The organism is Streptomyces hilarionis (assembly GCF_024539675.1).
Taxonomy (GTDB): domain Bacteria; phylum Actinomycetota; class Actinomycetes; order Streptomycetales; family Streptomycetaceae; genus Streptomyces; species Streptomyces hilarionis.
In genome coordinates this window covers 57,269-114,780 of record NZ_JAHHIT010000040.1, presented here as the reverse complement: position 1 = coordinate 114,780, position 57,512 = coordinate 57,269, and the positions used below count along the sequence as shown (strand labels likewise).

The 57,512-nt window shown below is 72.2% G+C and carries 49 protein-coding genes and 1 riboswitch (1 of these 50 cut by a window edge); of the genes, 14 read left to right on the top strand and 35 right to left on the bottom strand.

Annotated features, from left to right (window positions below):
• The 4 genes from KMS84_RS08695 to KMS84_RS08680 form a co-directional block, all read right to left on the bottom strand.
• Positions 1-672 carry the 5' portion of an alginate lyase family protein gene (locus KMS84_RS08695; protein WP_438818914.1) on the bottom strand. It extends 510 nt beyond the left edge of the window, so only the first 672 of its 1,182 coding nucleotides appear in the window; the start codon lies at positions 670-672; its stop codon lies off the left edge, out of view.
• 221 nt (positions 673-893) lie between these two features.
• Positions 894-1,658, bottom strand: coding sequence for a DUF3710 domain-containing protein (locus tag KMS84_RS08690; RefSeq protein ID WP_256915510.1), 765 nt, complete (start codon positions 1,656-1,658; stop codon positions 894-896).
• A 1-nt stretch (position 1,659) separates the two neighbouring features.
• Positions 1,660-2,211 carry a dUTP diphosphatase gene (dut, locus tag KMS84_RS08685; protein ID WP_256915509.1) on the bottom strand — a complete coding sequence of 184 codons (552 nt, stop codon included), beginning with the start codon at positions 2,209-2,211 and terminating at the stop codon, positions 1,660-1,662.
• Complete coding sequence (locus KMS84_RS08680) at positions 2,208-2,792, bottom strand: PaaI family thioesterase (protein ID WP_256915508.1); 585 nt, start codon at positions 2,790-2,792, stop codon at positions 2,208-2,210. The genes dut and KMS84_RS08680 overlap by 4 nt, the downstream gene beginning before the upstream one ends.
• Positions 2,793-2,850: 58 nt before the next feature.
• Between KMS84_RS08680 and KMS84_RS08675 the strand changes: the two genes are divergently transcribed.
• Positions 2,851-3,315, top strand: a complete 465-nt coding sequence (locus KMS84_RS08675) for a DUF3093 domain-containing protein (RefSeq protein WP_256915507.1) — start codon at positions 2,851-2,853, stop codon at positions 3,313-3,315.
• A 54-nt stretch (positions 3,316-3,369) separates the two neighbouring features.
• On the opposite strand, the gene KMS84_RS08670 is transcribed toward KMS84_RS08675, so the two are convergent.
• The 4 genes from KMS84_RS08670 to KMS84_RS08655 form a co-directional block, all read right to left on the bottom strand.
• Complete coding sequence (locus tag KMS84_RS08670) at positions 3,370-4,317, bottom strand: hypothetical protein (RefSeq protein ID WP_256915506.1); 948 nt, start codon at positions 4,315-4,317, stop codon at positions 3,370-3,372.
• Positions 4,318-4,330: 13 nt separating this feature from the next.
• Positions 4,331-4,627 (bottom strand): DUF4193 domain-containing protein, encoded by a 297-nt coding sequence (locus tag KMS84_RS08665; protein WP_003993510.1) that lies wholly within the window; start codon positions 4,625-4,627, stop codon positions 4,331-4,333.
• Between the two features lie 394 nt (positions 4,628-5,021).
• Positions 5,022-6,263, bottom strand: a complete 1,242-nt coding sequence (locus KMS84_RS08660; RefSeq protein WP_256915505.1) for a sensor histidine kinase — start codon at positions 6,261-6,263, stop codon at positions 5,022-5,024.
• A 5-nt stretch (positions 6,264-6,268) separates the two neighbouring features.
• Complete coding sequence (locus KMS84_RS08655) at positions 6,269-6,922, bottom strand: response regulator transcription factor (protein ID WP_003993508.1); 654 nt, start codon at positions 6,920-6,922, stop codon at positions 6,269-6,271.
• Between the two features lie 414 nt (positions 6,923-7,336).
• On the opposite strand from KMS84_RS08655, the gene KMS84_RS08650 reads away from it, so the two are divergent.
• Positions 7,337-7,516, top strand: a complete 180-nt coding sequence (locus tag KMS84_RS08650; protein ID WP_256915504.1) for a hypothetical protein — start codon at positions 7,337-7,339, stop codon at positions 7,514-7,516.
• Positions 7,517-7,594: 78 nt separating this feature from the next.
• Here KMS84_RS08650 and KMS84_RS08645 read toward each other — a convergent pair whose 3' ends face one another.
• Positions 7,595-8,410, bottom strand: coding sequence for an inositol monophosphatase family protein (locus tag KMS84_RS08645; RefSeq protein ID WP_256915503.1), 816 nt, complete (start codon positions 8,408-8,410; stop codon positions 7,595-7,597).
• A gap of 8 nt (positions 8,411-8,418) precedes the next feature.
• Positions 8,419-9,546 carry a ferrochelatase gene (locus tag KMS84_RS08640; protein ID WP_256915502.1) on the bottom strand — a complete coding sequence of 376 codons (1,128 nt, stop codon included), beginning with the start codon at positions 9,544-9,546 and terminating at the stop codon, positions 8,419-8,421.
• 246 nt (positions 9,547-9,792) lie between these two features.
• Between KMS84_RS08640 and KMS84_RS08635 the strand changes: the two genes are divergently transcribed.
• The 3 genes from KMS84_RS08635 to sepH all read left to right on the top strand — a co-directional run bounded on the left by KMS84_RS08635 (position 9,793) and on the right by sepH (position 13,798).
• The gene (locus KMS84_RS08635; protein WP_256915501.1) at positions 9,793-11,031 is read left to right on the top strand and encodes an MFS transporter; all 1,239 of its coding nucleotides are present in this window, start codon (positions 9,793-9,795) and stop codon (positions 11,029-11,031) included.
• The gene (locus KMS84_RS08630) at positions 10,991-12,310 is read left to right on the top strand and encodes a D-arabinono-1,4-lactone oxidase (RefSeq protein ID WP_256915500.1); all 1,320 of its coding nucleotides are present in this window, start codon (positions 10,991-10,993) and stop codon (positions 12,308-12,310) included. Before KMS84_RS08635 ends, KMS84_RS08630 begins: the two co-directional genes overlap by 41 nt.
• Positions 12,311-12,748: 438 nt before the next feature.
• Positions 12,749-13,798 carry a septation protein SepH gene (sepH, locus tag KMS84_RS08625; RefSeq protein WP_256915499.1) on the top strand — a complete coding sequence of 350 codons (1,050 nt, stop codon included), beginning with the start codon at positions 12,749-12,751 and terminating at the stop codon, positions 13,796-13,798.
• 209 nt (positions 13,799-14,007) lie between these two features.
• On the opposite strand, the gene KMS84_RS08620 is transcribed toward sepH, so the two are convergent.
• Entirely contained in the window at positions 14,008-14,859 is an 852-nt protein-coding gene (locus KMS84_RS08620; RefSeq protein ID WP_256915498.1) for a sulfurtransferase, read from the bottom strand.
• 220 nt (positions 14,860-15,079) lie between these two features.
• On the opposite strand from KMS84_RS08620, the gene KMS84_RS08615 reads away from it, so the two are divergent.
• On the top strand, positions 15,080-15,883 hold the full coding sequence (locus KMS84_RS08615) for a VOC family protein (RefSeq protein WP_256915497.1): 804 nt from the start codon (positions 15,080-15,082) through the stop codon (positions 15,881-15,883).
• A gap of 64 nt (positions 15,884-15,947) precedes the next feature.
• Here the strand turns inward: KMS84_RS08615 and KMS84_RS08610 are convergent, their stop codons facing one another.
• From KMS84_RS08610 to KMS84_RS08595, 4 genes are all read right to left on the bottom strand, one after another.
• Positions 15,948-16,595: a thymidine kinase gene (locus KMS84_RS08610; protein ID WP_256915496.1), complete on the bottom strand. Its 648-nt coding sequence runs from the start codon at positions 16,593-16,595 to the stop codon at positions 15,948-15,950.
• Between the two features lie 59 nt (positions 16,596-16,654).
• Complete coding sequence (locus KMS84_RS08605) at positions 16,655-17,845, bottom strand: alkaline phosphatase family protein (RefSeq protein ID WP_256915495.1); 1,191 nt, start codon at positions 17,843-17,845, stop codon at positions 16,655-16,657.
• A complete protein-coding gene (locus KMS84_RS08600) occupies positions 17,845-18,441 on the bottom strand; it encodes a DUF5998 family protein (protein WP_256915494.1) in 597 nt (198 codons plus the stop codon). The genes KMS84_RS08605 and KMS84_RS08600 overlap by 1 nt, the downstream gene beginning before the upstream one ends.
• Positions 18,442-18,581: 140 nt before the next feature.
• On the bottom strand, positions 18,582-21,395 hold the full coding sequence (locus KMS84_RS08595; protein WP_256915493.1) for a bifunctional acetate--CoA ligase family protein/GNAT family N-acetyltransferase: 2,814 nt from the start codon (positions 21,393-21,395) through the stop codon (positions 18,582-18,584).
• 177 nt (positions 21,396-21,572) lie between these two features.
• Between KMS84_RS08595 and KMS84_RS08590 the strand changes: the two genes are divergently transcribed.
• Positions 21,573-21,854 carry an HPr family phosphocarrier protein gene (locus tag KMS84_RS08590; RefSeq protein ID WP_069767459.1) on the top strand — a complete coding sequence of 94 codons (282 nt, stop codon included), beginning with the start codon at positions 21,573-21,575 and terminating at the stop codon, positions 21,852-21,854.
• A 141-nt stretch (positions 21,855-21,995) separates the two neighbouring features.
• Here the strand turns inward: KMS84_RS08590 and KMS84_RS08585 are convergent, their stop codons facing one another.
• The 4 genes from KMS84_RS08585 to KMS84_RS08570 form a co-directional block, all read right to left on the bottom strand.
• Entirely contained in the window at positions 21,996-22,691 is a 696-nt protein-coding gene (locus tag KMS84_RS08585) for a GntR family transcriptional regulator (RefSeq protein ID WP_256915492.1), read from the bottom strand.
• Positions 22,692-22,879: 188 nt separating this feature from the next.
• A complete protein-coding gene (locus KMS84_RS08580) occupies positions 22,880-23,623 on the bottom strand; it encodes a M23 family metallopeptidase (protein WP_256915491.1) in 744 nt (247 codons plus the stop codon).
• 14 nt (positions 23,624-23,637) lie between these two features.
• Positions 23,638-23,804: riboswitch (cyclic di-AMP (ydaO/yuaA leader) on the bottom strand.
• A 221-nt stretch (positions 23,805-24,025) separates the two neighbouring features.
• The gene (locus tag KMS84_RS08575) at positions 24,026-25,414 is read right to left on the bottom strand and encodes a M16 family metallopeptidase (RefSeq protein ID WP_256915490.1); all 1,389 of its coding nucleotides are present in this window, start codon (positions 25,412-25,414) and stop codon (positions 24,026-24,028) included.
• Positions 25,411-26,760 carry a M16 family metallopeptidase gene (locus KMS84_RS08570; RefSeq protein WP_256915489.1) on the bottom strand — a complete coding sequence of 450 codons (1,350 nt, stop codon included), beginning with the start codon at positions 26,758-26,760 and terminating at the stop codon, positions 25,411-25,413. Before KMS84_RS08570 ends, KMS84_RS08575 begins: the two co-directional genes overlap by 4 nt.
• A 271-nt stretch (positions 26,761-27,031) precedes the next feature.
• On the opposite strand from KMS84_RS08570, the gene KMS84_RS08565 reads away from it, so the two are divergent.
• A complete protein-coding gene (locus KMS84_RS08565) occupies positions 27,032-29,497 on the top strand; it encodes a DNA gyrase/topoisomerase IV subunit A (protein ID WP_256915488.1) in 2,466 nt (821 codons plus the stop codon).
• Between the two features lie 79 nt (positions 29,498-29,576).
• On the opposite strand, the gene KMS84_RS08560 is transcribed toward KMS84_RS08565, so the two are convergent.
• Positions 29,577-30,713 carry a CobW family GTP-binding protein gene (locus tag KMS84_RS08560; RefSeq protein WP_256915487.1) on the bottom strand — a complete coding sequence of 379 codons (1,137 nt, stop codon included), beginning with the start codon at positions 30,711-30,713 and terminating at the stop codon, positions 29,577-29,579.
• Between the two features lie 234 nt (positions 30,714-30,947).
• On the opposite strand from KMS84_RS08560, the gene KMS84_RS08555 reads away from it, so the two are divergent.
• From KMS84_RS08555 to KMS84_RS08540, 4 genes are all read left to right on the top strand, one after another.
• Positions 30,948-32,195, top strand: a complete 1,248-nt coding sequence (locus KMS84_RS08555) for a citrate synthase (RefSeq protein WP_256915486.1) — start codon at positions 30,948-30,950, stop codon at positions 32,193-32,195.
• A 212-nt stretch (positions 32,196-32,407) separates the two neighbouring features.
• Positions 32,408-33,349, top strand: a complete 942-nt coding sequence (locus KMS84_RS08550) for a ferredoxin family protein (protein ID WP_256915485.1) — start codon at positions 32,408-32,410, stop codon at positions 33,347-33,349.
• A gap of 295 nt (positions 33,350-33,644) precedes the next feature.
• Entirely contained in the window at positions 33,645-35,348 is a 1,704-nt protein-coding gene (locus KMS84_RS08545; RefSeq protein WP_256915484.1) for an ATP-binding protein, read from the top strand.
• Positions 35,345-36,025 carry a response regulator gene (locus tag KMS84_RS08540; RefSeq protein ID WP_256915483.1) on the top strand — a complete coding sequence of 227 codons (681 nt, stop codon included), beginning with the start codon at positions 35,345-35,347 and terminating at the stop codon, positions 36,023-36,025. The genes KMS84_RS08545 and KMS84_RS08540 overlap by 4 nt, the downstream gene beginning before the upstream one ends.
• 13 nt (positions 36,026-36,038) lie before the next feature.
• Here the strand turns inward: KMS84_RS08540 and KMS84_RS08535 are convergent, their stop codons facing one another.
• From KMS84_RS08535 to KMS84_RS08525, 3 genes are all read right to left on the bottom strand, one after another.
• On the bottom strand, positions 36,039-37,097 hold the full coding sequence (locus tag KMS84_RS08535) for an ABC transporter substrate-binding protein (protein ID WP_256915482.1): 1,059 nt from the start codon (positions 37,095-37,097) through the stop codon (positions 36,039-36,041).
• Positions 37,098-37,284: 187 nt separating this feature from the next.
• Complete coding sequence (locus KMS84_RS08530) at positions 37,285-38,148, bottom strand: ABC transporter permease (RefSeq protein ID WP_256915481.1); 864 nt, start codon at positions 38,146-38,148, stop codon at positions 37,285-37,287.
• On the bottom strand, positions 38,138-38,953 hold the full coding sequence (locus tag KMS84_RS08525; protein WP_256915480.1) for an ABC transporter ATP-binding protein: 816 nt from the start codon (positions 38,951-38,953) through the stop codon (positions 38,138-38,140). The genes KMS84_RS08530 and KMS84_RS08525 overlap by 11 nt, the downstream gene beginning before the upstream one ends.
• Before the next feature lie 159 nt (positions 38,954-39,112).
• On the opposite strand from KMS84_RS08525, the gene KMS84_RS08520 reads away from it, so the two are divergent.
• Positions 39,113-39,805, top strand: a complete 693-nt coding sequence (locus KMS84_RS08520; RefSeq protein ID WP_256915479.1) for a response regulator — start codon at positions 39,113-39,115, stop codon at positions 39,803-39,805.
• A 54-nt stretch (positions 39,806-39,859) separates the two neighbouring features.
• Here the strand turns inward: KMS84_RS08520 and KMS84_RS08515 are convergent, their stop codons facing one another.
• The 6 genes from KMS84_RS08515 to KMS84_RS08490 form a co-directional block, all read right to left on the bottom strand.
• Complete coding sequence (locus KMS84_RS08515) at positions 39,860-41,452, bottom strand: monocarboxylic acid transporter (RefSeq protein ID WP_256915478.1); 1,593 nt, start codon at positions 41,450-41,452, stop codon at positions 39,860-39,862.
• Positions 41,449-42,027 carry a DUF485 domain-containing protein gene (locus KMS84_RS08510; RefSeq protein WP_256915477.1) on the bottom strand — a complete coding sequence of 193 codons (579 nt, stop codon included), beginning with the start codon at positions 42,025-42,027 and terminating at the stop codon, positions 41,449-41,451. The genes KMS84_RS08515 and KMS84_RS08510 overlap by 4 nt, the downstream gene beginning before the upstream one ends.
• Before the next feature lie 80 nt (positions 42,028-42,107).
• Positions 42,108-42,791: a response regulator transcription factor gene (locus tag KMS84_RS08505; protein ID WP_256915476.1), complete on the bottom strand. Its 684-nt coding sequence runs from the start codon at positions 42,789-42,791 to the stop codon at positions 42,108-42,110.
• Positions 42,788-43,939 (bottom strand): sensor histidine kinase, encoded by a 1,152-nt coding sequence (locus KMS84_RS08500; RefSeq protein WP_256915475.1) that lies wholly within the window; start codon positions 43,937-43,939, stop codon positions 42,788-42,790. The genes KMS84_RS08505 and KMS84_RS08500 overlap by 4 nt, the downstream gene beginning before the upstream one ends.
• Positions 43,936-44,460, bottom strand: coding sequence for a DUF1453 domain-containing protein (locus KMS84_RS08495; protein ID WP_256915474.1), 525 nt, complete (start codon positions 44,458-44,460; stop codon positions 43,936-43,938). The genes KMS84_RS08500 and KMS84_RS08495 overlap by 4 nt, the downstream gene beginning before the upstream one ends.
• A 268-nt stretch (positions 44,461-44,728) precedes the next feature.
• Positions 44,729-46,849, bottom strand: a complete 2,121-nt coding sequence (locus KMS84_RS08490; RefSeq protein ID WP_256915473.1) for a DNA gyrase/topoisomerase IV subunit B — start codon at positions 46,847-46,849, stop codon at positions 44,729-44,731.
• Positions 46,850-47,295: 446 nt separating this feature from the next.
• Here KMS84_RS08490 and KMS84_RS08485 point away from each other — a divergent pair, with 446 nt between their 5' ends.
• Positions 47,296-47,526, top strand: coding sequence for a DUF7455 domain-containing protein (locus KMS84_RS08485; protein WP_256915472.1), 231 nt, complete (start codon positions 47,296-47,298; stop codon positions 47,524-47,526).
• A 133-nt stretch (positions 47,527-47,659) separates the two neighbouring features.
• Here KMS84_RS08485 and KMS84_RS08480 read toward each other — a convergent pair whose 3' ends face one another.
• From KMS84_RS08480 to KMS84_RS08455, 6 genes are all read right to left on the bottom strand, one after another.
• Entirely contained in the window at positions 47,660-48,526 is an 867-nt protein-coding gene (locus tag KMS84_RS08480; RefSeq protein WP_256915471.1) for a serine protease, read from the bottom strand.
• Positions 48,527-48,663: 137 nt separating this feature from the next.
• Positions 48,664-50,208, bottom strand: a complete 1,545-nt coding sequence (locus KMS84_RS08475) for an RNA polymerase sigma factor (protein ID WP_256915470.1) — start codon at positions 50,206-50,208, stop codon at positions 48,664-48,666.
• A 479-nt stretch (positions 50,209-50,687) separates the two neighbouring features.
• On the bottom strand, positions 50,688-51,578 hold the full coding sequence (locus KMS84_RS08470) for a FadR/GntR family transcriptional regulator (protein WP_256915469.1): 891 nt from the start codon (positions 51,576-51,578) through the stop codon (positions 50,688-50,690).
• A gap of 163 nt (positions 51,579-51,741) precedes the next feature.
• Positions 51,742-54,105 carry an ATP-binding cassette domain-containing protein gene (locus tag KMS84_RS08465; RefSeq protein WP_256915468.1) on the bottom strand — a complete coding sequence of 788 codons (2,364 nt, stop codon included), beginning with the start codon at positions 54,103-54,105 and terminating at the stop codon, positions 51,742-51,744.
• Positions 54,106-54,290: 185 nt separating this feature from the next.
• Positions 54,291-55,052, bottom strand: coding sequence for an NUDIX hydrolase (locus tag KMS84_RS08460; RefSeq protein WP_256915467.1), 762 nt, complete (start codon positions 55,050-55,052; stop codon positions 54,291-54,293).
• A 140-nt stretch (positions 55,053-55,192) separates the two neighbouring features.
• The gene (locus tag KMS84_RS08455; protein WP_256915466.1) at positions 55,193-57,112 is read right to left on the bottom strand and encodes a glycogen debranching N-terminal domain-containing protein; all 1,920 of its coding nucleotides are present in this window, start codon (positions 57,110-57,112) and stop codon (positions 55,193-55,195) included.
• Positions 57,113-57,512 lie beyond the last annotated feature (400 nt).

The window sequence follows — 57,512 nt, the reverse complement described above, 5'->3', positions numbered from 1 at the left end:
CATGGCCTTGTCGTACGACGCCCTGTCCTCCAGGAAGACGGAGATGCCGATCGCGGCCTCCGTCATCGACAGTTCCCAGTTGCCGTTGGAGTTCGACCCGTTGATCACCTCGGGCAGGTACACGTCCCGCAGCATGGTCGCGAAGCGTCCGGAGTTCGCCCAGCCGCCCGGGTAGGTGTACTTGACGATCTCGGCGGCTCTCGGCCAGGTGGAGCCGGCCCAGCCGGTCTGCAGCGGGGCGTTGCTGTTCGTGTGGTCCTCGATGACGCCGGACCAGGCGTCCATCAGGGCGATGGCCTTCCTGGCGTACCGCTCGTCCCGGGTGACGTACCAGGCGAGGGCGTCGGTGTACGCGGCGAGGGCGTCCTCGCGTTCGTCCGTGCAGCCGTGGTCCGGGTTGGAGTAGGAGCCGCACTCGACCACGGCGCGGGGCCTGGCGGTGCGGTTCAGGTCGGCGTACTTGCTCGCCAGCAGCTGGCCGAAGGCCCCCTTCCACGGCTGCGCCGCGGCGCCGACCCTGTCCCGGACGAAGTCCAGCTGCGCCCGGGAGACGGTGACCCCGGGGTGGACGAAGACGGTCGGGGCGGCCTGGGCCGGTGGGGGGTTCGGGGACGCCAGGGCGCCCACGACGGCCAGCGAGGTGACGGTCACGAGGAATGCGGCTCGACGCACGGAGGCTCCGTTTCCTGTTCTTCTATGTGAACACAGAGCGCCCTTATGAACTCAGGCGTTGAGCGGAGACCGTAGGTCCAGACCAATGACCCGTCAAGCCTTCCCGCACGTGCCCCGCCGCAGCCGGCCGGGCACGCCGAAGGGCCGCACCCCGGTGAGGGGTGCGGCCCTGTGGCCGTGCGGTGCGCCGCCGCGCCGGGCGGTCGGCGCCTCTCAGCGGGTCAGCGGACCTCGGTGATCTCCGGTCCGCGCTGCAACTGGCCCATGCCCCCGGAGAAGCGGGAGCTCTCGTCCTGCTGCTGGATGCCCTCGGGCACCATCTGCGCGTCGTTCGGCAGCTTGAGGACGATCGGGTCGCGAGGCGCCATCGGGCCCTCGCCGCGGACCACGACCGTGTCGCGGAAGATCTGCTCCAGCAGACCCGCCGCCTGCGGCTGCACCGCGCCCTGGCCCGAGATCACCCCGCGCAGGAACCAGCGGGGGCCGTCCACGCCGACGAACCGCACGACGTGGAAGCCACTCGTGCCGTCCGGCAGCTGCACCGGCACCTGGGCCCGCAGCTCCCAGCCCAGCGGGCCTTCGACCTCGTCGACGATGCCACCCTGCTGGGTGATGCCGGAGCCGATCTCCTCGCGCACCTCGCCCCAGATGCCCTCGCGCTTGGGAGCGGCGAAGGCCTGGAGCTGGATGGCGCTGTCGCGCAGCACGACGGTCGCGGCGACGATCGCGTCGCCGGCGACCTCGACCCGCAGCTCCATGCCGTCGACCCCGGGCACGAAGAGCCCGCCGAGGTCCACGCGGCCCTCTGCGGGGTCGCGCACCTCCGAGTCGTCCCAGGGCCCGTCGGGCCGCGGCTCCGGCTCGAGCCGGACGCGCTCGCGCTCGCCCTCTACGTCGTCCGCCTCAGTGTCGACACTGTCGACGACCTGCTCGGCCTCGCCGGCCGCGTCCTCGGCGGCGCCCTTCTTGTTGCGACGTCCGAACACGTCACTGTCCTTCCCGGTCGGATACGGCCGAAGCGTATCGATTCCCACCCGTCGCGCCGCCCTCGGCGGCCTGACCGCTTGTACCGCTTGCGTCGCCCACGGCGGCGTGCCCGCCGGTGGACCCGAAGCCCCCTGCGGCGCGCGCCGATCCGGGAAGCTCCGCCACCTCCTGGAAGCGGACCCTCTCGACCTGCTGGACGACCAGTTGGGCAATCCGGTCGAAGCGCTCGAACCGCACGGACTCGCGCGGGTCGAGATTCACCACGATCACCTTGATCTCCCCACGGTACCCGGCATCAACCGTCCCCGGGGCATTCACGAGGGCGACGCCGCATCGGGCGGCCAGCCCCGACCGGGGATGCACGAAGGCCGCGTACCCCTCGGGCAGGGCGATCGACACTCCCGTGGGCAGTACGGCCCGCTCCCCCGGCGCCAGTTCCCGGCTCTCGGTGGTGCGCAGATCGGCCCCCGCGTCCCCGGGGTGCTCGTACGCCGGAAGCGGTACCTCGGGGTCGACGCGCCGGATCAGGACGTTCAACGGGGAACGGCTCACGGGTTCACCTCGAAGGCGCGGGCACGCCTGATCTGGTCCGGGTCGCTCATGGCGGCCTGGATCTCCTCCTCGCGGCCGTGCTGCACGAAGTGCTGGACCGCGACCTCCACGAAGAGCGCCTCGGCACGCACGGCGAGGGGCCCGTCGGGGCCGCCGATCCGGCCCGTGCCACGCGAGTAGATCTTGCGCCGGGCGACCGCCGTCACCTCGGCCTCCAGATACAGGGTGGCTCCGACGGGGACGGGCCGCACGAAGTCGGTCTCCAGCCGTCCGGTCACCGCGACCGTGCGCAGCAGCCAGTTCAGGGAGCCGAGCGTCTCGTCGAGCGCCGAGGCCAGCACGCCGCCGTGCGCGAGGCCGGGCGCACCCTGGTGGGCGGCCCGCACGGTGAACTCGGCGGTGACGCTCACCCCCTCGCCGGCGCGCGTCTCCAGGTGCAGCCCGTGGGCCTGCCCGCCGCCGCATCCGAAACAGTGTTCGTAGTGGGCGCCGAGGAGCTCGCCGGGCGCGGGGGCGTCGGGGTGACGCACGGGCTTCACGGCGTCGGCCGGGGGCTCAAGAGCTGGGGAAGTACCACTCACAGCCGCAGACCTTACCCGCGCGTCCGCGGGATCCGGACACCGTGCCAAGCTTGGCTCCATGCAGCTCTCCGCGGCCCCTTACGAAGAACGTCTCACCGCCCCCCGCTCGTGGTGGTTCGTCTCGTTCCTCGTGGGCGTCTCCATGGCCCTGATCCTGTTGCCCTTCGGCACTCTGCCGTTGCTCGGCGGCCTGGTCGGCGGCACCGCCGTGGCGGCCGTGGTGGCCAGCTCCTACGGTTCGCTGCGCATCCGGGTGGTGGGCGACTCCCTGATCGCGGGCGAGGCCAGGATCCCGGTCGCCGCTCTGGGGGCGACGGAGATCCTGGACGCCGAAGAGGCGCGCGCCTGGCGCACCCACAAGGCCGACACCCGCGCCTTCCTGCTGCTGCGCTCGTACATCCCCACGGCCCTGAAGGTGGAGGTCACCGATCCGGACGACCCCACTCCCTACCTGTATCTGTCGACGCGGGAGCCGGAGCGCCTGGCGCAGGCCATCGCGGCGGCGCGGGAAGCGACGGCGTAGGCAGCGTCACGGGAGGCCCTGGCCCGCCTTGGGCGGACCGGGCGCACGCGCAGGTCAGCGGCCCGGCTCTTCCGGGCTTCCGGGGATCTCCCCCATGATCAGCGGGTCGGCCGGCTTCTCCAGCGCCGGCAGCTCCCTCAGCTCGTCCCAGGGGATCTGCATCTTGCGCAGGTCGGCGCGCACCTTCGCGGCGACTCTTCGGGTGTCGCGCCGGTTCATGACCGCGCCGACGACGGCGCCCACCATGAACGGCATCAGGTTCGGCAGGTCGCGGAGCATCCGCTTCATGATCTGCTGGCGCAGTTCGCGCTTCATCTGGCCGCCGAGGGCCGAGTTGATCGAGGACGGCTTCATCACGTCGATGCCGCGTTCGCCCGACCAGGAGCGCAGGTACGCGGTGCTGCGGTCTTTGAGGTTGCCCGCGGGGCGCACGCCGTAGACCTCGTGCAGTTCGGCGATCAGCTTGAGTTCGATGGCCGCGACGCCGGTGATCTCGGCGGCCAGTTCGGTCGGCATGGCGGGCGGGACGGGCAGCATCGCGGCCGCGCCGATGCCCGCGCCGACGGTGGACGTGGCGTTCGCCGCGCCGGTCACGAGTTTGTCGGCGATCTCCTCCGGCCCCAGTCCCGGGAACTGCCGCCGAAGCGTCTGAAGGTCCCGTACGGGGACGCGGGGGGCGATGTCGATGATCCGGTCGGCCAGGTGCCCGAGGCCCGCCCTGGCCCGTTTGCCGCCCTGTCGGGCGCCTTCCCGGGCCAGGCCGGCGGCCTTGTCCCGGATGGCCGCCGCCCGCCGCCTTGCGACGGGGGCGGCGTTCCGCGCGGGCGCCGGGAGGTCACTCCGGCCTTCCGCGGGTTCGAGCGAGGCAGATCCCACCGGGACTGATCCCGGGCCGGATGAGCCTCGCTCGTCGTCACGCACGCCGTGAGAGCCGTCGGACGGCCCTTTGTCCGTTCCCCGCAGGGGGAAGCGGCGCTTCCGAGGAGGGGTCGAGCCAGTCACGGCCGACCCCGCCTCAGTCGCAGTCGCGGCAGATCGGCTGGCCGTTCTTCTCCCGGGCCAGCTGGCTGCGGTGGTGCACCAGGAAGCAGCTCATGCACGTGAACTCGTCCTGCTGCTTGGGCAGCACCCGGACGGCCAGCTCCTCGTTCGAGAGGTCGGCGCCGGGCAGCTCGAGGCCTTCGGCGGCCTCGAATTCGTCGACGTCGACCGCCGAGGCGGACTTGTCGTTCCGCCTGGCCTTCAGCTCTTCAAGGCTGTCTGAGTCGACGTCGTCATCGGTCTTGCGTGGGGTGTCGTAATCGGTAGCCATTTCGCCTCTCCCCCTCTGGGTGTCTGCGGTGTCTCCAGCGCACGTAACGCGTGAGAGGCCGGACTTGTGCCCGCCTCGAGGCGGAGATTTTGCCTCACATCAAGGTCTGTTACTCAATCGACACCCAACCGAACTCCTCACGAGTGATCGGCTTGGATGGCGATCGGGACCGTACACGGTCCGATTGCCGCACTTCAAAGGCGTCTCACCGTGTACTTCCCGTGATCAGGACCCCCGAAAACCCGGATTTTCCGGGCTTTGCGCAGGCCTCATGATCACGGAGAGTAGATGGCCGGAAATTCGCCCCTGTGATCGATCACACACGGAGAGGCCGGTCCTCTGCCCAGAGAATTCCGCGCAAAGCGAACATCCCCGCGTGTGTCGCGACATGATCTCAGACGGGGAACGTGACCCGCATCACGAGCCCACCCCCCTCGCGGGGCTCGGCCACGATATGACCGCCGTGCGCCCGGGCCACGGACCGCACGATGGACAGACCGAGCCCGACCCCCTTGTCGCTGCCCGTCCGCTCGGTACGGAGCCGACGGAACGGTTCGAACAGATTGTCCACCTCGTACGCCGGAACGACGGGGCCGGTGTTCGACACGACCAGGACCGCCTGGCCGTGCCGGACGTCGGTGGTCACCTCGACCCAGCCGCCCTCGGGCACGTTGTACCGCACGGCATTCTGCACGAGATTCAGCGCGATCCTCTCCAAAAGGACCCCGTTGCCCTGAACGACCGCGGATTTCTGCTCCCCGCGGATCACCACGCCCTTGGCCGCGGCCTCCGCGTGCACCTGGTCGACGGCCTGCTCGGCGACCTCCGCCAGATCCACCGGCTTGCGCTCGACGATCTGGTTGTCGCTGCGGGCGAGCAGCAGCAGGCCCTCGACGAGCTGCTCGCTGCGTTCGTTGGTGGCCAGCAGCGTCTTGCCCAGCTGCTGCAGCTCCACCGGCGCCCCCGGGTCGGAGAGGTGCACTTCGAGCAGGGTGCGGTTGATGGCCAGCGGCGTCCTCAGCTCGTGCGAGGCGTTGCCCACGAAGCGCTGCTGGGCGGTGAACGCCCGCTGGAGGCGCTCCAGCATGTCGTCGAAGGTGTCCGCGAGCTCCTTGAGCTCGTCGTCCGGGCCGTCCAGCTCGATCCGGCGCGACAGGTCCGAGCCCGCCACCGCGCGCGCGGTACGGGTGATCCGGCCCAGCGGGGACAGCACGCGGCCGGCCATGGCGTAGCCGAACGCGAAAGCGATCACGGCGAGGCCCAGCAGGGCCAGCAGAGAGCGGCTGAGGAGATCGTCCAGCGCCTGCTGACGCTGGGTGGCGTCGCACTGTTTGAGCACCGAGTTGATCTCGTCGGTGGGCGCGGAGTTCACCGCGGGACAGCTCACGCTGGCGACCTTGAGGTCCAGCCCGCGGATCTGGAGGGCCTGGCCCCCGCCGCCCTCGTGGAGCGCCTGCGCCGCCAGCAGGTAGATGATCGACAGCAGCATGATGCCGGCGATCAGGAACATGCCGCCGTACAGCAGGGTGAGCCGTATGCGGATGGTCGGGCGGAGCCAGGGGAAGGGCAGCTGGGGGGTTCTGGGGTCCCAGGTGGGCTTCGGAGGCGCCTGGGGCGGCGCGGGCGTCGATGCCACGGCGGTCAGATCCGGTAGCCGGAACCGGGGACGGTGACGATCACCGGCGGTTCGCCCAGCTTGCGGCGCAGCGTCATGACGGTCACGCGCACGACGTTGGTGAACGGGTCGGTGTTCTCGTCCCAGGCCTTCTCCAGGAGCTGCTCCGCGGAGACCACCGCGCCCTCGCTGCGCATCAGCACCTCCAGGACGGCGAACTCTTTGGGCGCGAGCTGCACCTCCTTGCCGTCGCGGAAGACCTCGCGGCGGTTGGGGTCGAGCTTGATGCCGGCCCGCTCCAGGACGGGCGGCAGCGGCACGCTGGTGCGCCGGCCGAGCGCCCGCACGCGCGCGATGAGCTCGCTGAAGGCGAAGGGCTTCGGGAGGTAGTCGTCGGCGCCGATCTCCAGGCCCTCGACCCGGTCGCTCACGTCGCCCGAGGCCGTCAGCATCAGCACGCGCGTGGGCATGCCGAGCTCGACGATCTTGCGGCAGACGTCGTCGCCGTGCACCAGGGGGAGGTCGCGGTCGAGGACGACCACGTCGTAGTCGTTGACGCCGATGCGCTCCAGTGCGGCCGCACCGTCGTACACGACGTCGACGGCCATGGCCTCCCGGCGCAGTCCGGTGGCCACCGCATCGGCGAGCAGCTGCTCGTCCTCGACGACGAGTACGCGCACGTCGCAGTCCTTCCTGTGTCCACCCGCGCAGCGTCGTCCGACGCACGCGGGCGGGGGTCTCGGTGAGTGTTGCGTCCATCCTGCCCTTTTCGGCCATAAGTCGGCGGTAAGACGGGTGGGAGGCGGATGAAGGCCGGGTGTGAGGCGCGGGAATGCGAGATTTTCTCGACGGGTTGAGGTTTCCGTGGAGAGGAGCAGGGGGAGGACGGCTTTACACCCCGCGATCACGCTCTGCATGTGCCGCCGCACCATGTGGCACTCCGCGGTCCGCTTGCCGCAGAGCGGGCGTGGGTGTCCGGCACCGTCGCCGCCCGGCAGGGCAGCGCTGGGCACCTGTGAGAGACGTGATCGCCCCTTCCCAACCCGGCACACCCCCGTGCCAACGACCCACGACCCAGGACGAGGGGGCGCAGCATGGACGCATTCACCGCAGGACTTCTGCAGCGCATAAGGGCGACCGAGACCGACCTGACGCGGGCTCGCGACGAGGGCGACGACTTCCTCGTCGAGGTGGAGCAGGCCGAGCTCGACGACCTGCGTCGCCTCGCCGCCGAGCACGGTGTGGAGGTGGGCGCGACGAGCGCCCAGCGGTAGGCGCGTACGCGGAGGGGCCCCGGCGAATCCAGCGCCGGGGCCCCTTCGCGTGTCCGCGCGACGAGCGGACGGACCGGCTCAGTCGTGCCAGGCGCCGAAGTCCTCCAGAAGGCGCTGGAGCGGCTCGAAGACACCCGGGGTGGCGGCGATCGCGAGATCGCGTCCGGGGCGCTCTGCGGGCCGTCCACCGGTCAGGGCGCCCGCTTCCCGGGCGATCAGGTCGCCCGCGGCGAGGTCCCAGGCGTGCAGGCCGCGCTCGTAGTAGCCGTCGAGCCGGCCCACGGCCACGTCGCACAGGTCGACGGCGGCCGAACCGCTGCGCCGGATGTCCCTCAGGAGCGGGATCAGCCGCTGGGCGACGTCGGCCTGGTGGGTGCGGACCTCGGTGACGTAGTTGAAGCCGGTCGAGACCAGGGCCTGGGCGAGGGGGGCCGTCGGGCGGCAGGCCAGGACGCGCTCCCCCGCCCAGGCGCCGGTTCCCCGGGCGCCACCGCCGCGCACGGCGTGGAACGTCTCGCCGCGCATCGGGATCTCGACCACGCCGACCACCGTCTCGCCGTCCTGCTCGGCCGCGATGGAGACGGCCCACGTGGGCAGCCCGTAGAGGTAGTTGACCGTGCCGTCGAGGGGGTCGATCACCCAGCGGACGCCGCTGCTGCCCTGGCTGGAGGCGCCCTCCTCGCCGAGGAAGCCGTCGTCGGGACGGCGCTCGGAGAGGAACCCCGTGATCAGCTTCTCGGCCGCGATGTCCATCTCGGTGACGACGTCGATGGGGCTGGACTTGGTGGCGGCGACCGCGAGGTCGGCCGGACGGCCGTCGCGCAGGAGCTCGCCGGCGCGGCGGGCGGCCTCCCGGGCGAGCGCGAGCAGTTCTGTGTGCAGGGGGTCGGTCACGCCGTTCCTCACGCGTAGGGGCTGTCGGCGCCCGCGGCGGCGGGCTTGGGGGCACGGGCGGGGCAGCAGCCGACCGGGCACAGGTGGTGGCTCGGGCCGAGCGCTCCGAGGGCGCACGGGGTGACCTGCGCGCCGCTCTCCACCGCGGCGCGCTCCAGGACGAGCTCGCGGATCGCGGCGGCGAAGCGGGGGTCGGCGCCGACGGTGGCCGACCGGCGCATCGGCAGGCCCAGCTCGCCCGCCTTGGCCTCGGCCTCCGTGTCGAGGTCGTAGAGGACCTCCATGTGGTCGGAGACGAAGCCGATGGGGGCGACGACGACCGCCGGGACGCCGGCCGCGTGCCGCTCCTCCAGGTGGTCGCAGATGTCCGGCTCCAGCCAGGGGATGTGCGGGGCGCCGGAGCGGGACTGGTAGACGAGCTGCCAGGGGTGGTCCACGCCGGTGCGCTCGCGGACGGCTTCGGCGACCATCCGCGCGGTCTCCAAGTGCTGCTTCACGTACGCGCCGCCGTCTCCGTGGTCCTCGACGGGGCCGGAGGCGTCCGCGGCCGAGAGCGGGATGGAGTGGGTCGAGAAGGCGAGGTGCGCGCCGTCGCGGACGTCCTCGGGGAGGTCGGCGAGTGAGCGCAGCACGCCGTCGATCATGGGTTCCAGGAAGCCGGGGTGGTTGAAGTAGTGCCGCAGCTTGTCGACCCTGGGCGGTTCGAGGCCCTCGGCCTCCAGCGCGGCCAGCGAGTCGGCCAGGTTCTCGCGGTACTGGCGGCAGCCGGAGTACGAGGCGTAGGCGCTGGTGGCCAGGACGAGGACGCGACGGCGGCCGTCGGCGACCATCTCGCGCAGGGTGTCCGTGAGGTACGGGGCCCAGTTGCGGTTGCCCCAGTAGATCGGCAGGTCCAGGCCGTGGTCGGCGAAGTCCTTGCGCAGGGCGTCCAGCAGGGCGCGGTTCTGGTCGTTGATGGGGCTGACCCCGCCGAACAGGAAGTAGTGCTGCCCCACCTCCTTGAGGCGTTCCTTGGGGATGCCGCGCCCGCGGGTCACGTTCTCCAGGAACGGGACCACGTCGTCCGGGCCTTCCGGGCCGCCGAACGAGAGCAGGAGCAGGGCGTCGTAGGGGGTGGCATCGAGCGCGTCTGGCATGAGTCGATCCTGCCACCCGGCTGCGACGGGCGGGAAACGGCGGGGGCCGGGCGTGATCCGCGCGCGAGCCCGGCCCACGAGGGTGCGTTAGGGTTGCCTAAGTTCGTTCGTCAGCTGTATGAGACGACGTCACGCCTTACCGGCTCGGCCGGCCCGGTATGCCGCGCCGGGTCCTGCCGGGCCGCACTCCCCTCGTACCGCGCCGAGCCGTCCCCCGCGCGCGTGACCGGACCACCGGAGACGCCTGTGCCCAGCCCCTACCGCGCTCTGTTCGCAGCCCCCGGCTCCAAGGCCTTCTCCGCCGCGGGGTTCCTCGGCCGGATGCCGCTGTCGATGATGGGCATCGGCGTGGTCACGATGGTCTCCCAGCTCACGGGCCGTTACGGGCTGGCGGGCGCCCTGTCGGCGACCATCGCGCTCGCGGCCGCGGTCCTCGGACCGCAGATCTCGCGCATGGTGGACCTGCGCGGGCAGCGCAGGGTGCTGCGCCCGGCCACGCTGGTCGCGCTGGCCGCCTCGACCGGGCTGCTGCTGGCCGCGCACTTCGGGTGGCCGGACTGGGTGCTGTTCGTGTGCGCCGTCGGCATCGGGGCCGTGCCCAGCCTCGGCGCCATGGTCCGGGCCCGCTGGGCGGCCCTGTACCGGGGCACCCCGAAGCTGCACATCGCGTACTCCTTCGAGTCCGTGGTGGACGAGGTGTGCTTCATCTTCGGGCCGATCATCTCCATCGGCCTGTCCACGGTGTGGTTCCCCGAGGCCGGACCGCTGCTGGCCGCCTGCTTCCTCGCCGTCGGCGTCTTCTGGCTGACCGCCCAGCGGGCCACCGAGCCCGAGCCCCACCCGCGCGAGCAGCGCGACAGGGGTTCGGCGCTGCGCTCGCCGGGTCTTCAGGTCCTGGTGACCACCTTCGTGGCGACCGGTGCGATCTTCGGGGCGGTCGACGTGGTCACCGTGGCCTTCGCCGACGAGCGCGGCCACAAGGGCGCGGCGAGCGTCGTCCTGGCGCTGTACGCGACCGGGTCCTGTCTGGCGGGCATCGTGTTCGGTCTGCTCCGGCCGAAGGGGTCGCCGGAACGTCGCTGGCTGCTGGGCGTGTTCATGATGGGCGTGAGTATGATCCCCCTCCTACTGGTCGGAAACTTGCCGTTCCTGGCCGTGGCGCTGTTCGTAGCGGGCCTGGCCATCGCACCCACGATGATCACCACCATGTCCCTCATCGAAGAGCACGTACCGCGCGCGCAACTGACCGAGGGCATGACCTGGATCAGCACCGGGCTGGCGGTCGGGGTCGCGCTCGGCTCCTCCGTCGCCGGCTGGGTCATCGACGCGGCCGGGGCGCGGGCCGGGTACGGGGTTCCGGCGGTGTCCGGGGCCGTCGCGGTCGCGGTGGGTTTCCTGGGCTACCGTCGGCTGAGCAGGCCGGCTCCGGGTCGGGGAGGCACCGTTGAGCAGCACAGCGAGCGCGAAGAACGGCACGTGGCGTAACTGGGGCGGCAACGTCGTCGCCCGCCCCGCGCGGGAGGTCACGCCCGCCTCCGTCGACGAACTGGCCGAGGCGGTCCGCCGGGCGGCCGAGGACGGTCTGAAGGTGAAGCCGGTCGGCACCGGCCACTCCTTCACGTCGATCGCGGCGACCGACGGCGTCTTGATCCGCCCTCACCTGTTGACGGGCATTCGCAAGATCGACCGTGACGACATGACGGTCACGGTCGAGGCCGGAACACCGCTCAAGAGACTCAACCTCGCCCTGGCGCGCGAGGGTCTGTCGCTCACGAACATGGGCGACATCATGGAGCAGACGGTGTCCGGAGCCACCAGCACCGGCACCCACGGCACGGGCCGGGAGTCGGCCTCGATCGCCGCCCAGATCAAGGGGCTCGAACTCGTCACGGCGGACGGCTCGGTGCTCGTGTGCTCCGAGAAGGAGAATCCCGAGGTCTTCGCGGCCGCCCGGATCGGCCTCGGCGCCCTCGGCGTCGTCACCGCCCTCACCTTCGCCGTGGAACCCGTGTTCCTGCTCACCGCGCGCGAGGAGCCGATGCCCTTGGACCGGGTCCTCGCCGAGTTCGACGAGCTGTGGGCCGAGAACGAGCACTTCGAGTTCTACTGGTTCCCGCACACCGGCAGCACCAACACCAAGCGCAACAACCGCAGCGCGGGTCCCGCCGAGCCGGTGAGCCGGGTCAAGGGCTGGATCGAGGACGAGTTCCTCTCCAACGGCGTCTTCCAGGTGGCCCAGTGGGTCGGCCGGGCGGCGCCCGCCACGGTCCCCTCGATCGCCCGGCTCTCCAGCAAGGCCCTGTCCGCGCGCACCTACACCGATATCCCCTACAAGGTGTTCACGTCGCCGCGCCGGGTGCGGTTCGTGGAGATGGAGTACGCCGTCCCGCGCGAGGCGGTGACCGAGACGCTGCGCGAGCTGAGGACGGCGATCGACCGCTCGGGGCTGCGGATCAGCTTCCCCGTCGAGGTGCGCACCGCGCCCGCGGACGACATCACCCTGTCCACCGCGTCCGGGCGCGACAGCGCGTACATCGCCGTCCACATGGTGAAGGGAAGCGCCTATCAGGGTTACTTCACCGCGGCCGAGCGCATCTTCACCGCGCACGAGGGGCGTCCGCACTGGGGGAAGGTCCACACGCGGGACGCGGAGTACTTCGCGGGCGTCTATCCGCGCTTCGGGGAGTTCACGGCGCTGCGGGACCGGCTGGACCCCGACCGCCTGTTCCAGAACGACTACCTGCGCCGGGTCCTGGGGACCTGACGCGCCGCGCACCACGTCGTCACCGCCCGGAAGGAAACGGCCGGGCGGTGTCCCGAAGATCACGTGAGGTGTGCCACGCCCAAGATCGGGAAGGCGCGTGACGGGGGGCCAGAACCGCTCTCTTGCCAGAAGTTGGGTGGCGCGCCAATCCACGCACGTGGCCCAAATGGAGTACTGTTGCGAGCCCTGGGCCCGGTCTCCCGCCAGGATGTCCGGGGCCTCGCTGGACCGCCTGGAGGGGGCTAGTTGCACAGGGTGACGGTGTTGGTCACTTAGCGTGGCGAATAGGTAACCGTGCCATAACGGCGACGCAGGGCCTGTGCCCGACACGCCGGGCAACTCGGCAAGGTTGTGGCAGGCTGCACCCGGGCAGGCCACACTCGACTAGCGGAAGCAGCGACGCACGTGACGTCGGCAGGCACCACCCGGGAGGTCCCCATGCCCGAACTGCGTGTCGTGGCCGTCTCGAATGACGGCACACGGCTGGTGCTGAAGGCTGCGGACAGCACGGAGTACACGCTTCCGATCGATGAGCGTCTGCGCGCCGCCGTTCGCGGCGACCGTCCCCGCCTCGGCCAGATCGAGATCGAGGTGGAGAGCCATCTCCGCCCCCGCGACATCCAGGCACGTATACGCGCCGGTGCGACAGCGGAGGAAGTCGCGCAGATGGCCGGCATCCCCGTCGACCGTGTGCGTCGCTTCGAGGGCCCCGTGCTCGCCGAGCGCGCCTTCATGGCCGAGCGCGCCCGCAAGACTCCCGTCCGCCGGCCCGGCGAGAACACCGGTCCGCAGCTCGGCGAGGCCGTGCAGGAACGGCTGTTGATCCGCGGCGCCGAGAAGGACAGCGTCCAGTGGGACTCGTGGCGCCGCGACGACGGCACCTGGGAGGTCCTGCTGGTCTACCGGGTCGCGGGCGAACCGCACTCGGCGAGCTGGACGTACGACCCGCCCCGGCGGCTCGTCCAGACCGTCGACGACGAGGCGCGTTCGCTGATCGGCGAGTCCGACGACCTGGCCGCCCCGGAGCCCAGCTTTCCGTTCGTGCCGCGTATCGCACGGCTGCCCCGCGACCGCCCGCTGGACCGCACCCTCGACCGTCCCAGCCTCCCGGCCCTGCCGGCGGAGCCGGACGAGGAGAGCGTCGTCGAGCGCGAACGCGACTCGCTGACCAGCCTGTTGGAGGCGGTGCCGAGCTTCCGCGGCGACATGGTCGTCCCGGAGCGCCCGACGACGGAGCCCGTGACGGAGGAGCCCGACGAGGAGGAGGTCGTCGCGGAGGAGCCCGCGGCGCCCGCCGCCTCGGCCGCGTCCGCCGGATCCGCCTACGCGGACGTCCTCATGCCGCGTTCCGTCGGCAGTCACCGCGACCGCCTGGTCGGCGCCACCGACCGCCAGGCCGAGGCGGACGGCGTCCGTCCGGGGCGTCGGGCCGCGGTGCCGAGCTGGGACGAGATCGTGTTCGGCACCCGGCGCAAGAAGCAGGAGTAAGCCCGCTCGGATGCAACGTCCCAGGGACGCGCGCCGGTTCGCGTCCCTGCGTGCGTGAGGAGGGGCCGCACCCGACGGGTGCGGCCCCTCGTCCCGTTCAGTCTCCGACCCGTTCGCCCCCGACGACCTGCCGGGCCCTCGCGCGCCCGTCCCCGGCCTGCCCGGACGCGCGGTCACGCGGGACGGGCCACCGACGCGTCACCGACGGTTCACCGGGGGTCGGGGCCCACGGCGACCGGCCGGGCCGGGTCCGCGGACCACTCCGACCAGGACCCGACGTACAGAGCGGCCGGGATGCCGGCCACCGCGAGCGCCAGCACCTCGTGGGCGCCGGAGACGCCCGAGCCGCAGTACACGCCCACCTCGACGCCGTCCGACGCCCCCAGCGCCTTGAAACGGTCCCTCAGCTCCTGCGCGGGCAGAAAGCGGCCGTCGGGGGCGACGTTGTCATTGGTGGGCGCGGACACCGCGCCCGGGATGTGACCGCCGACCCGGTCGATCGGCTCGACCTCGCCCCGGTACCGCTCCCCCGCGCGGGCGTCGAACAACACGCCGGAGCGGGCGAGGGCCGCCGCGCCGTCCGCGTCGAGCAGGCCGGTGGCGCCCGGCGCCGGCGCGAAGTCGCCCTCCCCGCGCGTGGGGACGTCGACCGAGAGCCCGCCCCGCCACGCCGGCAACCCGCCGTCGAGGACCCGCACGTCCGGGTGACCCGTCCAGCGCAGCAGCCACCACGCGCGGGCCGCCGCCCACCCCTGCCCGCCGTCGTAGACGACCACCGGCGTCCCGGCCGAGACGCCCGCCCGGCGCATGGCGGCGCCGAACTCCGCGAGGTCCGGGAGCGGATGGCGGCCGTGGTCGCCCGCAGGCCCCGCGAGCTCCCTGTCCAGGTCCACGTAGACCGCGCCGGGCACATGCCCCGCCTCGTACGCGGCGCGGCCGTCGAACGGCGGCTCCCCGGCCGCCTTGGCCATGCTGAGCTGCCAGCGGACGTCGAGGACGACGGGGGGATTGTCCCCGGTCAGCTCGCCGGCCAGTTCCGATGCGGTGATGATGGCGTTCATGTGCCCCATCCTCGCGTACGGGGTGGCCCCGTCGCTCATGTCCGGCTACTCTGCTCCGCCGGACACGGTCGATCACGAGGCGTGCGGGAACGGACACGTGCCGTACTGGCGATCGACATACGGCGACAACCTCGCGTGAACCGGTGAGAAACCCCCGATCAGGCATCCTCCGAGGGCGGAAGCGACGCGGCCACCACGAGTGGCCGAGGAGAGAGTGACGATGACCGAGGCAGGCGGGCCGGCCGGCCCGATCGGCACAGCACACGCACGCTACGCGCCCGGTACACCCTGTTGGGTGAGTCTGATGGCGCACGGGTTGACGGCGACCCAGGCGTTCTACGGTGAGCTGTTCGGTTGGGAATTCCAACCCGGTCCGCAGCAGCTCGGCCCCTATGCGCGGGCGCTGCTGGACGGCCGCGAGGTGGCGGGCATCGGCCAGCTGGCCCCCGACCGTCATCTTCCCGTCGCCTGGACGCCGTACTTCGCCTCGGACGACGTGGACTCCACCGCCGAAACGGTCCGCCTGTGCGGCGGCACGATCGGGGTCGGCCCGCTGGAGGCCGCCGAGGCGGGGCGGCTGGCGATCGGCTCCGACCCCTCCGGCGCCGTCTTCGGCGTCTGGCAGGCCGGCGCCCTCGTGGGCACCGAGATCACCGGTGTGCCGGGCACACCCGTCTGGTACGAGCTGACGACCTACGAGACCGCGAGCGTCCGCAAGTTCTACTCGACGGTCTTCGCCTACGAGGAGGAGGCGGCGCCGGCGGCCGACTTCGACCATGTGACGCTGCACGTCGGCGGCCGTCCCGTGGCCGGCGTCCACGGAGTGGGCGCCACGCTGGCCAGGGACCAGGGGCCGCACTGGACGACGTACTTCGAGGTGGCCGACCTGGACGCGGCGCTCACCCTCGTCGCGGGCCTCGGCGGGCGCGTCCTGGAACCGGCCCACGACAGCGCGCACGGGCGCGTGGCCGCCGTGGCCGACCCCGAGGGCGCCCACTTCTGCCTGATCCAGGACCCGCGCTGAGCACCCGCCCCGGTCCGCCGGGACCGGGGCGCGTCGCCCGCATCGGCGCAGCCCGCGGGCGGCGCTAGACCTGCTGGACCGGCAGCACGTCGGGCGACAGGGCAGCCGCCCGCGCCGACGACGCGGTCATCCGCCGCCGGTGGTGGCGGCGGCACAGGACCTCGTAGCCGATCGTGTCGGCCTGGTCGACGTCGCCGACCACCACCTGAGCGCCCTCGACGACCATGACGCCGCCCACCGTGCGGGCGTTGTGCGTGGCGCGGGCCCCGCACCAGCACAACGCCTCGACCTGGAGCACCTCGACGCGGTCGGCGAGCTCCACGAGCCGCTGGGAGCCGGGGAACAGCTTGGAGCGGAAGTCGGTGGTGATGCCGAAGGCGTAGACGTCCACGTCGAGATCGTCGACCACGCGCGCGAGCTGGTCGATCTGCTCCTCGGCCAGGAACTGCGCCTCGTCGGCGATCACGTAGTCGGCGCGGCCGCCCTGCGAGAGGTGTTCCACCAGGTAGGCGTAGAGATCCTGGCCGTCCTCCACCTCGACGGCGTCGGTGACCAGGCCGAGGCGTGAGGACAGCTTGCCCTCGCCGGCGCGGTCGTCACGGGTGAAGATCATCCCCTGGAGACCGCGCGCGGAGCGGTTGTGCTCTATCTGGAGGGCCAGCGTCGACTTCCCGCAGTCCATGGTTCCGGAGAAGAACACCAGCTCGGGCATGGGGAGTCGAGCGCCTTTCGGTCAAGGAGAGGGAACAGCGGGACGAAGCGGTCGCGGCTTCAGGAGCGTACTTCGAGCAGGGGGACGAACTGCTCGGCAGGGGTCATGGAACCGTGGTTCCCCACCATCGCCGACTCCTTGGGCTCGCGCTCGGAGGCGATGATCAGGACGTCGTCCCGGGCGGCCGCGACCACGTCGCCGAGGCGGAGGTACACCCGCTCGTCGACCTGCGGCCCGAACCAGCCGGCCTCGATCGCCTCGTCGCGCGAGGCCACCCAGAACTGCTCGCCGAGCACCTCGCGCCAGCAGGTCAGCACGTCGTCCGCCGCGCCCGGCACGGCGTAGACATGGCGGGCGCGGCCCTCGCCGCCCAGCAGGGCGACGCCGGCGCGCAGCTCCCAGTCGGCGTCGAAGTCGATGCGGTGCTCCTCGTCGAAGGGCACGTCGACCATGCCGTGGTCGGCGGTGACGTAGAGCGCGCTGCGCGGCGGCAGTTGCTCGGCGAGCCGCTGGACGAGGCGGTCGACGTACATCAGCTGACCGCGCCAGGTGTCGGAGGCGACGCCGTAGCGGTGCCCCGCGCCGTCCAGTTCGGCGTAGTACGTGTACACGAGGGAGCGGTCGCCGGCGGCGAGCTGTTCGGCGGCGAGGTCCATGCGCTCCTCGCCGGTCAGCCGCCCGTGGAACGTGCCGCCGCTGAGCGCCACCTTGGTCAGCGGGGTGTTCTGGAAGGTCGGGGACGACACCTGGGCGGCGTGCACGCCCGCCCGGTGGGCCAGCTCGAACACGGTCGGGTACGGCTGCCACGCGCCCGGCGGGCTCCACGGCTGCCAGCGGAGCTGGTTCATCAGCTCGCCGGTGGCCGGGTTGCGCACGGTGTAGCCCGGCAGACCGTGCGCGCCCGGCGGGAGGCCGGTGCCGACGGAGGCGAGGGAGGTCGCCGTGGTCGCCGGGTAGCCGGCGGTCAGCGGGCGTCCGGTGCCGCCGCGCGAGCTGCCGAGCAGGGCGTGCAGATACGGCGCCTCGTCGGGGTGGGACCTGATCTGCTCCCAGCCCAGGCCGTCGACGAGGAAGACGCAGTTGCGGTCCGCCGGCGCGAGCTCCGGGATCGCCGCGGTCATGCCGGGCACGGCCATGCCCGCGGCCAGCGTGGGCAGCAGGTCGGCGAGCGAGCCGGAGCCGTACTCGGGCACGGGGGCGGAGCCCACGGCGAGCGGTTCGGGGTAGTCCCAGGGGGCGGACCGATCCATCAGCGGGTGACGTCCGCGGTGGCTTCGGAGAGCGACTGCGCGAAGGCGAGGGCCTGGCGCACCGTCTCCGGGCCGTCCCCGGCCTCGCTCACCCGCAGGCTGAGGTCGTCCGCCGTCGAGCTGCCCGTGTAGCCGTGGTCGGCGTCGCAGTTGGGGTCGCCGCAGGCGGCGGGCTCCAGGTCGATGCGGGAGACGGCGCCCCAGCCGATGGTGAGCACCACCTCGCGGGGCAGCGAGCCCGGCGTGTACGACTCCGGGTTGGCGACCACCCGGCTGAGCACGACCGACGAGATCCTGCCGAGCTTGACGGACTCCGTGGACGTCGTGGCGTACGGCGTCGGGGAGGTGCTGTCGGCAGCCTGCTCGTCGGTGTGGCTGACGATGAAGCGGTTGCCGGTGAGCACCAGCACGGTCACGTGCCGGCGCACCTCGTTCTGGTCGAACGTGGTCTCCTGGTGGACCAGGAACGACCGGATCGGCTCGCCGCCGACGGCGGCCTCCACCGCCTCGGCCACGAGGGCCGGGTAGTAGCCGCTGCGCTCGATCGCCGCGCGCAGCCCCTGGGTCGTCGTACTGGTCTTGGCCATGCCCTCCATCCTACGGGGACCCGCTGACTGCGAGGCACCGCTGAGGCGGGCTCCGCCGGGCCCGGGACCGTCCGTGGTCCGTCCCGTCGCGCTTGCGGCGGCCGGGGGGCGCGGGCCGCGTCCGCGCGGCGCCGCGCCGTCCCGTCGGCTCAGTACGCCGGCAGGGTCCGCGGTCCGAGGTCGCCGCGCGCGGGCGGCGGCGCGAGGCGGACCGACGCCCCGAGGACGCTGACCCCGTGCGGCGCGACGACGACCGGTTCCAGGGTGACGGCGACGACCTCGGGGTGGTCGTCGACCAGCCGCGAGACGCGCAGCAGGAGCTCCTCCAGGGCCGGGGTGTCGACGGGGGTCGAGCCGCGCCAGCCGAACAGCAGCGGGGCGGTGCGGATGGAGCGGACCAGCGACGTGGCGTCGCGGTCGGTGACCGGGACCAGCCGGTGCGCCATGTCCCCGAGGAGCTGCGAGGCGGCGCCGGCGAGTCCGAAGGACAGCACCGCCCCGGCCGCCGGGTCGATGACCGCGCGCACGACCGTGTCGACGCCGCGCGGCGCCATCGCCTGGACGACCGGTCGCAGTTCCTGCGGCTTGCCGAAGAGCTCCGTCAACTCGGCGTACGCCCGGCGCAGTTGCTCCTCGTCGGCCAGGTCGAGGCGTACGCCGCCCAGGTCGGCCCGGTGGCGCAGGTGCGGAGCGGTCGCCTTCAGGGCGACGGGGTAGCCGAGGTCGCCCGCCGCCCGAGCGGCCTCGTCGGGGGTGGGCGCGGGCATCGCCCGGCGGGGGCGGACGCCGTAGCGGCCGAGCAGCTCGCACGTCTCCTCGGCGCCGAGGGTGAGGCCCTGTCCGCGCGCGAGGAGACCGTCGATCAGCCGGGCGGCCCCCTTCTCGTCGATGTCGTCGTACTCGGGGACCTTGCCGGGGTCGCCGGCCTCGCGTCGCCACTGGGCGTACCTGACGGCCTCGGCGAGGGCGCGGACCGCGCGTTCGGCGGCGGGGTAGGCGGGGATGAGGTGCGCTCCCTCGGGCGCCTCGACGGCTGCGGGCTGGGGCGGCGCCGCGCTCTCGGCCTCGGCACGCGCGCGTGCGGCGCCTTCGGCGCGTGGCGCGGTGCTCGCGGCGGCGGACAGGGCCGCCGCGAGGCCGCCGAGCTCGACGTGCACGACGAGGACCGGTTTGGCGGGGGCCGCCGCGGCGGCCGAGCGCAGGGCCTGCGCCAGTTCCGCGTCCCCGGGTGAGCGCTCGCCGATCGCCGGGATCGCCGTCACCACCACCGCGTCGCACGTCTCGTCGGCCAGCGCCCGGGCCAGGGCCGCGTGGAAGTCCTCCGCCGAGGCCTCGGTCGTCAGGTCCGACGGCGGGAGGGGGCGCAGTCCCTCGGAGAGACAGGCGTCGTAGGTGAGCAGCCCGAGCGACTCGGAGTTGCCGAGGATCGCCACCCTGGGGCCGGGCGGCAGCGGCTGGCGCGCCAGCAACAGGCCGGCGTCGACCAGCTCGGTGATGGTGTCGACGCGGATCACGCCCGCCTGCCGCAGCAGCGCCGACACGGTCGCGTGCGGCAGCCGGGTCGCCCGCACGGCGTGGCCCTGGGGGGCGGAACCGGAACCCTGGACGACGACCAGGGGCTTGGCCGCGGCCGTGCGCCGCGCGAGGCGGGTGAACTTGCGGGGGTTTCCGATGGACTCCAGGTACATGAGGGCGACGTCGGTGTCGGGGTCGTCGTACCAGTACTGGAGGACGTCGTTGCCGGAGACGTCCGCGCGGTTGCCGGAGGAGACGAACGTGGACACGCCGGTGACGCCGGTGACGCCTCCGCCGCGCCGGTGGAGGCGGGAGAGCAGGGCGATGCCGATGGCGCCGGACTGGGCGAACAGGCCGATGCGGCCGGCCCTGGGCATCTCCGGGGCGAGGGAGGCGTTCAGGCGCACTCCCGGGGAGGTGTTGATGACGCCGAAGGCGTTGGGTCCGATGATCCGCATGCCGTACGCGCGTGCCTGGCGCACGAGTTGGCGCTGGCGTTCGCGCCCGTCGGGGCCGCTCTCGGCGTAGCCGGCGGACAGGACGACGAGCCCTTGCACCCCGTGCTCGCCGCATTCGGCCACGGCCTCGGGCACGTGCTCGGCGGGGACGGCCACGACCGCGAGGTCGACCGGCGCCGCCACGTCGCGCAGCGAGCGGTGGGCGGGCACGGCGTCGAGCTCCGCGAGATCCTCGGGGAACGCCTTGTTCACGGCGTACAGGCGGCCGGTGAACCCGGCCTCGCGGAGGTTGCCCAGGACGCTGCGGCCGACGCCGCCCGGGGCGCGGCCGACGCCGACGACGGCGACGGAGCCCGGCGCGAGGAGGCGCCCCACGGAGTGCGCCTCGGCGCGCTGCTCCCGCGCGCGCTGCACCGCGACCGAGCGCTCGGTGGGTTCGAGGCCGAACTCCAGGCGGACCACGCCGTCCTCGAAGCTGCGCTTCTGGGTGTAGCCGGCGTCGGTGAACACCTTGATCATCTTGGTGTTGGCGGGGAGCACCTCGGCGGCGAAGCGGCGGATGCCTCGCTCGCGCGCGACGGCCGCGATGTGCTCCAGGAGCGCCGAGGCGACCCCGCGCCCCTGGTGGGCGTCCTGCACGAGGAAGGCGACCTCGGCCTCGTCGGCGGGCGCGGAGGCGGCCATGCCGTCCGCGCCGATGCGGTCGTAGCGTACGGTGGCGATGAACTCGCCGCCCACGGTGGCCGCGAGTCCCACCCGGTCCACGAAGTCGTGGTGCGTGAAGCGGTGGACGTCCTTGGCGGACAGGCGCGGGTACGGCGCGAAGAAGCGGTAGTACTTCGACTCGTCCGAGACCTGCTCGTAGAAGCTGACCAGGCGCTCTGCGTCGTCGACGGTGATGGGGCGGATGCGTGCGGTGCCGCCGTCGCGCAGCACCACGTCGGCCTCCCAGTGGGCGGGGTACTCGTGCCGGTCCGACGCGCTCTGCATGGGCCCCAGAGTACGGCTCGCGTACGACAACGGCGCGAGGCAGTCTGGGGGACGGACGTCGGGTCGAGGCCGCGATCCGACGACCGCACCGGGAGAGGCCGATCGGGTCCCTCCCCTCACACGCTTCACGTGTGGAACACTGGTCTAGACAACCTGAACTCCGAAGGGCAGCATCACATGGCTGAGCGCCGCGTCAACGTCGGCTGGGCCGAGGGCCTCCACGCCCGCCCCGCTTCCATCTTCGTCCGGGCCGCCACGGCCGCAGGCATCCCCGTGACGATCGCCAAGGCCGACGGCAACCCCGTCAACGCGGCCTCCATGCTGGCCGTCCTCGGCCTGGGCGCCCAGGGCGGCGAGGAGATCGTCCTCGCCTCCGACGCCGAGGGCGCGGACGTCGCCCTCGACCGGCTGGCCAAGCTGGTCGCCGAGGGCCTCGAGGAACTCCCCGAGACCGTCTGAGCAGGTCCCCTTTTCGACGAAGGGCCCGCCCGAATTACCGGGCGGGCCCTTCGCTTTTCCCGTTCACGGGCGACTTTCCCGTTCGCGGGCACCAAAAACAACCCCCGTGAATTTCCCCCGTCTTTGTATACGGCCTCCGCGTTAATGCCGAATACCCGACATGTTTACGGGAGGTTGCGAAGTCCTCACACGGTCGGGGCGCTCCGTGCCGCCGGGAAAGCGCAGCCGGTGCGCCGGCCTCGCGCGCTCGGTGTGCTGCGCCGTGATCACCCGCGCGCGCTCCCCGTCCCCGCGCGCCACCGCGTCCACGATCGCGCCGTGCTCCGCCCAGGACTCCACCGGGTCGGCCGGCGCGTCCACCGTGTACATCCAGGCGATCTTGTGGCGCAGCTGGGTGAGCATCGACGTCAGAGCGGGGCTGCCGCAGGACTGGGCGAGCGTCTCGTGGAACCAGCCGCCCAGGGAGCGCAGGTCGTCGCTGTTGCCCCTCCTGGCCCGCTCCTGGCCCAGCCGGACGAGTCCGCGCAGCACCTTGAGATGGGCCTCGGTGCGCCGCTGGGCGGCCCGGGAGGCGCCGAGCGGCTCCAGCAGCATGCGCATCTCCAGCAGGTCGCCGGCCTCCTGCTCGGTCGGCTCCGCGACGCACGCGCCCGCGTGCCGCCGCGTGACCACGAAGCCCTCGGCCTCCAAGGTGCGCAGCGCCTCGCGGACCGGGACGCGGGAGACCCCGTAGCGGCGGGCGAGGAGTTCCTCGGTGAGGCGGCTGCCGCGCTCGTAGACGCCCGCGACGATGTCGTCCCGGACGGCCGTGCACACCGAGTGCGCCGGAATACGCATGACGGACCTCCGCCTTAATCCCCGTGAAACGTCGACGAGCGACGCGCTTTCAGCGACTGTATTCCAAGGAACGGGAATTTCCGATGGCGGGCCGGAATCCATGAATATTTTTTGGACAGCGCACCCCGGGAAACGGCAAAGCCCCGGCCGAAGGGCCGGGGCTCGACGATCCGCGATCGCGCGTGGCGTCAGACGTTCACGCCGTGGTTGCGGAGATAGGCGACCGGGTCCATGTCGGAGCCGTACTCCGGCGTGGTGCGGGCCTCGAAGTGCAGATGCGGGCCGGTGACGTTGCCGGTCGCGCCGGACAGGCCGATGCGCTGCCCCGGGGTGACCTGCTGCCCCACCGACACCTCGATGGACGACAGGTGCCCGTACTGGGTGTACGTGCCGTCGTGCATCCGGATGACCACCTGGTTGCCGTAGGCCCCGCCCCAGCCGGCCTCGACCACGGTGCCGGAGCCGACCGCGTGCACGGTGGTGCCGCTGGCGGCGTGGAAGTCGATGCCGGTGTGGCTGCCGGAGGACCACAGCGAGCTGCTGGCCTGGTAGCCGGTGGAGACGTACGAGCCGGTGATCGGGATCACGAAGGTGTTCAGGCGCTTGCGCTCGACCTCGCGGGCGGCACGCACGCGTGCCTCGCGCTCCTCCACGGCCTTCTTGGCGGCGGCCTGCCGGGCGGCCTCCTCGAAGGCTGCCTGCTTCTGCACGGCGACCTGGTCATCGAGCTGCTCGACGACGGCCTCGCCGGCGGTGACGACGGGGATCAGCCCGGTCTGCTCGGGGGTGGGCTCGGCGGCGAAGGCCGGGGTGGAGGCGACGGTGGCCATCACACCGGTGGTGGCGAGCGCCGCGACGCCCGCCGCGCGGACGGTGGTGCGCTGCATCCGGCTGGGCCGACGATGCTTCCCGGTGGCGCAGGTGAACGCCATGAAGTCAGCGGTGTCCTTTCCTTCCCTCTCGCCTACCGGGTTAGCTGACGGGTTCGGAGCAGGAAGGTCTCCTACGGATGCCCTCGCCTTCGCGCGGGCGTCCGATTCACCCCAGGGACTTCACAAGTGGGTCCCCGGCTCCCCTGGCTCGCGCCATGCGGGGACTCGGCGATGACTGCCCGGTGCCGCGGGTGCGGCGCGGTGCCTGACGGACAGCCCGGATGACGCTAAGCGGCACGGGTTTCAATCCTCAAACGAATCACGGGTTTTGTAGCGCATCCCACAGCACAGACGGGCGACTCCGCCTCAATTCGGACACACGGCGGTCTCAATTCCCACACGCGGGGGCCCTGGTGGCGCTCCTGCCCACCAGGGCCCCCACACGCGTGTGCCGTTGCCGCGCTACTCCGCGGAGACGACCTTCACCTCGCCGATGCCGAGCGCCTCGACCGGCTCCCTGATCTGTGCCGCGTCGCCCACGAGCACCGTCACCAGCCGGTCCACCGGGAAGGCGTTGACGGCCGCCGCGGTGGCCTCCACCGTGCCCGTCGCCGCGAGCTGCCGGTACAGCGTCGCCTGGAAGTCGTCGGGCAGGTGCTGCTCCACCTGGTCGGCGAGCGTGCCCGCCACGGCCGCGGCGGTCTCGAACTTCAGCGGCGCCACGCCGACCAGGTTCTGCACGGCGACGTCCCGCTCGGCGTCGGTCAGGCCGTCGGCCGCGAGGGTGCGCAGCACCTTCCACAGGTCGTCCAGCGCGGGGCCGGTGTTGGGGGTGTCCACGGAGCCGCTGATGGCGAGCATCGCGGCGCCCGAGCCGTCCGGCGCGGACCGCAGGACCTGCCCGAAGGCGCGGACGCCGTAGGTGTAGCCCTTCTCCTCGCGCAGGACGCGGTCCAGACGGGAGGTGAGGGTGCCGCCGAGGCAGTACGTGCCGAGCACCTGGGCGGGCCACACGCGGTCGTGCCGGTCGGCGCCGATCCGGCCGATCAGCAGCTGCGTCTGGACGGCGCCGGGACGGTCCACGATGACGACCCGGCCCCTGTCGTCGGCGGTCACCGGCGGCACGGGCCGCGGCTCGGCCGTGGAGCCCGTCCAGGCGCCCAGGGTGTCGCCCAGGAGCTCCGCCAGGTCGACGCCGGTGAGGTCGCCGACGACCACCGCGGTGGCGGTCGCCGGGCGGACGTGCCGGTCGTAGAAGGCGCGCACGGCGGCGGAGTCGATCTTCTCGACCGTCTCCGCGGTGCCCTGGCGCGGACGCGACATGCGCGCGGTGGCCGGGAACAGCTCCTTGGAGAGCTCCTTGGCGGCGCGCCGGGCGGGGTTCGCCAGCTCGTGCGGGATCTCGTCCAGACGGTTGCGGACGAGGCGCTCCACCTCGCTGTCGGCGAACGCGGGCGCGCGCAGGGCGTCGGCGAGCAGCCCGAGGCCCTTGGCCAGCCGCGAGGCCGGCACTTCGAGGCTGATGCGGACGCCGGGGTGGTCGGCGTGCGCGTCCAGGGTGGCGCCGCAGCGCTCCAGTTCGGCGGCGAACTCCTCGGCGGAGTGCTTGTCGGTGCCCTCGGAGAAGGCCCGCGCCATGATCGTGGCGACGCCGTCGAGACCGGCCGGCTCGGCCTCCAGGGGCGCGTCGACGATGACCTCGACGGCGACGACCTGCTGGCCGGGACGGTGGCAGTGCAGGACGGTCAGACCGTTGTCCAGCGTGCCGCGCTCGGGCGCGGGGAACGCCCACGGCTTGGCCTCGCCCGCCCGGGGCTGGGGGTGGAAGTCCATCGTGGCGAGCTCGGTCACCGGGCCGCCTCCTCGTTCTCGTCCTGGTCGGCGGGGGCTTCGGCGGCGGTCGGCTCGTAGACGAGCACCGCGCGGTTGTCGGGGCGCAGACGGGCCCGGGCGACCTCCCGCACCTCCTCGGACGTCACGTCCAGCACCCGCTGGACGGCGGTGAGGGCGAGCTGCGGGTCGCCGAACAGGACGGCGAAGCGGCACAGTTCGTCGGCGCGGCCGGCGACCGTGCCGAGCCGGTCGAGCCACTCGCGCTCCAACTGGGCCTGCGCGCGCTCCATCTCCTCGGCCGTGGGGCCCTCCTCGGCGAACCGGGCGAGCTCCTCGTCGATGGCGGTCTCGATGACGGGGACCTCGACGTCGCCGGACGTCTTCACGTCCAGCCAGCCCAGCGAGGGGGCGCCGGCGAGCCGCAGCAGGCCGAAGCCGGCCGCCACGGCGGTGCGGTCGCGGCGCACCAGCCGGTTGTACAGACGGGAGGACTCGCCGCCGCCGAGGACCGTGAGCGCCAGGTCCGCGGCGTCGCACGCGCGCGTGCCGTCCTCCGGGAGCCGGTAGGCGGCCATCAGGGCACGGGCCGGCACCTCCTCCTCGACGACCTCGCGGAGCTGCTCGCCGATGACGTCGGGCAGCCCGCCGTCGCGGGGGGCCGGCTTGCCGTCGTGGCCGGCGATGGAGCCGAAGTACTTCTCGACCCACGCGAGGGTCTGCTCCGGGTCGATGTCGCCGACCACGGAGAGCACCGCGTTGTTGGGCGCGTAGTACGTGCGGAAGAACGCGCGCGCGTCCTCCAGCGTCGCCGCGTCCAGGTCGGCCATCGAGCCGATCGGCGTGTGGTGGTACGGGTGGCCCTCCGGGTAGGCGAGGGCGGTCAGCTTCTCGAAGGCCGTGCCGTAGGGGACGTTGTCGTAGCGCTGGCGGCGCTCGTTCTTGACGACGTCGCGCTGGTTCTCCATCGACTCGTCGTCGAGGGCGGTGAGCAGCGAGCCCATGCGGTCCGCCTCCAGCCAGAGGGCGAGCTCCAGCTGGTGTGCGGGCATGGTCTCGAAGTAGTTGGTGCGCTCGAAGCTCGTGGTGCCGTTGAGGGACCCGCCCGCGCCCTGGACCAGTTCGAAGTGGCCGTTGCCCTTGACCTGGCCGCTGCCCTGGAACATCAGGTGCTCGAAAAGGTGAGCAAGGCCGGTACGACCCTTGACTTCGTGGCGCGAGCCGACGTCGTACCAGAGGCACACCGCCGCGACGGGGGTCAGGTGGTCCTCCGACAGCACCACGCGCAGGCCGTTGGCCAGGCGGTGCTCGGTCGCTGTCAGGCCCCCGGAGCCTGCCTGGGCTGTGGCCGTGTGACCCATGGGCATGTACGTCCCTTCCGATCGCGGACGCGGTCGTCGAAACCGCGGTTTTCCTGCCGGTCCTGCCACTGTATGCAAGCGTGCGGACGGTCGGCGAAGTTCCCGGGCGACGTACGCCGAGAGCGAGATCGCGTAGCCTGCGGGCAGCCGTGGAGGAGGTGCCTTCGCGTGCGGGCCCGGACGGCCGACGCCGGGTCCTCGCCCGCTCTGTCAGTGCCACGGTCCACAATGGTCCGCATCAGATCCCGTCACACGCCCCAGCAAGGAGCCGGCAGCGATGGCCCGCCGCAGCACGAAGACCCCGCCGCCCGACGACTCGTACGAGGAGCGCATCCTCGACATCGACGTCGTCGACGAGATGCAGGGCTCCTTCCTCGAGTACGCGTACTCGGTCATCTACTCCCGCGCCCTGCCGGACGCCCGTGACGGCCTGAAGCCGGTGCACCGCCGCATCGTCTACCAGATGAACGAGATGGGCCTGCGCCCCGAGCGCGGCTACGTCAAGTGCGCCCGCGTCGTCGGCGAGGTCATGGGCAAGCTGCACCCGCACGGAGACGCGTCGATCTACGACGCCCTGGTGCGGATGGCCCAGCCCTTCTCCATGCGGCTGCCGCTGGTCGACGGCCACGGCAACTTCGGCTCGCTGGGCAACGACGACCCGCCGGCCGCCATGCGGTACACCGAGTGCCGTCAGGCCGCGGCGACGAGCCTGATGACGGAGTCGATCGACGAGGACACGGTCGACTTCGCGCCCAACTACGACGGCCAGGAGCAGGAGCCGGTCGCGCTGCCCGCCGCCTTCCCGAACCTCCTGGTCAACGGCGCCTCCGGGATCGCGGTCGGCATGGCCACCAACATGCCGCCGCACAACCTGGGCGAGGTCGTCGCGGCGGCCCGTCACCTCATCCGGTACCCCGGCGCCGATCTCGACGCCCTGATGAAGTTCGTGCCGGGCCCCGACCTGCCCACCGGCGGCCGGATCGTCGGCCTCTCGGGCATCCGGGACGCCTATGAGAACGGACGCGGCACCTTCAAGATCCGCGCCACGGTGGCGGTGGAGACCGTCACGGCCCGCCGCAAGGGCCTGGTCGTCACCGAACTGCCCTTCACGGTCGGCCCCGAGAAGGTCATCGCGAAGATCAAGGACCTCGTCGGCTCCAAGAAGATCCAGGGCATCGCCGACGTCAAGGACCTCACCGACCGCGCACACGGCCTGCGTCTGGTCATCGAGATCAAGAACGGCTTCGTGCCGGAGGCGGTCCTCGAACAGCTCTACAAGCTGACGCCGATGGAGGAGTCCTTCGGCATCAACAACGTGGCCCTGGTCGACGGCCAGCCGCTCACGCTGGGCCTGAAGGAGCTGCTGGAGGTCTACCTCGACCACCGCTTCAACGTCGTGCGCCGCCGCAGCGAGTTCCGCCGCACCAAGCGCCGCGACCGGCTGCACCTGGTCGAAGGCCTGCTCACGGCCCTCGTCGACATCGACGAGGTCATCCGGCTGATCCGCTCCAGCGACAACAGCGCCCAGGCCAAGGAACGCCTGATGGAGCGCTTCTCGCTGTCGGAGATCCAGACCCAGTACATCCTGGACACCCCGCTGCGCCGCCTGACCCGGTTCGACCGCATCGAGCTGGAGGCGGAGAAGGAGCGGCTCAACGAGGAGATCGCCGAGCTGACCCGGATCCTGGAGTCGGACGCGGAGCTGCGCAAGCTGGTCTCGGCCGAACTGGCCGCGGTGGCGAAGAAGTTCGGCACCGAGCGCCGCACGGTGCTGCTGGAGTCCTCGGGCGCCACCGCCGCCGCCGTCCCCCTCCAGGTCGCCGACGACCCCTGCCGCGTCCTGCTGTCCTCCACGGGCCTGCTGGCCCGCACCGCCAACGGCGATCCCTTCGCCGAGAGCTCCGAGGACGCCGAGAGCCGGCGCACCAAGCACGACGTGATCGTCTCGGCCGTCCCGGCCACCGCGCGCGGGGAGATCGGCGCGGTCACCTCGTCGGGCCGGCTGCTGCGGATCAACGTCGTCGATCTGCCGCAGCTCCCCGACACCGCCTCGGTGCCGAACCTGTCGGGCGGCGCCCCGCTGGCGGAGTTCGTCTCCCTGGAGGGCGACGAGACGGTGATCTGTCTGACGACGCTCGACGAGTCGTCCCCCGGCCTGGCCATCGGCACGGAACAAGGCGTGGTCAAGCGCGTCGTTCCCGACTATCCGACCAACAAGGACGAGCTGGAGGTCATCGGCCTGCGGGACGGCGACCGGATCGTCGGCGCCGTCGAGCTGCGCACCGGCGACGAGGACCTGGTCTTCATCACCGACGACGCCCAACTGCTGCGCTACCAGGCCGCGCAGGTGCGGCCGCAGGGCCGTCCGGCGGGCGGTATGACGGGCATCAAGCTCACCGAGGGCGCGAAGGTGATCTCGTTCACGGCCGTGGACCCCGCGGCGGACGCGGTCGTCTTCACCATCGCGGGCTCGCGCGGAACCCTGGACGACTCGGTCCAGACGACCGCCAAGCTCACCCCGTTCGACCAGTATCCGCGCAAGGGCCGGGCCACCGGCGGTGTGCGCTGCCAGCGGTTCCTGAAGGGCGAGGACTGCCTCTCCCTGGCCTGGGCGGGTCCCGTCCCGGCCAAGGCGGCGCAGAAGAACGGCCTGCCCGCCGACCTCCCGGAGATCGACCCGCGCCGCGACGGCTCGGGCGTGTCGCTGCCGAAGACGGTCTCGGTGGTGGCGGGACCGGTCTAGGACCCGCCACGGCCCAGGCCCCGGCCTCCCCGGCCCCGGACCGGTCGGGGCCTCTGCGGGCCCTGCCGGCCTTCCCGTCCTACGGGAAGGCCGGGGACTCGGCCGCGAACACGGAACTCTCCTCCCCGCCCGCGTCCTCGCCACGGTCCTCGGGGGCCTCCGGGTCATCGGCGGCAACAGCGTCATCGGGGTCCTGCACATAGCGCAGGACGCCCCACATCTCGTGTTCGCCTGCGGGCGGAGCGTCGCTCACACAGGCCTCCAGCGCCCCTCCGAGGGCGGAGGCGTCGATGCCCGAGCCGATGAGGACGAGCTCGGTGCGGCGGGCGTCACCGGACGGCCAGGGCTCCGGGTGGAAGCGGAGGAAGCGCCCCACGGCGTGGACGGCGTACCGGTTCCCCGGATCGTGTTGACCGAAGTCCACATATCCCTTGATCCGGTACAGCCCTTCCGGCCGGCTGTCCAGGAACTCCATCAACCGCCGCGGCCCCATGGGCACTTCGGAGGTGAAGGAGAGGCTGTCGTAGGCGGTGTGGAGGTGCTCGGCATGGCCGTCGTCGCCGCGGTCGTGCAGATCGTCGAAGGTGAGCTGCCCGACGCGCTCCTCGCTCGGCCGGCAGTCGAAGAGGAACTCGGGGTCGATACGGCCGTACGTGGCGGGGACGACGGCGGCGCCGTCGGTCAGCGAACGCACCAGGCCGAGAACCCGGCCGGAGTCGGGCGCGCGGTCGAGCTTGTTGACCACGACCAGGTCGGCCAGCCCGAGGTGCCGGTCGATCTCGGGGTGCTTCACCCGGGTGTCGTCGAACTCGGCCGCGTCGACGACCTCGACGAGTCCGCCGTACACGATTCTCGGGTGGTCGGTGGCCAGCACCATCCTGACGAGTTCCTGCGGCTCGGCGAGACCGGAGGCCTCGATGACGATGACGTCGATGCCGGCGGCCGGACGGGCCAGCCGTTCGAGGTAGGCGTCGAGCTCGCTGGTGTCGACGGCACAGCACAGGCAGCCGTTGCCGAGGGAGACCGTCGAGTCGCCGAGCGCGCCCGCCACGGCCATGGCGTCGATCTCGATGGCGCCGAAGTCGTTGACGATCGCGCCGATCCGGCTGCCCCCGCTGCGGTGCAGGAGGTGGTTGAGCAGGGTCGTCTTGCCCGAGCCGAGGAAGCCGGCGAGCACGACGACCGGGATCTGCTGCGGACTGCGGCTCTGCGACACGTACGGCCTCTCTTGCCCTTGCGTGTGCACCGGTTCGCGGCCCGGCACACCGACGAGGATGGACTGCGGCCCAGGATACGAGCCGCGCGGAACCCCACGAGGTCCACGCCCGCCGTGCGCCGCCGTCCCCGCATCCCCGCCTCGGGGCCGGGACGACGGCGCACGACCCGCGCTGGAACTCCGTTGTCCACAGGCACGGATTCCACACCTGCTCCGGTGGATACCGTGACCCCCATGCGCGATCAGGAAAGCGGCCCCGGCCACCCCGAACGACGGCTGAGCACCAGGGAGGCCGCCGACCTGCTCGGGGTGAAACCCGACACCGTGTACGCGTACGTCAGCCGCGGCCGGCTGAGCAGCAGGCGGGCGCCCGGCGGCCGGGGCAGCACCTTCGACGCGCAGGAGGTCGAGGCTCTCGCGCGGCGCACCAGGCGCGAGGCAGCCGGCCCCGGGGGCGAACCGTCCGTGCGCACACACCTCACCCTCATCGACGAGGACCGCTACTACTTCCGGGGCGTCGACGCCGTCGCTCTGACGGCCCGGCACTCCTACGAGGAGGTCGCGGAGTGGCTGTGGACCGGACGGCTCCACGAGGGAGCCGTGTTCACCGCGCCCGAGGCGTCGGTCGAGGCCGCCCGCCGTGTCGCGGACGCGCTGCCCGAACACGCCGGTCCCACCGAGCGGTTGCGGGTCGCGGCCGTCGCCGCCGCGGCCGCGGACCCGCTGCGTTTCGACCTGTCCGAGGAAGCGGTCCTCGCCACCGCGCGCGTCCTGATCCCGACCCTGGTCGCCGCCCTGCCCCCGAAGCGCCACACCCACCGCGACGGGGACTCCCTCGCCGGCCGTCTGTGGGGCAGGCTCAGCGGACGGCCCGCCGAGGACGCCCAGCTGCACGTCCTCGACACGGCGCTCGGGCTGCTCGCCGACCACGATCTGGCCGCCTCGACCCTCGCGGTGCGCGTCGCCGCCTCGGCCCGCGCGCACGCCTACGCGGCCGTGTCCGCCGGCCTCGGCGTGCTCGAGGGGCCGCTGCACGGCGCGGCGGGCGGGCTCGCCCACCGCATGCTGCTCGACGTGCTGGACCTCGGCACCGCCGGACCCGTGATCGCGCAGGAGCTGCGGGCGGGCCGGCGCATCCCCGGTCTCGGCCATCGGCTCTACGCCGGCGAGGATCCACGCGCGCGTGCCCTGTTCGCCCTCCTGGAGGAGATTCCGGAGGCCGGGCCCGCCCTCGCCGCGGCCCGGGACATCGTGGCCACCGCCGCCCGCCACGCGCCGCTGCACGCCAACGTCGACCTGGCGCTCGCCGTCCTCACCGCGTCGAGCGGCATGGAGGCCTCGGCGGCCGAGACGATCTTCGCCGTCGCCCGTACGGCGGGCTGGATCGCTCACGCCCTGGAGGAGTACGGCGAACGCCCTCTGAGAATGCGCCCGAGCGGCCACTACGTGGGCCTGAGACCGCCTCGCCCCCTGCCCGGCTGAGGCACGCCAGGCCGCCAGGCCGCCAGGCCGCCAGGCCGCCAGGTGAGCCGACGCGAAGAGCGCGCCGACAGGAAGAGTGCCGGACCGGGCCCGGGACCGGGGCCGGACCGGGGCCGGAAGCCGTCTCGGTGAGCGTCTCGGTGACGGCGGAGGGACGACCGCCCGAGCGGGCCGGAGGTCGTCCCGCGGTGAGTCAGGTTAGGCTCACCTCTGTGAGTACGTGCGCGACCGTCTCGCGGGACCTCGACGAGCCCCTCTCCGGAACCGCGGCCACGGCAACCACCTGGCTGCTGCTGGAGCAGCCCGGGCCCTGGGGCGCCAGAGCGCTGGTCTCCAGCCACCTGGACCCCGCCCTGGGCCGCGCCCTGGAAGCGGCCGCGCAGGGCACCGGGGTGCGCATCGCGCTCATCCGGCGTCCCGGCCGCCACGCGGACTTCGGCGCTCCCCCGCTGCGGCAGGTGTACGCGGCCCACACCGTCCCCGGGCGGGTGTGGCTGCACGGCGCCACGACCCACGATCCGCGCCGGCTGCTGGACCTCGACTTCGCCGCGCTCGGCCGGGGCGAGCACCGCACCTTCGACGACGCGCTCCGGGGCGGGCCCCACACGGGCGACCCGCTCGCGCTCGTCTGCACCAACGGCAAGCGCGACCGCTGCTGCGCCCTCCTGGGGCGTCCGCTGGCCGCTCGACTGGCCGCCTCGGGGGTGCGGGGGGCCTGGGAGGTCACCCATCTGGGCGGCCACCGCTTCTCCCCCACCGTGCTCGTTCTGCCGCACGGATACGTGTACGGCCGCGTGGGGGCCCACACCGTCAAGGAGGTCTTGCGCGGTGTCCGGGAGGACCGGATCATCGTGGACGGGTGCCGGGGGAGCTCAGCCTGGGAGCGGCCCGGCCAGGCGGCGGAGCTGGCGGTGCGCACGGCTACCGGCGAGGACGCGGCGCAGGCGCTGAGCGTCGTGCGGACCGCCGGGGGCGCACCGCGGTGGGAGGTGACCGTCGCACACACCGACGGACGTCACTGGGAGGTCGTGGTGGAACAGGGCGCCGCGTCGCCGCCCCGGCCGGAGAGCTGCGGAGTGTCGGTCCTGGGCACCCCCGCGCGGATGGACGTCGTGGCGGTGCGGGAGCTGGCGGGCGCGGCGTCGGCGGGCTGAGGGGCGAGCGCTCTGGGTACCGAGCCCGGACCGGTACCAGTCTGGGCTCGGTCTCGGTTTCGACCCCGAGTGCGTCCAGGCCGGGGCTCGGTCCCGGGCGGGCCGGGTCTCGGGCTCGGTCTCGATCTCAGGCCAGGGCTGTGCCTACGCCGCACCGAACGCACGGGGCGCGGTTTCCGCCCATGCATGACGCGGTCCCTACGCCCACTGCCGAACCGTTTCCTCTTGAGTGGGTCAAGAGATCCGCGCCACCATCCCTACGGTTGTGCGGGCCCGTCCACGTACCGTCTTGGGTATGAGCCCCACTCCCCCCGCCCGCCGCCTGCGCATCGGCATGCCGCGGCGCATGTTCTCGCAGCTCCTGCTCATGCAGCTGGCGATCGCCGCGGGGGTCGTGGTGCTGGCCACCGGACTGTTCCTCGCCCCGCTCGGCAACCAGCTCGACGACCAGGCGATGCGGCGCGCGCTGGCCATCGCGCAGACCACCGCGGCGATGCCGCAGATCGCCGACGATCTTGAGCGTTCGCGGCCGACGGTGGACGGCCCGGTGCAGCAGGAGGCCGAGCGGATCCGCAAGGCCAGTGGCGCCGAGTACGTCGTGGTGATGGACCGGCACGGCACCCGTTGGTCACACACCGACCCCGACCAGGTCGGCGGCCATGTCTCGACCGACCCGAGCGAGGCGCTGCGCGGCCGGGACGTCATGGAGATCGACAGCGGGACCCTGGGCCGCTCGGCCCGCGGCAAGGTGCCGCTGCGCGACGACCAGAACAAGATCATCGGCGCGGTCTCGGTCGGCATCGAGTACGACAGCGTGCGCGCCCGGCTCATCCACGCGATCCCCGGTCTGTTCGCCTACGCCGGAGGAGCGCTGGCCGTGGGCGCCCTGGCGGCCTGGCTCATCTCCCGCCGGGTCCAGAGGCAGACCCGCGACCTGGCCTTCTCCGACATCTCCGCGCTCCTCGCCGAGCGCGAGGCGATGCTGCACGGGATACGGGAGGGCGTCGTCGCCCTCGACCGGGCCGGCCGGGTCCGCCTGCTCAACGACGAGGCGCAGCGCCTGCTGGGCATCGGTGAAGAGGCGGTGGGCGCGCTGCCCGACGAGGCGCTCGGCGAGGGGCGGACGGCCGACGTGCTGGCCGGCCGGGTGGACGGCACCGATCTGATCGCCGTGCGCGGCCAGCGCGTCCTGGTCGTCAACCGGATGCCCACCGACGACGGGGGCGCCGTGGCCACGCTGCGCGACCGCACCGAGCTGGAGCAGCTGGGCCGGGAACTCGACTCGACGCACGGCCTCATCGACGCGCTGCGCGCCCAGGACCACGAGCACGCCAACCGGATGCACACGCTGCTGGGCCTGCTGGAACTGGAGATGTACGACGACGCCGTCGAGTTCGTCGGCGAGGTGGTCGGCGATCACCGGGCGACCGCGGAGCAGGTGACCGAGAAGATCGAGGACCCCCTGCTCGCGGCGCTGCTCGTGGGCAAGGCGACCGTCGCGGCCGAGCGGGGCGTCGCCCTGTGGGTCTCCGACCGGACTCGGCTGCCCGACCGCCTGGTCGACCCGCGCGGGCTGGTCACCGTCGTCGGCAACCTGGTGGACAACGCGCTCGACGCCGTCGCGGGCACGCCCCACGCGCGCGTGGAGGTCGAACTGCGCTCCGAGGGCCGTACCGCCGTCCTGCGGGTGCGGGACACGGGCCCGGGCATTCCGGCCGAACGGCGTGAGCTGGTCTTCACGGAGGGCTGGTCCACGAAGAAGCCGCCGGCGCACGGCAAGCGTGGGATCGGGCTCTCCCTGGTGCGCAGGCTGGCCGAGCGGCAGGGCGGCAGGGCGACGGTGGGCGAGGCGACCGGCGGGGGCGCGGAGTTCACCGTCGTCCTGCCGGAGGCGCTGACCGAGCCCGGCGTCCGGACCGGCCCGCCGGATCCGCGGCCCGGTCCGCAGCCCGCGCTGACCGTGCCGGTCCCGGGTGCTGCCGAGGAGGGGTCACGGTGATCGAGGTCCTGGTCGTGGACGACGACACGCGGGTCGCCCGCGTCAACGCCGCCTACGTCGTGAAGGTGCCCGGCTTCCATGTCGCGGGCGAGGCCCACAGCGCGGCCGAAGCGCTGCACCGGCTGGCGACACTGCCCCGCGTGGATCTCGTCCTGCTGGACCACTACCTGCCCGACGAGACGGGTCTGGAGGTCGTCCAGGAGATGCGCCGGCGCGGCCACCAGACGGACGTGATCATGGTGACCGCCGCGCGGGACGTCGGGACGGTACAGGCCGCCATGCGCCAGGGCGCGCTGCAGTATCTGGTGAAACCGTTCGCCTTCGCCGGTCTGCGGGCCAAGCTGGAGGCCTACGCGGAGCTGCGCCGCACCCTGGACGGCGGCGGCGAGGCCGAACAGGCCGACGTCGACCGGATCTTCGGCGCGCTGTCCGCCCCGTCGGAGCCTGGCCTGCCCAAGGGGCACTCGCCCACCACCGCCGAGCTCGTGCGCCAGTCGCTGATGAGCGCCGAAGGGCCCCTGTCGGCCCAGGAGATCGCCGACCGGACGGGGGTCAGCCGGCAGACCGCCCAGCGTTATCTGAAACTCCTGGAGCGCACGGGGAGGGCGCGTCTGACGCTGAAGTACGGCGACGCGGGCCGCCCGGAACACCGTTACGTGTGGGCGACCCGCGCCTGAGGCGCTCGGACCGTCAGCCCGTCGCCTTCTGGACGAACTCGGTCGTGTACGTCTTGTCGAGGTCCACCTTGGCGTTCTGGATGTTCGGGTTGAACGCCTTGAGGACCTTCTCCACCGTCTCCGGGCCGTTCTTGGGCATCACGCCGTCCTTGGTGAACATGGGCAGCGTGTTCTTGATGGCCACGGCGTACAGCATCTTGTTGCCCTGCGAGTAGTCGGCCGGCATCTTGTCGGCGATGTCGCCCGCACTGTGGGTGGACATCCACGTGAGCGTCTTGACGAATGCATTGGCCAACTTCTGGACAGTGTCCTTGTGGCTGTTGACCCAACTCGTCTGCATGTACAGGCTTGACGACGGGTACGGTCCGCCGAGCGCCTCCTGGGAGCCCTGCGGCGTCCGCATGTCGAGCAGGATCTTGCCGGCCTTCTTGTCCAGGATCGTCGCCACGGTCGGGTCGGTCGTCATACCGCCGTCGATGGCGCCCTGTTGCAGCGCCGCGATGAAGGTCGGCCCGGCGCCCACGGCGACCGGGGTGAACTCGCTGACCTTCACGCCGTTCTTGACGGCGAGGTACTTGGTGAGGAAGTCGGTCGAGGAGCCGAGGCCCGTGATGCCGAGCTTCTTGCCCTTGAAGTCCTTGGGCGAGGCGATGTCGCCCTCGGCCTTCGTCGACACGATCTCCACCTCGCCGGGCGCCTGCGAGAACTGGACGACGGACTCCACCTCCTTGCCCTTCACCTGAAGGTCGAGGGTGTGGTCGTAGAAGCCGACGGCGCCCTGCACCTGGCCGGAGACGAGTGCGGTCTCGGCCTGCACACCGGCCGGTTCGCTCAGCAGCTCGACGTCGAGTCCCTCGGCGTCGAAGTAGCCCAGGCGCTGGGTGAGCATGGCGGGCAGGTAGATGACCTTGTCCAGGCCACCGACCATGATCTTGACCTTGGTGCCCTCGCCGTCGCCCTTGGTGTCGGCGCCGGACGACGTCGTTCCGGCGGCGTCGTTGGCACAGGCGGTGAGCGAGGAGAGGGCGAGCAGGCCGGCGGCGGCGGCGGCGTATCTGGCGGTTGTGCGCATGGCGGGGTTCACGTCCTTGTGAGAAGGCGATGCGGGATGGCGAGGGGCGGAAGGGCGAGAGGGAAGGCGGGCGGGCGGTGGCCCTGACGCACGGATGGGGCACGGGGCACAGGGCACGCGGGTCGACCGGGGAGCGTCCGAGGCATCCGAGGCGGCGGGGACGACGTCCGGGGTGTTCGTGCGGAGGTCAGCCGTCCGAGCCGGAGGGCTTCCAGCGGAAGATGCGGCTCTCGGCGAAGGTCAGCAGGCCTTCGGCGACCAGGGCGACGACGGCGAGGATGACCATGGCCGCGTACACGCCGGCCGCGTTGAAGGTGCCCTGGGACTGGGCGACGAGGAGCCCGATCCCCTTGGTCGCGCCGATGTACTCCCCCACGATCGCGCCGATCAGGGCGAAGCCGAAGCTGACGTGCAGGCTGGTGAAGATCCAGGAGGTGGCGGACGGGATAACCACCTGAAGGGTCACGCGGCGGTCGCTCGCGCCGAGGATGCGGGCGTTGGCGACCAGGTTGCGGTCGACCTCGCGGGCGCCCTGGAAGGCGTTGAAGAACACCGGGAAGAACACCAGGACGACGGCCGAGGCGACCTTGGAGGCCGGACCGAGCCCGAACCAGATCACGAAGATCGGGGCCAGCACGATCCTGGGGATGGAGTTGAGCACCTTGATGTATGGACCAAGGATGTCGGCCAGGAAGGTGATCCTCCCGAGCGCGATGCCGCACACGACGCCCGCGACCACACCGATGATCCAGCCGAGCAGCGCCTCGTAGAGCGTGTACCAGATCTGCTCGCCGAGCGAGCCGAGCGCAGTACCGTGCGTGAGCCAGGTGTAGATCTGGTCCCAGATCTTGCTCGGCATCGAGAAGTTGAACGGATCGATGACCTCGGCGCGGGACAGTCCTTCCCACAGGGCGAGCACGGCCACCAGAAGCAGGACGCGGAACACCGTGACGACGATCTTGCGTCTGCGGGCGGCACGCGCGCGTGAGTGGGCGCGGTCCGGTACGGGGACGGCGTCGGCCACCGGCGTGCTGAGAAGGTCAGGCGACATGGGCGGCACCTCTTTCGCGGGTGATGCGGACCTCTTCACCGAGGGACTCCCAGATCTCGCGGTAGATCTCGATGAACCGCGGCTCCAGACGCACCGACTCGACCTTGCGCGGTCGCGGCAGGTCGATGTCGAAGACCTGCTTGACGGTCGCGGGACCGGCGGTCATCACGACGACCTTGTCGGCCAGCGCGATGGACTCCTCGAGGTCGTGGGTGACGAACACGACGGACGCGCCCGTGCCCTCCCACAGTTCGAGCAGCTCGTCCGACATGAGCGCCCTGGTCTGCACGTCGAGCGCGGAGAACGGCTCGTCCATGAGCAGGATCTGGGGGTCGTTGACGAAGGTCGCGGCGAGGGCGACGCGTTTGCGCTGGCCCCCGGAGAGCTGGTGCGGATACCGGTCCTCGAAGGCGGCGAGTCCGACCCGGCCGAGCCACTCACGGGCCCGGCTCTTCGCCTCCGCCTTGGGCACGCCGCGGAAGCGGGGACCGGCCATGACGTTCGACAGGACCGTGCGCCAGGGAAACGTCGCGTCCTGCTGGAAGACGAAGCCGACCTTGTCGCCGACGCCACGCACGGGCTGCCCGGCGACCAGGACCTCGCCCTGGGTGGGCTCCTCCAGCCCGCTGACCAGGGTCAGCGTCGTGGACTTCCCGCAACCGGTCGGTCCGACGACGGCCACGAACTCGCCGTGACCGACGGTGAGGTCGAGTTCCCGCACCGCGGTGTGCGCGGCCCCCGACGGGGTCCTGAAGACCTTGCTCGCGCCCCGCAGCTCGATGGCGGGGCTGGTGTGTGCGCTCATGGCCGGGGACGGTAGAGGCGACCCGCGGGACAGCATCAGCCTTGTGAGCGCATGCGCTTCTTTTGCTTGCAAAGGTCTGTTGTGCTCATTTTGCTCGCGCTACAACAGCGAAGCCGAAACACGGGCTCACGCCCGCCTGGCCTGCAGGAGAGAGGCCCGATGATTGACGTCCTGGTGGTGGACGACGACTTCCGTGTCGCCGAGATCAACGCAAAATACGTGGGGAAGGTTCCCGGATTCCGGGTCGCCGCGCGGGCACACAGTGCTGCCCAGGGGCTCGCCTGCGTGCAACGGGGCAACATCGACCTGGTGCTGCTCGACCACTACCTGCCCGACGGAACCGGTCTCGACCTCGTCCACCGCATGCGGGAACAGGGCCACGGCACCGACGTCATCATGATCACCGCGGCCGGCGACGTGACGACGGTGCGCACCGCGATGCGTCTGGGCGCCTTGCACTACCTGGTCAAACCGTTCACGTTCACCGCGCTGCGCACCCGCCTGGACTCCTACGCCGCCCTGCGCCGCACGGTCGACCGGGTCGGCGGCCACGGTGTCGCCGGACAGGAGCAGGTCGACCGCATCTTCGGCGCCCTGCGCACCGGCCCGGGACCGTCCTCGCCCGGCCTTGCGAGCGGCCACTCCGAACCCACCGCCGACCTGATCTGCACCGTCCTGCACGGCGCCGGCCACCCGCTGTCGGCCCATGAGGTCGCCGCCGAGACCGGCCTGAGCCGCTCCACGGCACAGCGCTACCTCCGCCAGCTCGAACAGGCCGGACGGCTGCACCTCTCCCTGAAGTACGGCGACACGGGCCGGCCGGAGCACCGTTACGCGTGGGTGGCGCCGTGACCGGGCTCCGGCGCGCCACCCGGACGGTACGACGACCAGCGGGTCCGCCACCCGTCACGCGGCCCCCGCCCCGGTCAGCGACCGCACCTCCGTCTCCGCGTGCTTGGCCTCGTCGGCGATCTCGGTGGAGGTCACGGTGCCGAGCCAGCCCGCCAGGAAGCCGAGGGGGATCGAGACCAGGCCGGGGTTCTGCAGCGGGAAGTACTGGAAGTCCACGTCCGGGAAGAGCGACTCGGGGCTGCCCGAGACCACCGGCGAGAGCACGACGAGTGCCAGCGCCGGGACCAGACCGCCGTACACCGCCCACACGGCGCCCCGGGTGGTGAAACTCCGCCAGAACAGCGCGTACAGCAGCACCGGCAGGTTGGCGGACGCGGCGACCGCGAAGGCCAGCCCGACCAGGAAGGCGACGTTCAGATCGCGGGCCAGCAGGCCGAGACCGATCGCGACCACGCCGACGCCCACGGCGGCGACCCGCGCCACCGCGACCTCGCTACGGGGTCGGGCGTTGCGTCGTCGCAGCGAGGCGTAGAGGTCGTGCGCCACCGACGTCGACGAGGCGAGCGTGATGCCGGCGACGACGGCGAGGATCGTGGCGAAGGCGACGGCCGTCACGACCGCGAACAGCACCGTGCCTCCCGTGGAGCCCGCGCCGCCCCCGAGGTCGAGTGCCAGCAGCGGCACCGCGGTGTTCCCCGACGCGTTCGACCCGCGCACGGCCTGCGGACCGACGATCGCCGCCGCGCCGAAGCCGAGCACGATCGTCATCAGATAGAAGCCGCCGATCAGCCCGATCGCCCAGACGGTGGAACGCCGGGCGGCCTGTGCGGTCGGCACGGTGTAGAAGCGGGACAGGATGTGCGGCAGCCCGGCCGTGCCCAGCACCAGCGCGAGCCCCAGGCTCATGAAGTCGAACCGCGCCGTCCAGTCCCCGCCGTACTTGAGCCCGGGCGCCAGGAACGCAGCGCCGTGTCCACTGCGGTCCGCGGCCGTGCGCAGCAACTGGTCGAAGTCGCCGTGGAAGCGCACCAGGACGAGCACGGTCAGGACGACGGCGCCGCCCATGAGCAGCACCGCCTTCACGATCTGGATCCAGGTGGTGGCCCGCATCCCTCCCAGCGACACGTAGACGATCATGAGCGCGCCGACGCCGATGACGGCCCAGGACCGCGCCGCCTCGCCCGTGTTGCCGAGCAGCAGGGCGACCAGACTGCCCGCGCCCACCATCTGCGCCACCAGGTAGAGAACGGACACGGTGACCGAGGAGGTTCCCGACGCGATGCGCACCGGTCGCTCGCTCATGCGCGCGGCCACCACGTCGGCGAGGGTGAACCGGCCGCAGTTGCGCACCAGTTCGGCGACGAGGAACAACACCACCAGCCACGCGACGAGGAAGCCCACCGAATACAGCAGCCCGTCGTACCCGAACAGCGCGATGAGCCCGGTGACGCCCAGGAAGGAGGCGGCCGACATGTAGTCCCCCGCGATGGCAAAACCATTCTCCATCGGGGAGAACAACCGTCCGCCGGCGTAGAACTCCTCGGCCGATCCGTGCCGGTTGCGGCTCACCCAGGTGGTGATCCCGAGTGTCACCGCCACGAAGGCGCTGAACAGCAGCAGCGCCGGAGTCTGATGGTTGCCGGTCACGACGCACCGCCCCTCGCTCCGCGGGTCAGCTCCTGTGTGTCCCAGCGCAGTTCGAGCGCAGCCCGGTCCCTGCGCAGCCGCGCGTGGCGCGCGTAGGCCCAGGTGAGCAGGAACGTGCTGAGGAACTGTCCGAGACCGGCGAGGAACGCCACGTTCACCGCCCCCGCCACGGGCCGTGCCATGAGCTCCGGCACGGTCGTGGCGGCCACGACGTAGGCCACGTACCAGGCGAAGAAGCCGAGGACGGCGGGCGCCACGAAACGGCGGTAGCGGCGACGGACCTCCTGGAAGGCCGCGCTGCGCTGCACCTCGAGATAGACCTGGGCCGCCGCCGCGGCGCCGGTCTCCCGCTCGCGGCGGGCCGCCGGCACCTCGCCCCGGTGCGGGCCGACAGCGACCGACTCGCCCCAGCCGGAGGCGAGGGCGTCGTACCACGGGTCCTCGTAGTGCAGGTCTCCTGCCGCCTCGACGTATGCCCGGCCCGGATCCTCGTGGTGTTCGCGCGCGTGCGACGTGGGACCGCCGGTCTCGGGACCGCCCTCGTCGGCACGGGCACGATTGTTGCTTGACTGCATGCCCAAGGATGGACAGAACGGGAACTTCCCTGACTCTTCTTCCCCGAACACTTCACCCCATCAGGTGACCAACGGGCCATTCACCCTGTGGGCGGTCGTACCAACCCCTTTCGATACGCGTACCGCACGGCCTGGGCACGGCCCTTGAGCCCCGTCTTGGTGAACATGTTGTTGATGTGGGTCTTCACGGTCGCGGTGGACACACTCAGCCGGCGCGCGATCTCCTGGTTGCTCAGACCGTCGGCGATCAGCACGAGCACCTCCGACTCCCGTGTGGTCAGCCCGTCGGGCGGGACCGGGGGCGCCGCCCGTTCCGGCTCAGGCGCCGACAGACGCTCCAGCAGTCTTCGCTGGACGCTCGGGGACAGCCCCGCGTCCCCGGACAGCACGCTGTGCACGGCCCGGACGATCTCGTCGCCGCCGGCGTCCTTCGTGAGGTAGCCGCGCGCCCCCGCTCTCAGCGCGGGGAACAGGGAGTCGTCGTCGGCGAAGGTCGTGAGCACCACCACCTGCGTCCCCGGATGGTGCGCGCGGATGCGCCGGGTCGCCTCCACTCCGTCGCAGCGGGGCATGCGCAGGTCCATCAGCACCACGTCGGGGGCGAGTTCGGCGACGAGGCGCACCGCCTCCTCCCCGTCACCGGCCGCGCCCACGACCTCGACTCCGGGCAGCAGCCCGAGCAGCATCACGATGCCTTCCCGGACGACCGTCTGGTCGTCCGCGACCACCACCCTGGCAGGCTTCCTCTCCGGCTCCTCGGTCATACCGGCACCTTCAGCGTCACCACGAACCCTTCCTCGTCCGGTCCCGCGACGAGCGAGCCGCCCAGCAACTCGGCGCGCTCCCGCATGCCCAGCAGACCGTACCCGCCCCCGGCCTCCGCGAGTTCACCCGGCGAGCCCCCTGTGTCCCGCACATCCAGGGTGACTTCACGCGGCCCGTACTCCAGGCTGACGCGGACCTTCGCGCCCGGTGCGTGCTTGCGGACGTTCGTGAGGGCTTCCTGGGCGACTCTGCGCACGGCCTGCGACGCCTCGGCCGGCAGCGGCCGGCGTCGGCCCTCGACCGTGACCTCGGCGTCGTCCGACGAGAGGACGAGACCGCTGAGGAAGTCCTCCAGCGGCGTCAGTTCGCCCCGGAGCGCGGAGAGGGACTGTCTGGTCTCGTCCAGGCCGTCGCGCGCCATCCCACGGGCCGCCACGACGCGCTCGAGGATCTGCTCGCGGTCCGCTCCCCGCTCGATCAGCAGCCGGGCCGCTTCCAGGTGCACAAGTTGCGCCGAGAGGCTGTGCGCCAGGACGTCGTGGATCTCCCGGGCGATCCGGGCCCGCTCGGCGAGAGCGGCGGACTCGGCCTCGGCTGCACGCGCCGCCCGCTCCTGGGCGAGCAGTCGCTGCGCGGTGCCCCGGGCCTCGGCGTCCAGCCGCAGGGCGTAGCCGGCGAGGGCCATGCCCCCGATGACGGAGGCCGAGGTCAGCGCGTTGCCGTCGTCGACCGCGGCGAAGGCGGCGAACCCGGCCGAGGCCACCGGAACGGCCGCGATCAAGGGCAGCCGCTCCAGGGCCGTGATCGCGCAGCCGCAGCACAGGACGACCGCCGGCGAGCGGAATCCCGCGGCCTCGGACCCGACCGCCAGCCCCAGCAGCATGGCCACGAGTGCCAGGGAGGGCCACAGCCGGTGGTCGAGCGTGGTCCGGAACAGGGCCCAGGCCAGCCCGCCGGCCACCAGGACTCCGCCGGCGCCGGCCACCGCGGTCCACCCGTGCACACGGCCGTCGTGGAAGGCCGCCCACATCAGCGCGCTCAGCACCAGCAGCCGCACCGCCCAGGCGAGCACCCGCCTGGGGCGCGACACCTCCTTGGGGCTCAGCGCCTCCCGGGAGGGCCATCGGGTCCAACTGTTCTCCGTCACACGCGCTCCTTCCACGCGGACCGGGGCACGGCGGCACCGTACGCCGCGGCCGGTACGGGAGCGGGGTGCAGCGACCGCGTGCGCCGGATCAGGACGCCGGAGCGGACCAGCAGGGTGGCCGCGAGGGCCAGCATCACAGCGGAGCTGTCCTGATGGACGCCCAGCACCGTGCCGAGCGCGTAGAGCCCCAGCCGCAGGCCGATGCCGACAGCCCAGACGGCGACGCTCGCCCCGGTGCTCCGGCTCCGGACGGCGCCGTCCGGCTCCACCCAGACGCGAGTGGTCCAGGCCCAGGCCGCACCCGTGGCCAGGCCGACGGTCACCTCGGCGCCGAGCACCAGGGCCGCCGTGACGGGGTGGCGCGCGTCGAGGAGGTCCGGTTCGCGCAGCGCGAGGACGGCCAGGACGCCGGGCAGGAGCCACCATCTGCGGCCCGTGTCGATACGGCTCGCCCGGAACTGCCGCACGATCACGAGGGCGATCACGGCCACGATCACCAGTGCGTCGACGAGCCCGGACATCACAGCCTCCGTGAGCGAGACGAGAAGGGGGGCCGGTGACGAGTGCCGCCGACGCCCTCGACGCTACGGAATCCCGTCCGAGCGCAGATCGGAGCCCGGGTGGATCGTGGGTGGATCTACGACAACGGGGGCCTCCACCCGTGGGTGGAGACCCCCGCCGGAGGCCGGGTGGCCGAGCCGAACGCGGTGGGCCGCGCCGGCCGCCGTGACCGGCGACGCCGTCCAGAACCGGCCGGGGCCGGCAGGAATCCTTGCGCGGCCGCCGACGCTAGGCGTCGATGCGCGAGCGGTCCAGCGTCGCCGCGGAGCTGGAGATGAACTCCTTGCGCGGCGCCACGTCGTTGCCCATGAGCAGGTCGAACACCTGCTCCGCCGACTCCAGGTCGGAGAGGTTGATCCGCCGCAGCGTGCGATGACGCGGGTCCATCGTGGTCTCGGCCAGCTGATCGGCGTCCATCTCGCCCAGGCCCTTGTAGCGCTGGATGGAGTCCTTGTACCTGACGCCCTTGCTCTGGAACTCCATGAGCTTGTCGCGCAGTTCCCGGTCCGAGTACGTGTAGACGTACTTGTCCTGGCCCTTCTTGGGCTGGACCAGCTCGATGCGGTGCAGCGGCGGAACCGCGGCGAACACCCGGCCGGACTCGACCATGGGCCGCATGTAGCGGTGGAACAGCGTCAGCAGGAGCGTCCGGATGTGGGAGCCGTCCACATCGGCGTCGGTCATCATGATGATCTTGCCGTAGCGGGCCGCGTCGATGTCGAAGGTCCGCCCGGAACCCGCTCCTATGACCTGGATGATCGCGCCGCACTCGGCGTTCTTCAGCATGTCGGTCACGGACGACTTCTGGACGTTGAGGATCTTGCCCCGGATCGGCAGCAGCGCCTGGAACTCGGAGTTGCGGGCCAGCTTCGCCGTTCCGAGCGCCGAGTCCCCCTCGACGATGAACAGCTCGCTGCGCTCGACGTCGTCGCTGCGGCAGTCGGCCAGCTTCGCCGGCAGGGACGAGGACTCCAGCGCCGTCTTGCGACGCTGGGCGTCCTTGTGCTGCCGCGCCGCGATGCGCGTCCGCGCCGCGGCCACCGCCTTCTCCATGACGACCCGGGCCTGGGCGGCGGCGTCGCGCTTGGTGGAGGTGAGGAACGCCTTGAGCTCCCTGGAGATCACCGTGTTCACGATGCGCCGGGCCGCCGACGTGCCGAGCACCTCCTTGGTCTGCCCCTCGAACTGCGGCTCGGCGAGTCGCACCGTGACGACGGCGGTCAGCCCCTCCAGGGCGTCGTCCTTGACGATGTCGTCCTCGGCGACGCGCAGCAGCTTCTTGGCGCGCAGCACTTCGTTCATCGTCTTGGCGACGGCCTGCTCGAAGCCGGCGACATGGGTGCCGCCCTTGGGCGTGGCGATGATGTTCACGAACGAGCGCAGGTTGGTGTCGTACCCGGTGCCCCAGCGCAGGGCCACGTCGACCCCGAGCTCGCGGGTGACCTCGGTCGGGGTCATCTGCCCGTGGTCGTCCAGGACCGGGACCGTCTCCTTGAACGTGCCCTGTCCCGTGAAGCGCAGGACGTCGCAGACGGGCTTGTCGGAGGCCAGGTACTCGCAGAACTCGCTGATGCCGCCGTCGAAGCGGAAGGACTCCTCGCCCTTGCTGCCGCCCTCGCCGAGCCCGTACTCGTCGCGCACGACGATGGTCAGGCCGGGCACCAGGAAGGCCGTCTGGCGAGCGCGCTGGTGGAGGTTGTCCAGGGAGAGCTTGGCGTCCTTGAGGAAGATCTGCCGGTCGGCCCAGTACCGCACACGCGTGCCGGAGCGGTTCTTGGCGATCCGCTTGACCTTGCGCAGACCACCGGTCTCGAACTTGGCGTCGGGACCGTCCGCGGCGAAGGCGCCCGGGACGCCGCGCCGGAAGCTGATCGCGTGGGTGTGGCCGCCGCGGTCCACCTCGACGTCGAGTCGGGCGGACAGGGCGTTGACCACGGAGGCGCCGACGCCGTGCAGGCCGCCGGAGGCGGCGTACGAGCCGCCGCCGAACTTGCCGCCGGCGTGCAGCTTGGTCATGACGACCTCGACACCGGACAGACCGGTCTTGGGCTCGACGTCGACGGGGATGCCACGGCCGTTGTCACGGACCTCGACCGAGGCGTCGTCGTGGAGGATCACCTCGATGTGGTCGCAGTAACCGCCCAGGGCTTCGTCGACGGAGTTGTCGATGATCTCCCACAGGCAGTGCATCAGGCCACGGCTGTCGGTCGAGCCGATGTACATACCCGGGCGCTTCCGCACGGCCTCGAGGCCTTCGAGGACGAGCAGGTGCCGCGCGGTGTAATTGGAACCGTCCCGGTCTGCTCCTGCCAGCAGCGCTGTGGACGGCACGGACATTTCGGCGGTCACGCGGTTCGCTCCTCGCTGAATTTCAGTTGGGGCCCTTCTGGGTAAGGGCGCGGCTTGGGTTGCCGCCACGAGGGTACCGAGGCCTGGTAGAGCCGTTGTCACGCCACCCTCACGTCTGAACTCACACTAGTCCAGCGTCGCATGCGTGTTCGATCCCTCGATGGAGTGAAGTACATGTCACGTTCCCTTCGAGGCATGAACCATTTAGGCTCCGGGCACGTCCTCATGAACAAACCGGCAAGCCAGCCGGGAGGACCGGACCATGACCGACAGAGCGAAACCGTAAGCACCACAGACCACGCGATACGGCACATTCGCCGCCAAACCGGCAGCAGACGGCCGCCTCGGAAAAGATTTTTCGAGGAAAAGCCACGAGCGGGAACGTTTTGGGGCTGGTTGGATGTTGACCCTGGTACGACAGCTCGTCGAGCTAGAGAAGAGGCGACGTGACTACTGTTCTGACCCCCGCGAGCCCGCTGACGGCCGCTGACCGCTGCGACCGCTGCGGCGCCCAGGCGTACGTGCGCGTCGTCCTGCTCAGCGGCGGAGAACTGCTCTTCTGCGCCCACCACGGCCGCAAATTCGAGCCGGAACTCAAGAAGATCGCCGCTGAGATACAGGACGAGACGGAGCGGCTGACTACCGTTCCCGCGTCCATGTCCGAAGAAGAGCGCTGATCCGACGCGTCCACGACGAGCCAGACCGGCACAGGCCGGCGTACGGGCGGCCGTCCCTGATTCCAGGGGCGGCCGCCCGCTCTTGTGGCCGGCGGCGGCCCCGGCGACTCCGGGACCGCCGCAAAGACCCCTCTCAGGCCCTTTCAGGGGCCTCGTGGGGGCTTCGGGTGCCGACGTCCCAGTGCAGGGTCCGCAGGGCGTCGGAGACCCGTGTGTAGACGCCTGGGCTGCCCGCCCGGCCGCAGCCGCTGCCCCAGGACACGAGTCCGATGAGTCGGCCCTGCGCGACCAGCGGTCCGCCGCTGTCGCCCTGACAGGCGTCGGGGCCGCCCCTCGCCTCTCCCGCGCACACCATGCTGCGCGCGTCGTAGGTCCCCTCCGTGGACCCGGGGTACGCCCGCTCGCACAGCGTGTCGGCCAGAACGTGCACGGGCGCCGCCCGCAGGCTGTGGGCGTACGCCCCGAATCCGGTGGTGTCGCCCCAGCCGTAGACGACGGCGTCCGAGCCGGGTGCGTAGGCGGTGTCGCCCGCGGCGGCCATGGGGGCCACCACGGTCGTCGCGAGCGGTTCGGCGAGGCTGAGCACGGCGAAGTCGCCGGCGTTGCTCGAGCTGTCGTAGCCCGGGTTCACCCACACACTGCGCACCGGGATCTCCTGGCCCTCGGCCGTGTACAGGTCCGTACGGCCCGCGACGACCTTCAGGTCGGCCAACTGCCCCGGCGGGGCTCCCAGGACGTCCTCGCCCATGCAGTGGGCCGCCGTGAGCACGGTGGACCGGCCGACGGCAACGCCTCCGCAGAACTGGCCCGAGCGCGTACCCCCGAACCGGTCACGACTGGACAGGGCGACCACCCAGGGGGCCTGCGCGACGTCTACGGGGACACCGCCCAGGACGACGCCGTCGGAGGCCGCCGGGGCGGCGGCGGCCAGCGGTATGGCCATCGCCGCGGCCGCCAGGATCAACGGCCGGGACAGCGCCCGGACCAGACAACGACGCATGCGCGCTCCTCACTCGAAGTGATCGATGAACACCCAGAGTGATTCAGCGTGCCGGGAGTCGCACCCGCGCGCCCACGCCGAAGGCCCGGCCCCCACTGCGGGGACCGGGCCTTCGGCGTGGTGCGACCGACGACGATCTAGTCGAGGTAGTCGCGCAGCACCTGCGAACGCGACGGGTGACGCAGCTTCGACATGGTCTTGGACTCGATCTGGCGGATGCGCTCGCGCGTCACGCCGTAGACCTTGCCGATCTCGTCGAGGGTCTTCGGCTGACCGTCGGTGAGGCCGAATCGCATGGAGACCACGCCCGCCTCGCGCTCGGACAGGGTGTCGAGGACCGAGTGCAGCTGCTCCTGGAGGAGCGTGAAGCTGACCGCGTCGGCCGGGACGACCGCCTCGGAGTCCTCGATGAGGTCGCCGAACTCGCTGTCGCCGTCCTCACCCAGGGGGGTGTGCAGCGAGATGGGCTCGCGACCGTACTTCTGGACCTCGATGACCTTTTCCGGGGTCATGTCGAGTTCCTTGGCCAGCTCCTCCGGGGTGGGCTCGCGGCCCAGGTCCTGGAGCATCTGGCGCTGCACGCGCGCGAGCTTGTTGATGACCTCGACCATGTGCACCGGGATACGGATGGTGCGGGCCTGGTCGGCCATGGCGCGGGTGATCGCCTGACGGATCCACCAGGTGGCGTACGTGGAGAACTTGTAGCCCTTGGTGTAGTCGAACTTCTCGACCGCGCGGATCAGACCGAGGTTGCCCTCCTGGATGAGGTCCAGGAACAGCATGCCGCGGCCGGTGTAGCGCTTGGCCAGGGAGACCACCAGGCGGAGGTTGGCCTCCAGGAGGTGGTTCTTGGCGCGGCGGCCGTCCTCCGCGATGATCTCCAGTTCGCGCTTGAGCTTCGGCGCGAGCTTGTCGGCGTTGGCCAGCTTGTCCTCGGCGAACAGACCGGCCTCGATGCGCTTGGCGAGCTCGACCTCCTGCTCGGCGTTGAGCAGCGGGACCTTGCCGATCTGCTTGAGGTAGTCCTTGACCGGGTCGGCGGTGGCGCCCGCGGCCGCGACCTGCTGCGCGGGCGCGTCGTCCTCGTCCTCGTCGGACAGGACGAAGCCGGCGCTCTCGGTGCCCTCGGGCTCACCCTCGGCCTTGGGAGCGTCCTCGAGGACCTCTTCCTCGACCAGCTCGGCGTCGTCCTTCTTGGCGGTGGTCTTCTTGGCCGCCGTCTTCTTCGTGGCGACGGTCTTCTTGGCGACGGTCTTCTTCGCCGTCGTCGTCTTCTTGGCAGCCGCCTTCTTGGCGGGGGCGGCTTCCTCTGCGGAGTCGTCGACAGCGGGGGCGGCGGGGGCGGCCTCGGTGGTGGCGGTGGCCTTCCGCGTGGTCACCGTCTTCGCCGCGACCGTCTTGGTGGCGGTGCGCTTGGCCGGACTCTTCGCTGCGACGCTCTTTCGGGTGCGCTTGGGCTCCGCGGCACTGACCATCAGCGTCACACCCTCTTCCTCGAGGATCTGGTTGAGGCTGCGCAGTACGTTCTTCCACTGAGTGGCCGGAATCTGGTCAGCTTCGAAGGCCCGACGCACATCGTCGCCGGCGATCTGCCCCTCAGCCTTTCCCCGCTCAATGAGCGCCATGACAGAGACGGACTCGGCGATCTCCGGCGGGAGCGTACGGGATGTGCTGGCCGACACGAACAACCTCTCGGAACGTTGGAAAACGGCTTCCGGCCCCGTTCGCAGAGGAACAGGAGCCGACCACCGACCTGGGGATGGGCCGACGGTGCGGGCGGGGACCGGGGAGGATGCACAGCGCCTTGAACGGCGTCCGTATTCCCTCCGCGACAGTCACCTCTTAGGTCATCGCGTTGTTTCCACAAGCGTTACGCCCAATCTTCGTGGCCCGAGTCACACCGCGTAAGCGTGGAAAAACGGTCAGACACGGGCAGAGGCGGTCACTCGTGGTGTCTACCCGAGCCTTCGCGGCCGAATCCCCTCTTGCGCCCCTGTCGGCCCCCCGGCCGATTCTCCCCCACTCGGCCGTCGGACCCCGCAGGCCCCGTGGCGGGTCCTGCGGGGTCCGACGGGAGTGCGGGCGCACGCGCGGGGACGACGCGGCAGGAGGGGGACACCGCGACGGAAGAGGGCGTCCGCGGACCGTTTCCCGGGGGCGGTCAGTGCTCGCGCGGCGCCGGCACGACGCGCTCCACCTCGGGGTGCACGGTGAGCAGCTGCCGCATGGCCGCCTCCGCCGCGGCGCCGTCGCCCGCGGCGAGCGCGTCGACGATCCTGCCGTGGTGGGAGAGCGAGGCGTCAGTGGGGCGCTCGCACCCCGCGACCGGCCCGCCGGACACCTGCAAAGCGGAGGACACGATCCCCGAGAGGTGCTCCAGCATCCGGTTGCCGGCGACCTGAATGAGGAGCGAGTGGAACTCGGCGTCGGCCCGGGAGTACGTCAGGGCGTCGCCCTGCCCCACGGCGTGGGCCATGATCTCGACCATGTCGGAGAGGCGCTGCTGGACGTCGGCGCGCCCGTGCCCTGCGGCGAGGCGGGCGGCCAGCGGCTCGATCGTCCAGCGCAGCTCGCTCAGCTCGCGACGCTGGTCGTCGCGCTGGGGACCGAAGGCACGCCACTCGATGATGTCGGGGTCGAGGAGGTTCCAGTCGCTCACGGGACGCACGCGCGTACCGACGTTCGGTCGGGCGCTGACCAGGCCCTTGGCCTCGAGAACGCGCAGCGACTCACGGACGACGGTGCGGGACACCTCGAACCGCTGGCCGATCTCCTCGGGGACCAGCGGACGGTCGGCGCCCAGATCGCCGGACACGATCATCTGACCGAGCTGCTGGACGAGTTGACCGTGCAGCCCGCGGCCGCGGCTGCCCGCGGTGCGGCGCCCCATGCGGCCCAGTTCGGGTTCGGCGGACTCCCAGGCGGGAACTCCGACGCGGTCGGCGGCGGTGGGGGCCTCGGCGTAGGGGTAGCGGTCGAGCCCGCCCGGGCCGGCCAGACCGGAGTCGGCGGAGCGGGCGGCGGTCATCATGGTGTGCGCAAGGGTACTCACGGATCCTTTGTCGGCGCTGCCTCCAACTGCCTTGAGGTCTTTGGTGAAAAGCACACGAAAGGGTGATCGCTCACCCCGTCGCAATTGACGCCTTATCGGAAAGAAACGGGCTTTCTGCGGGGAGTTGCGCACATGCCGGGACGGGATCGGCCGGGGACGGTCGTCATCGGACCCTGCTGCGCAGTGTGGTGACCACATACGCGCACATCAGGGCGGTGAGGGACAAGGTCATCGCCCCGCCGACGGGTTGAGCGATCACGCGTGCCGCGGCGGCCAGATACCGCTCTCCCCCGAAGGGCCACTGCATCAGGAGCGTCTCCCGCAACCGCAGGGACATGGCGGCCGTCGTCCGCACAGACGCGCTGCCCACGAGCTGTTGTACGACGGGCACGACGACCACCGGCACGGCCAGCACCGCCGACAGTCCGGCCGTGGTGGAGCGGAAGACGCCCGCCGCGAGCACGCCGGCCCAGGCGCAGCCGACCACGAGGGCGAGCCAACTCGCGCTCAGCGCCATCCAGTCCGCGGGAACCCGGGCGAGCTCCCGTCCGTAGACGAGGTAGAGCACTTCGGCGTCGCAGCCCACCGTGAGAAAGGCGAGCAGGGTGGCGGTGAGACCGGCGACGAGGAGCTTGGCCGTGAGCACTCCGACCCTGCGCGGCACGGTGCCGCGGTCCACGGCCAGCGCGGGGTGGCGGAACTCGTCGCCGAAGGCCAGCGCGCCGAGCAGCCCGGCGCCGAGCGCCGCCGGCGGCAGCGGCAGTTCCACGGGCCAGGCGGCCAGCAGCCGCGCCTGGCGGGTGTGGCCCGCGTGGGCCAGGAGCAGGGTGATGACGGCGGAGACGAGCAGCACGGCGGCCGCGGTGACGAAGCCGGTGCCGATCCCGGCGGCACGACGGAGTTCGTAGCGCAGGGGTCGCAGGGGGCTGGGAGCGGATCGTACGGAGATGGGGGGTGGGAGATCCGGCAGGGCTTCGGGCACCCGGGGCGCGAAGGCCCCGGGCGTGCGCCGGGCGGACGGCAGGACGAGAGCGGCGGCGGGGCGGCGCTCCTCCACGGTGACGGCGGCGTTCGCGATCGGAGTCTTCCCCGGCTTGGCGCTCGGTGCGCTCGGCTCGCCCGCGGGTGATGCGTTCGTCGTCCCCGTCGGCGTGGTTGTGGTCGGTGCGTCCGCCGCCGGCGCGGTCGCTGCCGACGCGGCCTTTGCCGGTGCGGTGGTCGAAGGTGTGCTTGTCGGAGGTGTGGTTGCCTTCGGCGTGGTTGCCGTCGGTGCAGCGGCGGTCCGCGCGGTTGCGGTCGGGGTAGGCGAGTTCGGGGGTGGGGCGGCCTCGCCGGGCACAGCGAGGCCGGGACGCGTACCTCCCGCCTCGGCGCCGCGGACGTCAGAAGAAGACAGCTCGGTCGGCCGGTGCGGGGCGGTGGACGGTCGGCGCGGCGCGCGGTCGGGCGTCCGCGTCTCGACGGCGGCGGAATTCCGCGCGTTCTCGGGCATGTCGGCGCCGTCGGACGCCGCCGGACCGTCCGAGCCCTTCGCGAGGACGCCGACGGCGGTGCGCCCCGCGGGCGCCGGTTCCGGCTGACCGGCGCCCGAGTGCCGCGCACCGGCCTCGACGCGCTTGGAGAGAGAAGGCGTCGGCGCAGCTCCGGCCCCCGGGCCCATGTCCCCGGTCTCGTCGGCCAGTTGATGGACGAGGACGCCGTGCCGGAACGCCGTCTCGCCGACGTGGGCGCACGAACTTCCGTACACGGAGAGCCGGTTGTCATCCTCATGGACGACCTCGATCGACCGCCGCCCGGCCCGCGCCTCCTGCGTGAGCAGGGCGGCCAGGCGGACGGCGTGGGGGGTGCGCACGGCGACACGGGGGCGTAGCCGGGTGCGGGCGAAGTCGGCGGCCTCCTGATCGGCGGCGAGCCTTCCCCGGTCGAGGGTGACGACGCGGTCTGCGGTGCGGGCCGCCTCCTTGGGATCGGCCGTGGTCGTCAGGACCGTGCCGCCCTGGGCTGCGTGCGCGCGCAGCATGCCGAACAGCCATCGGCTCTCCCGTCCGGAGAGCCCGGCGGCCGGATCGTCCAGGACGAGCGTGTGCGGATCCGCGAGAAGGGCGCAGGCCAGGCCGAGTCGCCGGTCGACACCGCGGGAGAGGGTGCCGAGGCGTTCGTCGCGCAGACTGACCAGGCCGACGACCTCCAGCACCTCGTCGGCCCGCCGGGCGGGCACACCCGCGGCGGCGCACAGCATGCGCAGATGACCGCGGACCGTGCGCGCGGGGTGCCCCGGCACGTCCCCGAGAAGGACGCCGACCTCGCGCGAGGGGTGCGCGATGCGGTGCAGGGGGCGACCTCTGAAGTACGTCAGGCCGCGGCCCTGTTGGAGTTCGAGCATCAGTCTCAGCACAGTGGTCTTGCCGGCGCCCGACGCTCCGAGCAGCACGGTGACGCGGCCCGCGCGCGCCTCGAAGGAGACGTCGTCGACGGCGGGCACAAGCGCCTTGCGGGAGTTGCTGGTCAGTCCGAAGGCCTGGATCACGCGAAGCAAGATAGCGCGCTATGTCCGCTTTTTCCCTTCACCGCACGGTCGAGTGCACAAGCGGCTCGACCTGCCGGGCGCCCGCTGCGGAGCATCCCCGCCGCGGCGCCGTTCCGGAGCAGCCCCGACCGGGCCGCGCTCCCGCTCCGCGTCCTCGCGCGCCCGATCGCCGCGGTGGTCCCCCGTCAGACCTCGGGGCGCAGCATGGGCGGGTTGAGCAGGGTCGCGCCGCCCGCACGGAAGAGCTGGGCGGGGCGACCGCCCTGCCGGGTGGTGGTGCCGCCGGTGGGCACCAGGAAACCGGGCGTACCCGTCACCTTGCGGTGGAAGTTGCGGGGGTCGAGCGCCACGCCCCACACCGCCTCGTAGACGCGGCGCAGTTCTCCGACCGTGAACTCCGTGGGGCAGAACGCGGTGGCGAGGGACGAGTACTCGATCTTGGAGCGCGCACGTTCCACCCCGTCCGCGAGGATCCGCGCGTGGTCGAAGGCGAGCGGGGCGACCATCTCGTCGTCGTCGCGTCCGTACCCCGCGTGCTGCAACAGTTCCTCGACGGGCGCCCAGCGCGCGTTGCTGGCGTCACCGCCCGCCCGGGGGGCCGGGAGGTCGGGGGCCAGCGCGAGATGCGCCACGCTGACGACGCGCATCCGGGGGTCGCGTCCGGGATCGCCGTAGGTGGCGAGCTGCTCCAGGTGGGCCCCGTTGTCCTGGGCGGGGGCCGAGGGGTCGTGGGCGTGCAGCCCGGTCTCCTCGGCGAGTTCGCGCGCCGCCGCCTGCGTCAGGTCCTCGTCGGCCCGTACGAAGCCGCCGGGGAGCGCCCATCGCCCCTTGTACGGCGCCTCGCCCCTGCGCACCGCCAGCGCGCACAGGGCGTGACGGCGCACGGTCAGCACGACCAGGTCCACGGTGACGGCGAAGGGCGGAAAGGCTGACGGGTCGTAGGGCATGCGGTGATCATAGTCGTCTCCCTGACGATAAACACTCCTTTCACCGGTCGCATCGATGGCGGATCCGGGGCGGTCCCGTCCGCCGGGCGCGCGCCGGGTCACGGGCCATCCTGCACGACGTCGTCCCAGGTCACACGGGCTCACACTCCCAGTTGAAGGCCTTCGGCCGCCTCGTCCACCATGGCGAGTCCGAGCCGACCGACCCGTACGGAGAAGGGTGCGCCCGCGACCCGCAGACCCGTCAGAGCGACCTCGCCCAGCGGTGCGCTGGGCAGCGGGCGCAGGGTGATTGTTCCGGCGGGGGCGTCGGGGCGAACGCCGACGAGTGTGGTCAACAGCAGGACTCCCGCCGCAGCCGCGGTGGCGGCGGGACGGCAGGCGGCCGGGTGGGGAAGGGGCGCGCTTCCGGCTCCGCGCTGCTCCCCCGCGTACATCTCCGGGAGGCGGTGGCCGAAGGCGTCGGCCGCCGCCAGTACGCCCCGCAGGAGGGCCACGCTCTCTCTTTCGTAGCCCGTGGCCGCCAGTCCGGCGACGGCGATCGCCGTCTCGTGGACGCGGACGGCGCCACTGCGGTGGCCGAAGGGGTTGTGGCCCGCCTCCGTCGCGCCGAGACCGCGCAGCCCCCAGCCGGAGTCCATGGCGGGGCTTCCGAGCAATCGGGCCAGTTGTTCGGTCTGCACCTTGTCCAGCAGCCCCGGGGCGTGGACGCCGCCGCCCAGCAGCCCGGTGTCGAGGATGTGGACGGTCGTCGCGCAGAGGTGGGGCAGCGGCCGTCCGTCGGGGCCGAGCGCGGCGGCGGGGCGGCCGCCCGCCCCGTCGTCGATCCAGAAGTCCCGGCGGAACACCGCGCGCGCCGTCCGCGCCCATTCCCGCAGTCCGCCGTCGCCCGGTCGGCCGCAGGCGTCGAGCAGGTCGGCGCCGAGGAGCGCGGCACGGTGGGCGTGGGCCTGGGTCTCGCAGCGGACGGGACCGTTGGGCTGCGGGTCCCGCAGGTACGGGCCGTCGCCGAGCGAGGTGCGCAACCAGGTCAGACAGCGTTCGGCCGCCGGCAGCAGTTCCTCCGTCTCGCCGTCGGGCAGACCCCATCGGCGGGCCTCCGCGAGAAGCACCGGGAAGAGCAGCGTGGCCTCCGTCCCCGTGCAGGCGGGTGGCAGGTGCACGCCCGCGTCCCGACGCGGGCCGGGGATCATGCCGCACCTCGGCCCCGGGAGGGTGACCTGGCTACGGGCGAGCGTGCGCAGCGTGCCCGCGGCGAGACGGGTGCCCAGGGGCAACGCCATCCGCGCCGCGGCCAGCGCCTCGGCCGGGGCCAGCCCACAGCGCCAGGGGGCGCCTGCCGCGAGGTGGGCGTCCGTGGGGCGCTCGGGATCGCGCACCAGCAGGGCCCGCAGATCCTGCACGCTTCTCGCCAGCAGGCCTGCGACACGGGGGTCGTCGCCCGTGGCCTGCGCGGACGCCAGCGGGCTGCTCACCGCCCGGCCGACGGCACGGGCCGGGCCCGCGCCGTCCAGCCGGACTCTCAGCTCCACGCGGACGCTGCCGCCGGGAGGCAGGTCGAATTCCCAGCGCAGCAGTCCCGCGGAGGCGATCGCGTCGGCGGGCGCCGGGTCGGCGCTGACGCTCGAGGTCCCGGTGGCACTGGACCAACGCAACCCGGAGCCGTGGACGCTGGCCGGCAGTTCGGGGCCCACCGTGCCGGCGGCGATCGCCCCGAGGTCGGCCAGGTCGGTGCCCAGGGCCACCTCGACCGGGAGGCGCAGTGGCCGTGCGGCCGTGCTGCGCAGGGTGATGCGCTCCGTGCCGTCCGCGGAGCGGATCCGCTCGACGATCACATCCGGGTCCGGGCCGCCGTGCGGAGTGACGCGCAGGGTGCCGACGAAGCGCGCGGAGTCCGCCAGGGTCATCCGGGCCTGCACCACGAGGGGCTCGCGTCCTGCCACCCGCAGTCGGCACCGGGACAGGATCCGCCGGCCCGCCCGGTAGAAGCCCTCCAGTCCGTTTCCGGTCAGCTGCCCCTGTTCCGTCGAGATGGCGAGGCCTGGCAGGGCGACACAGATCATCGCCGTGTGGACGGGCGGCAGGCCCGCGGCGCGCGGCGGAACCGATGGGGCCTCCCTGGAAACGCCGGCGCCGGCCCCGGACGGGCGCCCGGCGGCGCCGGGTGGTGGGAGGAGGCGCGGCGACATGCGGCTGGTCCGCCGAAGCGACTCGAAACCGGACGAGGCGCCGTGGGCCGCCCCGGGCGACGGGGCACCGGGCGAGGCGCGGTGACCCGGTTCGGGCGGCGGGAGCCCTGGCGACAGGGTGTTGGCCGGGCCTGCGGACGTGCCTGAAGGTTGCGAGCGACCGGCGTCCGAAGGAATGTGCAGGCTGTTTCCGGGGGGAAGGCCAGGGGCGGGATCCGGCGTGGCTGCGTGCGCCGGGCCGGCGTCCGGGCTCGGGTGGCCCGGAGCCGCTCGG

What these genes read in the sequence shown, in the direction of transcription:
- KMS84_RS08675 (WP_256915507.1), top strand. Translation starts at nt 2,851, where the DNA reads ATGCAGCTCTCCGCGGCCCCTTACGAAGAACGTCTCACCGCCCCCCGC.
- KMS84_RS08665 (WP_003993510.1), bottom strand. Translation starts at nt 4,627, where the DNA reads ATGGCTACCGATTACGACACCCCACGCAAGACCGATGACGACGTCGAC.
- KMS84_RS08650 (WP_256915504.1), top strand. Translation starts at nt 7,337, where the DNA reads ATGGACGCATTCACCGCAGGACTTCTGCAGCGCATAAGGGCGACCGAG.
- KMS84_RS08640 (WP_256915502.1), bottom strand. Translation starts at nt 9,546, where the DNA reads ATGCCAGACGCGCTCGATGCCACCCCCTACGACGCCCTGCTCCTGCTC.
- sepH (WP_256915499.1), top strand. Translation starts at nt 12,749, where the DNA reads ATGCCCGAACTGCGTGTCGTGGCCGTCTCGAATGACGGCACACGGCTG.
- KMS84_RS08620 (WP_256915498.1), bottom strand. Translation starts at nt 14,859, where the DNA reads ATGAACGCCATCATCACCGCATCGGAACTGGCCGGCGAGCTGACCGGG.
- KMS84_RS08615 (WP_256915497.1), top strand. Translation starts at nt 15,080, where the DNA reads ATGACCGAGGCAGGCGGGCCGGCCGGCCCGATCGGCACAGCACACGCA.
- KMS84_RS08610 (WP_256915496.1), bottom strand. Translation starts at nt 16,595, where the DNA reads ATGCCCGAGCTGGTGTTCTTCTCCGGAACCATGGACTGCGGGAAGTCG.
- KMS84_RS08605 (WP_256915495.1), bottom strand. Translation starts at nt 17,845, where the DNA reads ATGGATCGGTCCGCCCCCTGGGACTACCCCGAACCGCTCGCCGTGGGC.
- KMS84_RS08600 (WP_256915494.1), bottom strand. Translation starts at nt 18,441, where the DNA reads ATGGAGGGCATGGCCAAGACCAGTACGACGACCCAGGGGCTGCGCGCG.
- KMS84_RS08595 (WP_256915493.1), bottom strand. Translation starts at nt 21,395, where the DNA reads ATGCAGAGCGCGTCGGACCGGCACGAGTACCCCGCCCACTGGGAGGCC.
- KMS84_RS08590 (WP_069767459.1), top strand. Translation starts at nt 21,573, where the DNA reads ATGGCTGAGCGCCGCGTCAACGTCGGCTGGGCCGAGGGCCTCCACGCC.
- KMS84_RS08585 (WP_256915492.1), bottom strand. Translation starts at nt 22,691, where the DNA reads ATGCGTATTCCGGCGCACTCGGTGTGCACGGCCGTCCGGGACGACATC.
- KMS84_RS08580 (WP_256915491.1), bottom strand. Translation starts at nt 23,623, where the DNA reads ATGGCGTTCACCTGCGCCACCGGGAAGCATCGTCGGCCCAGCCGGATG.
- KMS84_RS08570 (WP_256915489.1), bottom strand. Translation starts at nt 26,760, where the DNA reads ATGCCCATGGGTCACACGGCCACAGCCCAGGCAGGCTCCGGGGGCCTG.
- KMS84_RS08565 (WP_256915488.1), top strand. Translation starts at nt 27,032, where the DNA reads ATGGCCCGCCGCAGCACGAAGACCCCGCCGCCCGACGACTCGTACGAG.
- KMS84_RS08555 (WP_256915486.1), top strand. Translation starts at nt 30,948, where the DNA reads ATGCGCGATCAGGAAAGCGGCCCCGGCCACCCCGAACGACGGCTGAGC.
- KMS84_RS08545 (WP_256915484.1), top strand. Translation starts at nt 33,645, where the DNA reads ATGAGCCCCACTCCCCCCGCCCGCCGCCTGCGCATCGGCATGCCGCGG.
- KMS84_RS08535 (WP_256915482.1), bottom strand. Translation starts at nt 37,097, where the DNA reads ATGCGCACAACCGCCAGATACGCCGCCGCCGCCGCCGGCCTGCTCGCC.
- KMS84_RS08530 (WP_256915481.1), bottom strand. Translation starts at nt 38,148, where the DNA reads ATGTCGCCTGACCTTCTCAGCACGCCGGTGGCCGACGCCGTCCCCGTA.
- KMS84_RS08525 (WP_256915480.1), bottom strand. Translation starts at nt 38,953, where the DNA reads ATGAGCGCACACACCAGCCCCGCCATCGAGCTGCGGGGCGCGAGCAAG.
- KMS84_RS08520 (WP_256915479.1), top strand. Translation starts at nt 39,113, where the DNA reads ATGATTGACGTCCTGGTGGTGGACGACGACTTCCGTGTCGCCGAGATC.
- KMS84_RS08510 (WP_256915477.1), bottom strand. Translation starts at nt 42,027, where the DNA reads ATGCAGTCAAGCAACAATCGTGCCCGTGCCGACGAGGGCGGTCCCGAG.
- KMS84_RS08505 (WP_256915476.1), bottom strand. Translation starts at nt 42,791, where the DNA reads ATGACCGAGGAGCCGGAGAGGAAGCCTGCCAGGGTGGTGGTCGCGGAC.
- KMS84_RS08495 (WP_256915474.1), bottom strand. Translation starts at nt 44,460, where the DNA reads ATGTCCGGGCTCGTCGACGCACTGGTGATCGTGGCCGTGATCGCCCTC.
- KMS84_RS08480 (WP_256915471.1), bottom strand. Translation starts at nt 48,526, where the DNA reads ATGCGTCGTTGTCTGGTCCGGGCGCTGTCCCGGCCGTTGATCCTGGCG.
- KMS84_RS08460 (WP_256915467.1), bottom strand. Translation starts at nt 55,052, where the DNA reads ATGCCCTACGACCCGTCAGCCTTTCCGCCCTTCGCCGTCACCGTGGAC.
- KMS84_RS08455 (WP_256915466.1), bottom strand. Translation starts at nt 57,112, where the DNA reads ATGATCTGTGTCGCCCTGCCAGGCCTCGCCATCTCGACGGAACAGGGG.